This window comes from Parafrankia sp. BMG5.11, from assembly GCF_004337455.1.
On record NZ_SJXI01000015.1, the window covers coordinates 282,529 to 337,853 of the forward strand.

Below are 55,325 nucleotides of genomic sequence, written 5' to 3' on the forward strand. Positions count from 1 at the left end.
ACTTCACGCCTCTGCGCACCTTCATTCCGTGGTGGAGCGTCGCCGGATTGGGTTCGCCGCCGGCCCGCCGGTTGTTCCATGCCAGTAATTTGCCTGCTTCCGGCTGAACGATCTTCTTCGCCGCCACGAAACGGGTGCCGCCGCCGGCCTCCACGCTGTTCAGGTAGACCATGAACGTCCAGGTCCGCTGGCCGGACACAGCACAATACCGCTCCCAATCGGCGCCGTCCGGATCGAAGTAATCGGTGTGCGGCTTGAACTCCTGCCCCGGGGCATAGCGCTGTCTCTGGACCGGCTCGCCGTGCGCCGGATCGATTTCGTTGAGGGCTACCAGGCGGCTTTCCAGCTCGCGAACCGCCGGGTGGTCGGGATCGAGATCGCAGGTTTCGCTAGTACGGAACAGCGCGTCGCCATTGGCATCGGCGATGGTGGAGGGCCGCCGGCCGGCTTCGATCAGTTCGATCAGCGCCGCGCACAAGGCGGGGGCCAGGAACTGTTTGCGCTGGAACAGCTCCAGTCCCGCAAAGGGCGCGCGCTGGACGCCCGGCGTCTGCGACAGGATTTCAGCCGAGGATTCGCCAGGTTGCACCATTTGTGCGTTGTTAGTGACGAAACAATCTTGCGCCGCAAGTCATCCTGCGCAGTTTTCCCTTCCCAATCGGCAGGGCTTGTGCAACAGGCGCTCGCCCCGTGGGATGCCGCTTGACGGCGCCTCAGGGGGGTCTATCTGCCCGGGCCTCTTGGCATGCAGCAGGGCATGTGGCGATCGTAGCTCAGTTGGTTAGAGCGCCGGTTTGTGGTACCGGAGGTCGGGGGTTCGAGACCCCTCGATCGCCCCATTTTCCCTGTCCTTGCCGCCACTTAGCGCAGGCAAACCGATGACGGCTTTCTGGACTCAGGCGGATTACGACGATCACGAACTGGTCGAGGTGGTCCACGATCGGGCTTCCGGGCTGACCGCGATCATCGCGCTGCATTCGACGCATCTCGGCCCCGGCGCCGGCGGCACCCGCTTCTGGCATTATGCCGATAGTGCCGATGCGATGCGCGATGCCCTGCGGCTAAGTCGCGGAATGAGTTACAAAAATGCCATGGCCGGCCTGCCGATGGGCGGCGGCAAGGCGGTGATCCTCGCGCCGCGCGACAAGCGCAAGACCCCTGAAATGCTGGCTGCATTCGGTCGTGCGGTCGACGCGCTCGGCGGACGTTACGTCACCGCCGAGGATGTCGGCATTTCCGAAGCGGACATGGTCGAGGTTTCGCGCCACACGAAGTTTGTCTCCGGCCTGCCTGTGGCCGAGGGCGAGGCCGGCGGCGATCCGGGGCCGTTCACCGCCATGGGTATCTACCTTGGCATCAAGGCGGCGGTGGAGCACAAGCTGGGCAAGACCTCGCTGCAGGGCGTTCGGGTGGCGGTGCAGGGTACCGGCAGCGTCGGCGGCGGGGTGGCCCGGCTGCTCGCGAAAGACGGTGCCCGGCTGGTGGTCGCCGACGTGGACGAAGCGCGCGCCCGGTCGCTAGCCCTGGAAACCGATGGGGAAGCCGTCGCGCCTGACCAGATCATGTCGGTTACGTGCGATGTCTTCAGCCCCAACGCTCTCGGCGCGATCCTGGACGAAGAGGGCATCGCCCGCCTTGACTGTGCGATCGTCGCCGGCGGTGCGAACAACCAGCTCGCGCGGTCGCAGCACGGCGGTCTGCTGGCGGAGCGCGAAATCCTCTACGCGCCCGATTACGTGATCAACGCCGGCGGCATCATTTCGGTGGCGCTCGAGTACCTGTGTCGCACCGAAGGTCATCCGTGCGACATCAACGAGGTCCGCAAGCGGCTCGCGCAAATCCCCGATCGGCTGCGCGCCATCTGGGAGGAAAGCGACCGCACGGACGTTTCGTCCGACGTGGTGGCCGACCGCATGGCGCAAAAGCTGATCGGGCGCTAAATATCGGGCGCGGGGGGCGGCGTGATGCTTGCCGCGCCTGTCGCACCCTGCCAAAGCGGCGCGGACGGTTTTCCGATGCACGGCTTCGCCAATCCCAAACGCTTTCTGAGCCTCGCGCGTCCGGTGACGCCGTGGCTGCTCGTGCTCGGGGTGATCGTCACCGGGGGCTCCCTCGCCTGGGGGCTGACCCAAGTGCCGGCAGAGCGCCTGCAGGGCGAAACCGTCCGCATCATGTACCTCCACGTGCCGGCCGCCTGGCTGGGCATGGCCGGCTGGCTGACCATCGCCGCCGCCAGTTTCACCGAGATCGTCTGGCGTCACCCGTTGAGCGCGATCGCGGGACGGGCCGCCGCGCTGCCGGGAGCGTTCTTTACCGCGCTCTGCCTCGTCACCGGATCGCTGTGGGGACGACCCGCCTGGGGCAAGTGGTGGGTGTGGGATGGCCGCTTGACCAGCATGCTGGTGCTGCTGTTCCTGTACCTAGCCTACATCGCACTGGCAGGCGCGACCGCGCGCGAAGGTGCGTCCAGCCGCATGCCCGCGATCTTCGGCCTGGTCGGCATCGTCAACCTGCCGGTGATCCATTATTCGGTGATCTGGTTCTATTCGGTCCATCAGCCCCCCAGCATTTCGATGGGCAACTCTTCGATGGCGCCGGAATTTCTCTGGCCGCTGCTTGTCGCGGCCTTGGGCTTCACGCTGCTGTTCGCCGCAATCGTGCTGATGCGCATGCGTGCGCTGCTGGCCCAGACCCAGGCCGAGGCGCGGCTGCGGCGGCGGGCGCGCGAAGTCGATCTGGCACCGGCACAAGCCTGATGCGCGAGACGCTTGATCCCTGGCCGTTCATTCTTGCTGCCTACGCGATCGGCGTGTTGGGCACGCTCGCGCTCCTCGCGTGGAGCTGGCTGGCCATGCGCCGTGCCGAGCGGCGCCGTGAAGGTGCCGGGCGATGAGCGAAACCCGGGGCCTGCAGCCCAAGCATCAGCGGCTCGCCCTGGTGGTGCTCGCAGTGGTGGTACTGATTGCCGCCGCCCTGATCGCGACCTGGGCGTTGCGTAGTCAGGCGAGCTATTTTTACGTCCCGAGCGAAATGGTGGAAGAGCGCCCCGGCGCAGACCGCGCGGTGCGGTTGGGGGGAATGGTCGAGACCGGCTCGATGGTCACCCGCCCGGACGGCGTCACTGTCGATTTCGTGGTTGGTGACGGCAAGGCGCGGGTCCCGGTGCGCTATTCCGGCATCTTGCCAGACCTGTTCGTGGAAGGCTCTGGCGTGGTGGCCGAGGGGCGACTGCAAACTGACGGGACCTTCGTGGCCGACAACCTGCTTGCCAAACATGACGAGAATTATGTCCCGCGGGAGCTGGAGGAGATGACCGCCGCGCAGAAGAAGCTCGTCGTCGAAGAGACTACCGGCACGTGATCGCCGAACTCGGCCTTGCTGCGCTGTGGCTTGCCGCCGCGCTGGCCGCGTTGCAGCTGGTGGCGGGGGTCCTCGCGGCCCGGCAGGAGGACAGCGAGCTGGCGCTTTTGGCTCGCCCTGCCGCCGTCGTCCAAGGGGCGCTGTGCCTGTTCTCGTTCGCGATGCTCGTGTGGCTGTTCGCGCGCACTGATCTGTCGGTCAAGCTGGTGGCGATGAACTCGCACTCCATGAAGCCAATGGTGTTCAAGCTCGCCGGCTCGTGGGGCAATCACGAAGGCTCGATGCTGCTGTGGGTCACCGTCATGAGCGCGGCGGGCGCGCTGATCGGGTTCCTCGAGCGGCGGCTGCCGGAACGGACCATGCAGGCAACCCTTGCCGCGCAGGGGTTCGTCGCGTTGGGTTTCTACGCATTCCTGCTGTTCAGCTCCAATCCGTTCGAACGCCTGCCGGTCCCGGCGTTAGAGGGCAACGGCCTCAACCCGTTGCTGCAGGACATCGGATTGGCCTTCCATCCGCCTACGTTGTACCTGGGCTACGTTGGTCTCTCGGTTGCCTTCAGCTTCGTCGTCGGCGCGCTGCTGACGCGCAGCGTGACCCCGGACTTCGCCCGCGCCATGCGGCCGTGGGTGCTGGGTGCCTGGATCTTCCTGACCATCGGCATCACCGCCGGTTCCTACTGGGCGTATTACGAGCTTGGGTGGGGCGGCTGGTGGTTCTGGGACCCGGTCGAGAACGCTTCGCTGATGCCGTGGCTGGCGGCGACCGCCTTGCTCCACTCCGCCAGCGTGCTGGCCGCCCGAGACGCGTTGCGGACCTGGACGGTGATGCTCGGCGTGGTGGCTTTCTCCATGAGTATGATCGGCACCTTCCTGGTGCGATCGGGCATCCTGACCAGCGTTCACGCCTTTGCCGTTGATCCTGAACGGGGCGCGTTCATCCTCGCGCTGCTGATGATCTACATCGGCGGGGCGTTGGCAGTGTTCGGCTTTCGCGCGGGGACAGTGGCAGAAGGTGAGAGGTTTGCCCTCGTCAGTCGCGAGGGCGCGCTGGTGATCAACAATGTCATGCTTTCGGCGATCCTGGGCGTGGTGTTGCTGGGAACCCTGTACCCGCTCCTGACCGAGGCACTGGGCGTGCGGGTTTCGGTGGGGCCGCCGTACTTCGATCCCGCGGGTGCGATCTTTACCCTGCCGATGCTGCTGGTGATGGCGGCAGGACCGCTGCTGCGCTGGCGGCGCGACCGGCTGCAGCGGGTCAAGGCGCCGCTGATCGCGGCCGGAATGGTGGGGCTGGCGGTCCTCGTCGGGGTGTTTGCCTTTGCCGGACCCGGGGTGCTGCCGCTGCTGGGGCTCGCGCTCGGTGCCGGGCTGGCGGTCGCGAGCCTGTTGCCGCTGCGCGGGCGCAAGCTGGCCCGGCTGCCGCTGGCGACCTGGGGCATGGTGGTAGCCCATTTTGGGATCGCGGTGGCGCTGATCGGCATGGCGAGTGACAGCGCGTTCAGCGAAGAACGGCTCGCCGCGCTGAAGATCGGTGACAGCGCCGAGATCGGGCCGTGGAAGGTTACGCTGGCTGCGGTATCGCCGGTCGCGGGTCCGAACTGGAACGCGATCGAGGGGGTCATGCTCGCAAGCTATTCAGACGGCCCACCCGCACGGCTGGCCCCGCAGGCCCGCAGTTTCTGGACGCCTCCGCAGGAAACCACCGAAAGCGCGCTGGAAACCCGCTGGAACGGTCAGCTTTACGCCGTGCTTGGCAAGGCTGCTGACGGCGAGCGCTGGCAGGTGCGGTTGTGGTGGAAGCCGTTTGTCACCCTGATCTGGTTCGGCGGCTTGCTGGTCGCGTTCGGCGGTGTCCTGGCGCTGCTGGGGCGCCTGGCACAGGATCTGCGCCGACGGACCATTGCGCGCAAGGGTGCGGCCCGGCGAGCGGAGCTGAGCGCATGAATTCGTGGCGCTTCTTCGTGCCGCTCGCCATCTTCGCCGCCTTCCTTGGCGTCGCGGCGTGGCAGTTGACCCAGCCGAAGGACGAGTTTGTCCATTCCGCCATGGTGGGCAAACCGATCCCGGCCTTTGCGATGCGTCCGGCCGCGTCCGACCGTCCCGGACTGAAGCTCGCGGACTTGAAGGACGGCAAGCCCAAGCTGCTCAACATCTGGGCGAGCTGGTGCGTCCCGTGCGCGGCCGAGGCGCCCCAACTGGCTGCGTTGAAAGCTCAAGGTGCACCGATCGTCGGGGTGGCCATCCGCGATCGGCCAGAGGATGTCGCCGCGTTCCTGGCACGGTACGGCAACCCGTTCGACAGGATCGGTGCCGATGACCTGTCCGAACTGCAACTGGCGATCGGCAGCTCAGGGGTTCCCGAAACCTTCGTCGTCGATGGCCAGGGCGTGATCCGCTACCAGCACATAGGCGACATCCGCGAAAGCCACGTGCCAATCCTTCTCGAAAAGCTGGCCGAGGCTGGCGAATGAAGCGGATTGCCACCTTCCTGCTCGCTCTGCTTGCCGTCCCCGTGGCAGCGCAGGACACCATGCCGCCGGCTCCCTATGCCTATCGGCAGCTGGAAGATCCTGCGCTGGAGGCGCGGGCGCAGGGGCTGATGGCGACGCTGCGCTGTCTCAAGTGCCAGAGCCAGTCCATCGCCGACAGCGACGCGCCGATGGCGGGCGACATGCGCCATCAGGTGCGCATCCGCCTCGCGGCCGGCGAAGAACCTGAACAGATCCGCGAATGGATGATGGAGCGGTACGGCGACTATGTCAGCTACGCGCCGCAGGTCAGCCGGACCACCTGGCCGTTGTTCGCCGGGCCGCTGATCCTGTTGGTCATCGCCGCAATGCTGCTGTGGCGCCGCTTCGGTGCCGGGCGATGAGTTTCCTCCCCGTCATCCTGTTGGCGGCCGCGGCGTTCGCGCTGGCCGCGCTGATGCTGCGCTTGCCGCGCGCCGGCTGGGCCCTGTTCGGTGCGGCGCTGCTGTTCGGGCTGGCGGGCTATGCCTTGCAAGGTTCACCCGGCTACGCGGGAGCGCCAAAGGCTGCCGCGAGGGAGGCCCGGGATGTGGGCGTGGCGCTGGTCGATGCGCGGCGCGAGCTGTACGGGCCGCTTCCGCCCAGCCGCTTCGTCACCGTGTCCGACGCGTTCGCCCGCCGCGGCCAGTTTTCCGATGCCGCCGGCATCTTGCGCAAGTCGCTTGAAGAAAATCCCCGCGATGCCGAAGCCTGGCTGGCACTGGCCAACGCGTTGGTGGAGAACGCCGAAGGCCAGCTGACCCCCGCTGCAACGTACGCATTCTCCCGGGCCGAGCAGCAGGCTCCGGCGAACCCGGGACCGGGGTTCTTTCTGGGGATCGCCTTGATCAATTCCGGGCGTCCGGCCGAGGCGCGCCAGCTGTGGAGCGACATGCTCGCCCGCGCACCGGCTGATGCGCCGTGGCGCGAGGGGCTGAAGGAACGGCTCGATCGGCTGGACGTACTGATCGCGCGAATGGGTACCCAGTGACCAACGTGCGCCTCGGTTGCAGGCGGTCGGCGGCGGTGCTAAGCGCCGCGGCCTTCGCAGCAGGGGTACCCCGCCAATGAGCGTAGCCGTCGACCCCTCAGGGGGCGGCAAGACAACCTCCGCCAAGGTCAAGCTGGCGGCGGGGGCGGTCGGTATCGTGTTCGGCGATATCGGCACCAGCCCGATCTATGCCTTCCGCGAAACGTTTGTCGGTCCGCATCCGCTGACGCTCGACACCTTGCACATCATGGGCGTGGTGAGCCTGATTTTCTGGGCGATGACGATCGTCGTTTCGCTCCAGTACGTTGCCATTTTAATGCGCGCCGACAACCGCGGGCAGGGCGGCACTCTCGCGCTGGTCGCGTTGATTTCCCAAAAGGTCGGCGGCACCAGTCGGGGCTGGATCGCGGTGCTGTTGGCGGTGTTCGCGACCGCCCTGTTTTATGGCGACAGCATGATCACCCCGGCGGTGTCGGTGCTGTCCGCGGTCGAGGGGCTGACGACGGTGGAGGAAGGGCTCGCCCCCTTCGTCATCCCGATCGCCCTCAGCCTGTTGATCTGTCTGTTCCTGCTCCAGAAGCGCGGCACGGCAGCCATCGGCAAGCTCTTTTCGCCGATCATGCTGGTCTACTTCACCACGCTCGCCGGCTTGGGTCTGGTTCAGATCATCGACAATCCGGGCGTGCTCGCGGCGCTCAATCCTTGGTACGCGGTCCAGTTCTTCATGACCGACAAGTTGCTGGGATTCCTGGCGCTCGGGTCAGTCGTGCTGGCGGTCACTGGCGCAGAGGCGCTTTACGCAGACATGGGGCACTTCGGGCGCGGCCCGTTGCGGATCGGCTGGTTCGGTTTCGTCATGCCGTGCCTGCTGCTCAACTACTTCGGGCAAGCGGCGATGATCATGAACCTCGAGGCAGCCGCTGCCGCCGAAGCGATCAAGAACCCGTTCTTCGTCATGGCCAGCGAGAGCTTTCGATTGCCGCTGGTGCTGCTGGCCACGTGTGCCACCTTTATCGCCAGCCAGGCGGTCATCACCGGCGCGTTCTCGGTCACTCAGCAGGCGGTCCAGCTGGGTTTCGTGCCTCGCCTGTCGATCCTGCACACCAGCGAGACCGAGCATGGGCAGATCTACATCCCGTTTGTCAACTGGGTGCTGATGATCGCGGTCATCCTGCTGGTGCTGACGTTCCGCAACTCGTCCAACCTTGCCAGCGCTTATGGCATCGCGGTGACGGGCGCGATGTTCATCGACACCTGTCTGATGGCCGTGCTGTTCATGGCGGTCTGGCGCTGGCGCTGGTGGATGATGGCGCCGGTGGTCGGCCTGTTCTTCCTGGTCGACGGCGCGTTCTTCGGTGCCAACCTCTCGAAGGTGCCGGACGGCGGGTGGTTCCCGCTGCTGGTGGGGGCGATCGGCTTCACCCTGCTGACCACTTGGGCACGGGGGCGCAAGCTGATGCGCGACCGAATGAGTGAAGTTGCCCTGCCGATCGCGATCTTCGCCAAGAGCGCCAAGAACTCCGCCACGCGCGTGCCCGGAACCGCAATCTTCATGGCGTCCAACAGTGGCGGCGTGCCGAGCGCGCTGTTGCACAACATCAAGCACAACAAGGTGCTGCACGAACGGGTGGTGATCCTGACCGTCGAGATCGCGGACGTGCCCTATGTCGATCCGGGCCGACGGTTCGAAATCCATACCGTCGGCGATGGGCTCTACCGCGTGGTCCTGCACTACGGTTTCATGGACGAGACCGATGTTCCCGCCGCGCTCAAGGCGAACGCCGAATGTGGTGGGTTGTTCGACATGATGCACACCAGCTTCTTCCTCAGCCGCCAGACACTGATCGCGAGCAAGCGGCCCGGCATGGCAATCTGGCGTGAGAAGCTGTTTGCCTGGATGCTGCGCAACTCGGCAACCGCGATGCAGTTCTTCCGTCTGCCACCGAACCGCGTGGTCGAACTCGGCAGCCAGCTGGAAATCTAGTCGGTCGGTGGCTGGTCCTTCAGCACCTCGTCGCGATCCTCAAAGCTCAAGCCGTGTCGCAGCAGCATCGGGATCTGGGTAAAGGTGAACAGGAACGACAGCGGCATGAACACCCACAGCTTGGCCCACAACCAGGTTTCGAAGCCGCCGTTTTCTGCATTATAGAAGTACCGCAGCGCCTCATTAAGGGCGGCCAAGAAGAGGAAGAACAGCCCCCAGTTGCGCGACAGCTTGAGCCAGCCAGCCCGGTCGACCCCTTCGAAGGCTGCGGCCAGCAACACTTCCAGCAGAGCGGCCCCACGGGCATAACCGATCAACAATGCGCCCGCGAACAACAGGTAGATCACGGTCGGCTTGATCTGGACCCAGAACGGTTCGCCAAGGAAGATGGTGAGACCGCCGAACCCGATGATCAGTCCGGTGGAAAGCCATAGCATCGGCGACACGCGGCCGAATTTCACCCGGCTGAAGATCAACGCCGCGATCGCCGCGACGATGAATGCGCCGGTGCCGCGAATGATCGCCGCGATCGTCCCGCCGATGTCGTCTCCGCCTGGATCGGACAGCTTGAACACGGCCAGGAACACGATCAGCGGCCCGTAGTCGACCAGGACGTTGAGCCACCCGGATGGCTTTTGCCGACCGTCGTTCATTACGCCACTCCTGCGATGACCCGCGCGACCAGGTCAGGGTCGAAGGGCCTTAGATCGTCGATCTTCTCGCCCACGCCGATCGCGTGGATCGGGAGGCCGAACTGCTCGGCCGCGGCCACCAGCACCCCGCCACGCGCGGTGCCGTCCAGCTTGGTCATCACCAGGCCGGTCACGCCCGCGACTTCCTTGAACGTCTCGATCTGTGCGAGAGCGTTCTGGCCGTTGGTGGCATCGAGCACCAGGATCACGTCGTGCGGCGCCTCGGGGTTAAGCCGGCCAAGCACGCGTCGGATCTTGGCCAGCTCCTCCATCAGCTCGCGCTTGTTCTGCAATCGGCCAGCGGTGTCGACGATCAGCGCATCGGTGCCGATCGACGTGGCCTGCTTGACGGCATCGAACACGATGCTTGCCGGATCGCCTCCCTCCGGGCCGCTGATGATCGGGACTCCCACGCGCTCGGCCCAGGTCGCCAACTGCCCGATCGCGGCGGCGCGGAAGGTATCTCCTGCGGCGAGCATGACCGCGTAGTCGTCTTCCTTGAGCCAATGCGCGAGCTTGGCGATGGTCGTGGTCTTGCCGCTTCCGTTCACGCCGATCACCAGGATCACCTGCGGCCGCGGGAAAGCAACGATCTCCAGCGGCTTGGCGACGGGCCGCAGAATGGCGGCGATTTCTTCGGCAACGGCCTGCTTGAGATCGGCTTCGGTGATGTCGAGGCCAAAGCGCTTCTCCGCCAGCCGTTCGCGAATACGATGCGCCGCCGCCGGGCCGAGGTCCGACATGATCAACGCGTCCTCGACGTCGTCGAGCGTCGCGTCGTCCAGTCGCGCGGTTCCGACCACCCCGGCCAAGTTCTGGCCGAGTTTTTCGCTCGTCTTGCGGAAACCGCCGAACAGGCGCTCGGTCCAGGTGGGTTCGCTCATGCGAGCAGGCCTTCCTCGATGGAGGTGGGAGTGATGGGGACAATCGCACCCCGCGGCGTTCCTGCGGGCAGCCGCGCCCGCGCGAAGTTTTCCGCGTAGCCGGTGCCGTCCGCCTCTGCGAGCACCAATAGCGGGCGGCCGATCTGCCGGTCGAGCCATTCGCGGCGCACGTCGGCAACGGCGGCACGCAACTCGCCGGCCCGCGCCTTCACGGCAGCGCGCGCCACTTGCGGCATCCTTGCAGCCGGCGTTCCAGGTCGCGGTGAATACGGAAAGACATGGCCGTGAACCACGCCGAGTTCTCGCACGATCGAAAGATTGGCAGCGTGATGCGCCTCGTTTTCAGTGGGGAAACCCGCGATAAGGTCGGCGCCGATCGCGATCTCCGGCCGGCGCCTTTTCAGCCGCTCGACCAGGGACACGGCATCGCTGCGCGAATGACGCCGCTTCATGCGCTTGAGGATCAGGTCGTCACCGTGCTGAAGCGACAGGTGGATATGCGGCATGATCCGTGGCTCGCTAACCAGCAGATCTTCCAGCAAAGGATCGATCTCGATCCCATCGAGCGAGGACAGCCGCAGCCGGGGGAGAGACGGAAATGTCGACAGGATCGCCGTGACCAGGTCGCCCAGGCGGGGGTGGCCGGCAAGGTCGTTCCCCCAGCTGGTCAGGTCCACGCCGGTCAATACCACCTCGCCAGCTCCGCTCGCGAGCTCGCGCTCGAGCTCGTGCAGGACCTGCGGGACCGGGATCGATCGACTGGCACCGCGCCCCTGCGGGATCACACAAAAGGTGCACGCGTGATCGCAGCCGTTCTGCACCGCAAGGAACGCGCGCGTATGTCGTGGGACTGGGATGGTGCGTGCGGATGGCGCGTTCCAGGCGCGCGGGTCCAGCTTGGCGGCATTCGCGACGATCCCGTCCACTTCGCTCATCGCACCGATGTCCGATCGGTCGATCTCAGCGGCGCAGCCGGTCACCAGCAGGCGCGCATCGGGCCGCGCACGCCGCGCGCGGCGGATCGCCTGGCGCGTTTGCCGGGCGGCCTCGGCCGTAACGGCACAGGAATTGATCACGACCGTATCGCTCTCGTCGCCCAGCAACGCGCGAATGCGCTCCCCTTCGGCCAAGTTCATCCGGCAGCCGAGCGAAATCACCTCCGCACTCATGCGAACGTGGCCCAGTCGAACGTGCCGCGGAAGCTTTCCGCCGCCGGGCCTGTCATGATGATCCGGTTCGCGTCGGTCCATTCGATTTCGAGCTTGCCCCCGGGCAGGGTCACGCTGGCGGACCGCCCCGCGATCAAGCGCCGGCGGATGGCCGCAACCGTGGTAGCGCAGGCACCGGTTCCGCAGGCGCGGGTCAGGCCGGCGCCTCGTTCCCAGACCTTCAGCAGGATGGAATTCGGCCCGGTGATCTGCGCCACGTTGACGTTGATCCGTTCCGGAAACAGCGGATCGCGCTCGATCTCCGGTCCCAGCCGTTCCAGCGGGACCTGCTCCAGATCGGGCACGAAGAACACTACGTGAGGGTTGCCCACGCTGACGGCAGATGGCGTCTCGAGGTCCTCCCACGAGGCAGGCATGGTCAGGGTATCCATCGCGTACGCGAGTGGGATCGATTCCCAGGAGAAGCGCGGCTCACCCATGTCGACGCGGGCGCCGCCGTCAGTCGGGGCAAGGGCGATCGTGCCGCCGGACGTCTCCACGCGCGCTGCACTGCCGTGAAGGAGCGCCACCGCCCGGCTGGCGTTGCCGCATGCCTCCACCTCGCTGCCGTCCGGGTTGAAGATTCGCATGCGGAAATCCGCGATGTTGGACGGCTCCAGAACAATTAGCTGGTCGCAGCCGATCCCGGTACGCCGATCCGCCAGCGCGGCCGCTTGCCGGGCGCTGACCGGCGGCAGCGGCTCGCTCCGGCCATCCAGCACGACGAAGTCGTTGCCGAGGCCGTGCATCTTGACGAAGGGTACCCGCATCGCGCGCGGGCTCTATGCGGGGGCGGCGGCGGCGTCCAGTGGCGAGGACGATTAGCCCGCGGCGCGTCGGTCGTCAGTCAGCACGCAATCGCCATCAGCAGCAGCCCGCGCGGCGAGCAGTCCCGCGGATGCCAGGCGGGCGCGCACGGCGTTGGCATCCTCGGGCCGGCCATAGAGATAGCCCTGGCCCTTCAATTCGCCCATCTTCTGCAACTTGGTGAGGATCGTCGGATCCTCGATACCCTCGGCGGTCATCGGGAGTTCCAACCCGTCGCCCAGCGAGACTATCGCCTGGACCAGCTTGTCGCTGTCCTCACCGTCCTTGAGTTCCGACACAAAACTCCGGTCGATCTTGAGCCGATCGAACGGCAGCGAGCGAAGCTGCGCCAGACTCGAAAACCCGGTGCCGAAATCGTCGAGGCTGATGGTGACGCCCTGGTTGCGCAGTGACGTGATGATCGAGCGGACCAGACCAATGTTCTCGTGCAGGCAGCTTTCGGTAATCTCGATATCGAGCCGCTGCGGGGGGAAGCTATGGCGTACCAGCATCTGCAACAGCTTTTGCGAAAACCAAGGATCGCGCAGCTGCACCGGCGAGATATTGATCGATAGTGAAAGCTTGGGATCCCACTCCTTGGCATCCTCGAGCGCCTGTTCGATCAGGTTCTCGCTTAGCTCGCCGATCAGGCCGATTTCCTCGGCAATGGGGATGAAGATTTCCGGGCTGACCGTGCTGAGCGTCGGCGATCGCCAGCGGGCCAGCATCTCGAAGCCGGTCAATTCCCCCGTCGCAAGATCGATCTGCTGTTCGTAGAATGGGACGAATTCGCCTCGCGGAATACCGCGGCGGATGCCGGTTTCGAGCTCGCTGCGGAAGCGCAGTTCACTCTCCATCGCCTCTTCGAACCAAAAGTAACGGTTCTTGCCCTGTTTCTTTGCGTGATACATCGCGATGTCGGCGCGATGGATCAGCGTCTGTGCGTCAGTCGGCACCGGCGATCCCTGAGCTCGGCCCGGGATGTCCGCCGCCATGCCGACCGACACGGTGACTTCGAAAGTAAGCCCGTTGAACTCCGACGGCTGCGACACCCTCTCGATCAGCAGGCTGGCGAACTGGTCGATGCGATCGGGGTTGCGGGCGTCGTACGGCACCACGCAGGCGAACTCGTCGCCGCCCAGCCTCGCCAGGAGCGCATCCTTGGGCAGCAATGCCCGGATACGCTCGGCAGTCAGCTTGAGCAGGGCGTCGCCCGCCAGGTGCCCGTTGAGATCGTTGACGAGCTTGAAGTTGTCCAGATCGACCATCACGAAAGCGGCGAGGCGCCCGCTGGCATGTGCGTCGGCCAGCAATTGATCGGTAGCGGGGCCGACGCTGCGCCGGTTGAGCGTGCCGGTCAGCGGATCGATTTCAGAAAGCTGGCGGGCGATTTCCTCGGCCTTCCGGCGCTCGGCGATCTCGGAAGTGAGTTCCGCATAACGGCGCCAGCCAAAGATCACGAGCGCGATATTGAGCAACAGGGTGGACACCAGCAGCGGATCGGGCGTCTTGCCGCCCCCCAGCCATGCGTGGATGACCTGCGGCACAACCATGCCGCCAGTGCCGACAAACAGGAGGATCGCGGCAGTCGCAATGCCGAGCGCGACCAGATCACGCTCCGCACGGCCCATTTTGGGCGCGTGCGATGGCGATTGACCAGCGTTGGCGTTAGAGCCGGGCAACAAGAACCCCCGTCGTTGCGAAGCTCCGGCTATCCCCTAAGAGATTGAAAATCGGGTTAAGGCTGATTGCGCCCGTTTGCGGAGGAAGATCGAGACATGGCGCGCCGGTATTGGCTGATGAAGTCGGAACCCGACGTATACAGCTGGGATGACCTGGTCACCCAGGGCGAGGGGACATGGGACGGCGTACGCAACTACCGCGCGCGCAACAACCTTGCCGCGATGAAAGTGGGCGACCGCGCCTTCTTCTACCATTCGAACATCGGCAAGGAAGTCGTCGGGATCGTCGAGATCAGCCATGCCGCCATTCCCGATCCCACTGACGACACGGGCAAGTGGGTTGCCGTGAAAGTCAGGCCGGTCAGCAAGCTTGCCTGTCCCGTCACGCTTGCAAGCATCAAGACCGAACCGGCGCTTGGCGAGAGCGAGATCATCCGCCAGTCGCGGCTCTCCGTCGCGGAGCTTCAACCGGATGAGTGGGAGCAGATCCTGGCGATGGGCGAAGGTTAAATCGGAACGCTCTACCGTGCCATCCGTTGAGTTGGTGATGGCGGCGCTGAGCCGTCGAACTTACTCGAGGAGAAGCCAGATGGGCGAACTGAAAGATAAAGCGAAGGGCATTGGTAACGAGATCGCCGGCAACGCGAAGCAGATGTCAGGCGATGCCGAAACGCGCGCCGAAGGTCACGCGCAGGAGCGCAAGGGCGAAGGCCAGAACCTGAAGGGCGAAGTGAAGGGCATCCTTGGCGACAAGGTCTAGCCGCTTCCAAACACGATTGTATTGCAAGGGCCACCCGTAATTGGGTGGCCTTTTTGCTGTGGACGATTGCGACGCTTGGTCAACGAACACGCTTAACGTCCCGCTGCGCGACAGCCCCCCGATTGCCAGGAGCGTAATGGTTTCCGTGCCGTTAACACCGTCATCATGCGACGCTCCCTTGTTCTCACCGATGAATCGGCCCGGCACCCGTTCCGCGCTTCACTCCCGCCGCACGTCTGCCGAGGCGGTCCCGTCGTGGAGACACGCCCGTCATGGGTGATCTCCCGGGATGACGTGCAGGGCTTCGTCGGTGCCTACTTCGCCTGCCTGGCAGCCGTGGCGGTGTTCATCGTCTAGGCCCGGGCGGCGCGTTCCGCCCGCAATAAAAGCAAGCCTAGCCAGGCAGATACGACGCACATCGCCGCGCTCAGAAGCAGGTGATGCACGATGTCGAGTCCGGCTGCGGTAAGTCCGGCGGCCAGCAGCGAGCCGGCGACCATGGCACCCGAATTGACGATGTTGTTTGCCGCGATTGTTCGCGCTGTCTGGGTCTTGGGCACGAACGTCGTCAGGAACGCATAGAGCGGCACGACAAACATGCCGCCGGCGATGGCGATGCCCAGCAAGCTCAGCAGTAGCGGGATCGCGAGCGAATGCGACACGAACTCCCCGACATTGAGCAACGTGCCGACAGGCTCGGCCGTCCACCCCCGGCACAGTAGATAGAACGCCAGCACGAACGCGCCCATCATCAGGACCGATACGGGTGAATAGCGTGCCGAAACCGTCCCCTTGAGCAGCGCGTTGACCGAGACCGAGCCGATCGCCACGCCGATCGAGAAGATCACCAGGAACAGGCTGGCGACCTCCTTGCTGGCGGTGAGCACGTTCTTCACCAGCGGGGGAAACTGGATGAACAGCACCGCACCAATGGTCCAGAAGAAGCTGATGGCCATGATCGCGAGGAACACCCGACGATCGTGGCTGGTATTGCGAACCAGCGCGATGGAACTGCGCACGACGTGGTAATCGAGCGGTTCGACTTCGCCCTGCGCTGGCGCTTCGGGCACCTGACGTGCTGCCAGGTAGCCGATGATGGCGGTAACAACTACGCAAGCCGCAGCCGCTTCCACCGGGATCCATCCGGCCAGGATCGTTCCGAACAGGATGGCAATATAGGTGCCGGCTTCCACCAGTCCGGTTCCCGCCAGGACCTCGTGCTCTTCCAAATGCTGCGGCAGAATCGCGTATTTGATCGGACCGAAGAAGGTCGAATGCACTCCCATCGCAAACAACGCCACCATCAGCAGCGGGATGGACACTGCTTGGACCTGGATACCCTTCCACGCGAGGAGCAGGCCCACGGCGCCCACGCCCATGATGGCGATCTCGCAAGCTTTCACGATGCGGATGATGCGGGCCTTGTCGCGCATGTCGGCAAGCTGGCCAGCGAGGGCTGACAACAGGAAGAACGGAATGATGAAGACGGCCGATGCGACCGCGCTGAACATTCCCTCCGCCTCTTCGGAATTGTAGATGCTGTACACGACGAACAGCACCATCGCGGTCTTGTAAAGGTTGTCGTTGAAGGCGCCGAGCAGCTGGGTGATGAATAGCGGCAGGAAGCGCCGGCGCCGGAGCATGTGCGTGGAAACAGTCATGCAGGTCCCGAGATTGCCGCTCCGGAGCAGGGGTCTAGCGCCTCGCGCTCAGGTCACAAGGCCAAAGGACACTTTTGCACCGCGGCTCGCTGGTCTACGGACGATGGCGCATGCTGACCTTGCCCAACCTGCTCACCTTGAGCCGCATCTTCGCGGTTCCGTTACTCGCGTTCTTGCTGTGGTGGCCTGACTGGAGGCTGGGCTACGCGATCGGTTTCGTCGTCTACTGCGTAATCGGCTTCACCGATTATCTCGATGGCTATCTGGCGCGCGCGCAGGGCACGGTCAGCAAACTGGGCCAGTTCCTCGATCCGATCGCGGACAAGATCATGGTGGCGGCGGTGATCCTGGTGCTCGCCGCGCAAGGCTACATGCGCGGACCGTATGTGGGCGACCTGCACGTCATCGCTGGCCTCATCATTCTGGTGCGCGAGATCGCGGTGTCGGGCTTGCGCGAATTTCTGGGACCGCTGAAAGTGTCGATCCCGGTGTCCAGGCTGGCCAAGTGGAAGACGACCTTTCAGCTCGTCAGCCTAGGGGCGCTGATCCTGGGCGGGGCTGTGCACGGCGCTCCCTGCGTTATGCGCGGCGATTGCGGTCCCCTGGCCGATCAATGGGTTCATCTGGTCGGACTTGCGAGCTTGTGGGCGGCCGCAGTGCTCACGCTGATAACCGGGTGGGACTATATGCGCGTGGGCATCAAACACATGGACTAGCGCTCCGGTGAGTTTGCGAGAGTTCAGCCTGCCCGCAGCTCCTCGGCCAGCAGCCTGAACTCCTCCGCGCGAGGGCTGTTCTTGCGCCAAACCAGCGCGATCTCGCGCTTGGCCGACTTTCCCTTCAGGGGCCGGGCGACGACGTCGGTCTCGTGCAGGATGCCCGCATCGATCGCCATTTCGGGCAGCATCGTCAGGCCCAGGCCGTTGTCCACCATCTGCACGAGGGTATGCAGCGAGGTGCCGATCATGGTCGCATTCGCGCGCAGTTCGGGACGGTTGCACGCGGCGAGCGCGTGATCGCGCAAGCAATGTCCATCCTCCAGCAGCAGCAGTCGCGCATCGTCGACCATTGCTGGCGGTATCTCCGCCGGCGGGTCGCGTGGATCATTCTTCGGAAAGGCCACGAAAATCCGGTCGTCAGCGATGTGCGCGCTTTCGATCTCCCCCGTCGCGTAGGGTAGCGCAAGCAGCACGCAATCCGCGCGGCCGTGGTGAAGGCTTTCGAGCGCGTCGCCGGTCGTCTCCTCCCGCAGGAACAACTTGAGCGCGGGACGTTCGCGCCGCAGTCGGGGCAGCATGCGGGGTAGCAGGAAGGGCGCGATGGTCGGGATCACGCTCATCCTGAGTTCGCCCGAGAGCGGCTTCCCGCTGGCCTGCACGAGATCTGACAGTTCCTCCGCCTCACGCAGCAGCCGGTGTGCCTTGGCGACCACCTGTTCGCCCAAGGGCGTGAAACGCACCACCCGCCGGCTGCGCTCGACCAGCGTTACACCGAGGAGCGATTCAAGCTCGCGGATTCCGGCTGACAGCGTCGACTGGGAGACGAAACTCGCCTCAGCCGCGCGCCCGAAGTGGCCGTGCTCGTGAAGCGCGACGAGGTATTGTAGCTGCTTTATGGTGGGAAGGTACGTGCTCACTCCGTCGTCGGCGCCCCGGGTACCGGGTCCTGGATGCGGGTCATCTTCAGGCGCCCGCTCTCGACCCCGAAGCCTAGTCGCCCTTCCACCAGTTCAAGCGCGTCCTTGCCGAATACTTCATAGCGCCAGCCTTGCAGGACCGGCAGGTCGCGGACCCCCGCGGCGAGCGCTTCCATTTCATCGCTCCGGGTCAACAGCCGGGCAGCGACATCGATTTCCCGACTGCGAATCTTGAGCAGCAGCTTGAGCAGGTCGGCCACCAGGGCCCCCTCCTTGCCCAGCGGCGCCCCGCGTTTCGGTTTGTCCGGCATCTCGTCTGCGGAGAGCGGCGCCGCGCCCTCGATCACCTTCATCAGCCGCTTGCCGATGTCGTTGTCCTTCCACGCCGCGGACAGCCCGCGCACCTTGACCAGGTCGCCTTGCTGCTTGGGAGCATGACTTGCCAGATCGGCTAGGGTCTCGTCGCGCATGATCCGGCCGCGCGGAATGTTCTTGTGCTGCGCTTCCTGCTCACGCCAGGCGGCAAGCGCCTTGAGCCGACCGAGCACCGCGGCGTTACGGCTGGGCGGGCGGATGCGCTCCCACGCCGCGTTCGCGTCATTGGCGTAATTGGCCGGGTCGGCGAGCTTCTCCATCTCCGCATCTAGCCACGATCCACGGCCGGTCTTGATCAGCTTTTTCAGGATGCGCGGGAAAATATCAGCGAGATGCGTGACGTCGCCGATCGCGTATTCGATCTGGCGGTCGGTCAAGGGGCGTCGGCTCCAGTCGGTGAACCGGGCGCCCTTGTCGACTGTGAAGCCGAGCCAGCTCTCGACCAGATTGGCGTAACCGATCTGTTCGGACTGGCTGATCGCCATCGTCGCGATCTGGGTGTCGAAAATGGGGTGCGGGGTCTTGCCGGTGAGGTTGTAGACGATCTCCACATCCTGCCCGCCGGCATGGAATACCTTGAGCACGTCCTCGTTGTCGCACAGCAACTCGAGCAGCGGGGCGAGGTCGATCCCGGGCGCCAGCGGATCAATCGCTGCCGCTTCTTCCGAATTGGCGATCTGCACCAGGCACAGCTCCGGCCAGTAGGTATTCTCGCGCATAAATTCGGTATCGACGGTGACGAAATCGCTTTTCGCCAATCGCCCGCACAGTTCGGCGAGCACGTCGGTAGTGGTAATAAGATCGTGTATCTTCATGAATCTTTTCTCGGGCTGAGCGGAGTGCCGCCCCCGGGACCGAGACGCCCTGCCATTGCTTGACAAAGCCCCGCCGTTCCCCTGTTAGCGCGCGTCGTTTCCGCCTATGGGATGCGCGCGCGACGCGCCCCTAGCCTCAACGCCCCGGAATTGGAACAACTTAAGATGCACGCCTATCGTACTCACACCTGCGGCGCACTGACCAAGGCCGACGTGGGGGAGACAGTCCGCCTGTCGGGCTGGGTGCACAACAAGCGTGACCACGGCGGCGTGCTGTTCGTCGATCTGCGCGATCACTACGGCATCACCCAGATCGTGGCCGATAGCGACAGCGAGGCGCTGGGAGTTCTCGACCGGCTCAAGCTGGAATCAGTGGTCACCATCGATGGCACGGTGAAATCGCGCGCCGACGCGGCGGTGAATCCCAACCTGCCGACCGGCGCGATCGAGGTCTATGCGCGCGGTGCGACAGTGCAGAGCCGGGCCGAAGACTTGCCGCTGATCGTCAATTCAGCTGACGACTACCCGGAGGAGACGCGCCTGAAATATCGGTTCGTCGATCTGCGCCGCGAGCGGGTGCACGCCAACATCGTGCTGCGTTCGAACGTGATCGCCTCGCTGCGGCGGCGCATGATCGACAACGGATTTACCGAGTTCCAGACGCCCATCCTTGGTGCATCCTCTCCCGAGGGCGCGCGCGACTACCTGGTGCCGAGCAGGCTGCACCCGGGCCGCTTCTATGCGCTTCCGCAGGCGCCGCAGATGTTCAAGCAGCTGCTGATGGTCGCCGGTTTTGATCGTTACTTCCAGATCGCGCCGTGCTTCCGTGACGAGGATCTGCGCGCCGATCGCAGCCCCGAGTTCTATCAGCTCGACTTCGAGATGAGCTTCGTCACCCAGGAAGACGTGTTCCAGGCAATCGAGCCGGTTCTCGCAGGCGTGTTCGAGGAGTTCGCGAACGGCAAGACGGTGACGCCGGCGGGCAGCTTCCCGCGCATCCCGTACCGTGAGGCGTTGCTGAAGTACGGCACCGACAAACCCGACCTGCGCAACCCGCTGATCATCGCTGATGTCTCGCGCCACTTCACGACTTCGGGCTTCGGTCTGTTCGAGAAGATCGTCGGCAGCGGCGGCGTGGTCCGCGCGATCCCCGCGCCCGCGACGCACCAGAAAAGCCGCAAGTTCTTCGACGAGATGAACGACTGGGCCCGCCGCGAAGGGTTCGCTGGCCTGGGCTACGTTACCCGCAAGGGTGGCGAGTTCGGGGGTCCGATCGCCAAGAACCATGGCGCCGAGGGCATGGAGGCGCTTTATGCCGAACTGGGGTTGGGCGAGAACGACGGCCTGTTCTTTGCTGCCGGCAAGGAGAAGGACGCGGCCAAGCTGGCCGGCGCCGCGCGGACCCGGGTGGGCGAGGAGCTTGGCCTGATCCCACAGGACCGGTTCGACTTCTGCTGGATCGTCGATTTTCCGATGTTCGAATATGACGAGGACGCCAAGAAGGTCGACTTCAGCCATAACCCGTTCTCGATGCCGCAGGGTGAGATGGAGGCGCTGGAGACCAGCGACCCGCTCGACATTCTCGCCTGGCAATACGACATCGTCTGCAACGGCTACGAACTGTCCTCAGGCGCCATTCGGAACCACCGGCCCGACATCATGTACAAGGCGTTCGAGATCGCCGGTTACAGCCGCGAGGATGTAGATACGAACTTCTCCGGCATGATCGAGGCATTCAAGCTCGGTGCCCCGCCGCACGGCGGCTCGGCTCCAGGTATCGACCGTATCGTCATGCTGCTGGCAGACGAGCCCAACATCCGCGAAGTGATCGCCTTTCCGCTGAACCAGCGCGCGCAGGACCTGATGATGGGCGCACCCAGCGAAGTCTCGTCCCGGCAGCTGCGCGACGTACACATTCGCCCGCTGGATCAGCCCAAGTCGTCCGTGCCGAACCCGGACAGCCTGGTCGATCCAAAAGCCGGTTGAACGCAACTTGTCGGGCACTTGCCAGCCTGAACGGTGTTCATTAGGGCGACAGGTAACTCGAAACCCCAACTCAAGAGGGAAACACTCATGAGCGATACCGCTGAACGCGTGCAGAAGATTGTCGTCGAACACCTTGGCGTCGAGGCCGACAAGGTCACCCAGGACGCGAGCTTCATCGACGATCTGGGCGCCGACAGCCTCGACATCGTGGAACTCGTGATGGCTTTCGAGGAAGAGTTCGGCGTCGAGATCCCCGACGATGCGGCGGAAAAGATCACCACCGTCGGCGATGCGACCAAGTACATCGAAGAGCACAAGGGCTGATTGCCCATCCCGCTGTGCTCGCCTGACGGCTGTTCGGCGGGGCATGAACAGGCTCGTACCCTTTTGCAGGGTTCGGGCCTGTCGCGTTTACGGAGACTAGCATGCGCCGAGTGGTCGTAACCGGGCTGGGCCTCGTCACCCCGTTGGGTGCCGACGTCGAGACCACGTGGAAAAACCTGATTGCTGGGAAAAGCGGCATAGGCCCGATCACGCGTTTCGACGTTTCGGACCACAAGGCCAAGATCGCCGGCGAGGTGAAGGCCAAGGACCACGAATGGGGCTTCGATCCTGATAAGCGCGTCGACTTCAAGGTCCAGCGCCAGGTCGATCCTTTCATCATCTACGCGATCGATGCCGCAGGCCAGGCTATCGAGGATGCCGGTCTTGAAGACATGGACCAGGATTTGAAGGAGCGCACCGGCGTCTCCATCGGATCGGGCATCGGGGGCCTGCCGGGCATTGAAAGCGAATCGCTGGTGCTGAAGGAAAAAGGGCCGAGCCGGGTCAGCCCGCACTTCGTACACGGGCGGCTGATCAATCTGACCAGCGGGCAGGTATCGATCAAGTACGGGCTGATGGGCCCGAACCATTCGGTGGTCACCGCCTGTTCGACCGGCGCACATTCGATCGGCGACGCCGCGCGGATGATCCGCGATGACGATGCGGACATCATGCTCGCAGGCGGCGCGGAATCGACGCTGAATCCGCTCGGCCTGGCAGGCTTCGCTCAGGCCAAGGCGCTCAACATGAGCATGAACGACCAGCCCGAAAAGGCGAGCCGGCCCTATGACAAGGGGCGCGACGGGTTCGTGATGGGCGAAGGCGCGGGCGTGATGGTGCTGGAAGAATACGAACACGCCAAGGCACGCGGCGCGAAGATCTATGCCGAGGTCGTCGGTTATGGCCTGTCTGGCGATGCCTATCATGTCACGGCGCCGCATCCGGAAGGCAAGGGCGCCGAGCTCGCCATGAAGATGGCACTGCGCAAGGCCCACATGGAGCCGGGCGACATCGATTATGTCAACGCTCACGGTACCTCCACGATGGCCGACACGATCGAACTGGCCGCGGTGAAGCGCGTGCTGGGGGACGACCTTCACGGCGCGTCGATGAGCAGCACGAAATCGGCGATCGGCCACCTGCTCGGCGGCGCAGGCGCGGTTGAGGGCATCTTCTGCGTGCTCGCCATTCGCGACCAGATCGTACCGCCGACGCTGAATCTCGATGATCCGGACGAGGGCACCGAAGGCGTCGATCTGGTGCCGCACCACGCCAGGAAGCGGGAGGTGCGCGCGGCCTTGTCGAACAGCTTCGGTTTCGGCGGCACCAACGCAAGCGTGATCTTCAAGAAGGTCGAGGACTGACGTGAAGCGCCTGCTGATTGCAGCGGCGCTGGTCGGCGTAATTGTCGGCGCGTGGTTTGCGTGGGGCTGGTACGGCGCGAGCACCGTCAGCAAGGAGACGGCCTTTACGGTACCCGATGGCGCGACACTGACCTCGGTCGCTGGCAAACTTGAGGATGAAGGCCTGATCGATTCCTCGAGCAGTTTCCTGCTGCGGGCCAAGATACTGGGCAGCGGCGATCCGGTACAGCGGGGGGAGTTCGCGATCCCCGAGGGCGCGAGCGGCGCGACCATTCTCGACACACTACAGCACGGCCAGGTCATTCGCCGGTTTGTCACCGTGCCTGAAGGTCTGCCTTCAATCATGGTCTATGAAAAGCTCATGGCCGAGCCTCTGCTGACCGGTCCGATCCCGGTCCCTGCCGAGGGTTCGGTGCTGCCGGACACCTACGATTTCGAGCGCGGCGAAGCGCGAACAGCGGTCCTGGCGCGGATGCGCACGGCCATGACGAAATACCTCGCCGAGGCATGGTCGAAACGGAAACCCGGCATTGCGGTGTCGACCCCCGAACAGGCGGTGACGCTGGCTTCGATCGTTGAAAAGGAAACCGGCGTTGCAAGCGAGCGGCGGATGGTGGCCGGGCTGTATTCCAACCGGGTCAAGCAGGGGATGCCGCTGCAGGCCGACCCGACGATTATCTACCCCATCACCAAGGGCAAGCCGCTGGGGCGCCGCATCCGCCAGAGCGAGATCGCGGCGGTGAATGGCTACAACACCTACACCATGAGCGGGATGCCGGAGGGTCCGATCACCAACCCGGGCCGCGAAAGCATCGCCGCGGTGCTCGATCCTGCGCAGACGCAGGCGCTGTTCATGGTCGCCGATGGCAAGGGCGGGCATGTATTCGCCAACACCTTGGCCGAGCACAACGCCAACGTGCAACGCTGGTTCGCCATCCGCCGCGCGCGCGGAGAACTCGACTGAGGGGGCGCGATCTCGCGCCGCTGATCGTGACTGCCGAATTGCCCGAGGCGCTGCAGTCGCGCGCCGACCAGTTGCGGCGCGAGCATTTCCCGCCGGAGCGCAACCACTTAGCGGCGCACGTGACGCTGTTCCATGCGCTGCCGCCGCAATACGAAGACGAACTCCGCGACCTGCTCGCCAGTGAAGCGCGTGCACGGCCAGTGCCTGCTCGGCTGGAAGGCGTCATGTCGCTCGGCGGCGGCACCGCGCTTAAGATTTCAAGCCCTACCATGCTCGACCTGCGCGAACGCGTCGCCGAGCGCTTTCATGGACTGTTGACGCCGCAGGACCAACAGGTCCCCAGGCTTCACGTGACGATCCAGAACAAGGTTACCAGCACCAAGGCAAAGGCTCTCCAGGCACAGCTTGCCACCGTCATCGTGCCGCTCGACTTTACCTTCGCCGGCTTGGCGTTGCACCGGTATCGCGGCGGTCCGTGGGAACTGGCGAAACGCTGGTCATTCCGCGGTTGACCAGGCGGAGCGGCCAACCTAAGTGCGCCGCCTGTCCGGGCGTCGCGCCGGGCCTGCCCTTGGGGCGGAGTAGCTCAGCTGGTTAGAGCAGCGGAATCATAATCCGCGTGTCGGGGGTTCAAGTCCCTCCTCCGCTACCAGTCCCTTCAAGGACTTACGCCTGGGTGTCATAGACACCCGGGAGGAAGTTGGGAGAAAAGTTGGGAGTTTGGCGGCGTCCTCCGGGTTTGGCGCGCGCGCTCGGATCTAGGTGGAGCCGATCTGGAGACATATAGCGGCCGTCTGCTCTGCGCCCAATCTCAGTCATTATGGGTTGGCGATGACATCCGCAAAAGCGGACCCCGGTTCTCGGCTCAGGCGTCTCTAATTGGTCGAGATGGGGCGAGCCGGTGGACGCAGTGGTCGACCCGCGCCGGGCGCCGCGCGCTCGAGGCGAACGACGTGATCGCATAGCGCATGAGGAGATCGCCGGGTTAAAATGCCCCAGACAATCGACTTCATCGAAGTGCGGCGGCAAATTCTCCGTCGCGAACTGCGGGCACCCTACTCGGAAGGTCTCGCGACGAGTCAGCGCAGAGGTCGAGCATGCTCGACGGGGTTGTCCCTCTGCCTGGCAACCAAGGTTCGGTCGGCGCCAATTATCCTGAGGCGGCCTTCCACGGCTGGAGTACGTGGAAGATAGTGTCGCTCAGCGCGTCACCGAGTAAAGGTTTCTCAATGATTATGGCATCCGCACTGGCAACGCGGGCACGAAAGACACGTGTCGGGTTGGTAGCCAACAGGATTACCGGGACGGTGTTACCGCCCTCTCTCAAAGTTCGAAGCGCGGCGAGGCCATCTGTTTGATACTCCTGATCGATCACGAGAGCAGCGCAGGTTGCCAGGTCGTCCCCCACGGTCGCCAGTTCGAAGCCCTCGACCGAAAGCACGAATTGAAGGGATGACAGAACCGCAACGTCGCTCACTAGCAGTGCGATTTGGGCCTGCATTTCCTGTTCTCCCCCGCCGCCTTTGCCCAGACCGAGTTATCCCAGTTGACTCGAGCACGCGCGATGCACGCAATCGAACACGGCAGGATTGACAGCTCTGCGAGTTCGTAGGCCCGGCAGCCGCCGGCTGGTCTTGGTTGGCATGGCCAGTCAGGACCCCTCTTCGCGGCCGGGGCACGGCACTGCTCTTGCCAAACTTCCTTCCGAGCGATCGGTTCATTCCCTAGGCTGCGATTTAAGGAAGATCCGCGCGTAGGGTTCGAAGTTGAGCGCGGGGAAGGCGAGTTGCAGCGCGATGATCAGCCCGACCGAAAACCCGACCACGCCCCAGAACACCGTCGCGATGACGCCCCATCGCACCGGATCATCGTCGTAGCGCGATGGGTCCGTTGGCATCCGGAACAGGCTTTGCGCCTTCGCGAGCGGATCGAACCGCGCCGCGGTAGCGCACAGGAACACGAACGCGTATGACGGTGATCGCCGTCGTTCGGCCTCCCGCCGCTCAGTTCCGAGCAACGGCATCGTCGGCCGGCATAGTTTTTCCCGAAAGCGTGCGCGGTCGCGAGCTCCCTCGCTAACGTGTATCGGCGATGCCGCCGACGGTCTTGCGCAAAACACCTCGCGTTGCGCGGTTGCGGGCGCACGAAGGTGGCAGCCCAGGGCGGTCATGCTTTTCCAAGCGCTACGGTCCTTGCCGCGTCTCCATAGTCACGCATTGAGATGAATCAAATCGGCAACTTCACCGCTGCGATAGGCAACCGGCTGCCGGAGGCACCCGACGCGGCCCGTGCCTGGTGGACCAGGAGTTGCAAAGTGGATTTCACGCTCTCGGATTCGCAAGTCGAATGGCGCGACCGCGTCCGGTTCTTCATCGACAGCCACGTCGTTCCGGCCGAAGAACGCTACGACGCGCATTTGCGGCAATTGGGCAGCGGACGCTGGGAAGTTCCGCCGGTCATCGAGGAGTTGAAGGCGCGCGCTCTTTTAGAGGGACTGTGGAATCTGTTCCTGCCCCCGTCCGAACACGATGGAGACGGATACCACGGCGCCGGACTTTCGAACCTCGACTACGCGCTTTGCGCCGAAGAGATGGGGCGGGTCGGCTTTTCGGCCGAGGGGTTCAACTGTTCCGCGCCGGATACCGGCAACATGGAAGTGCTCCACCGCTACGGCACGCCCGAACAGAAGGCAGCCTGGCTGCGGCCGCTGCTCGACGGGGAGATCCGCTCCGCGTTCCTGATGACCGAGCCCGATGTGGCGTCGTCGGATGCGACCAATATCCAGACCTCCATCCGGCGGGACGGCGATGAGTACGTCATCAACGGGCGCAAGTGGTGGTCGTCGGGGGCCGGAGATCCGCGCTGCAAGCTGGCAATCGTGATGGGCAAGACCGACCCGGACGCTGCCGCACACCTCCAGCAGTCGCAAATCCTCGTGCCGATGGACACCCGCGGCGTCGAAATCGTGCGGATGCTCCCCGTCTTCGGCTACGACGGGGCACCGCACGGCCATGCCGAGATCGTTTTGCGCGACGTCCGCGTGCCGGTCGGCAACATGATTCTCGGGGAGGGGCGCGGGTTCGAGATCGCGCAGGGCCGCCTCGGTCCGGGGCGCATTCATCATTGCATGCGGACCATCGGCGCCGCCGAGCGCGCGCTCGAAGCGATGGCGGAGCGGCTGCTGTCGCGCGTAGCGTTCGGCAAGCGCCTCGCCGACCAGTCGGTGTGGGAGCAGCGCCTGGGCGAAGCCCGGATCGACATCGAGATGGCGCGGCTCCTGTGCCTCAAGGCCGCCGACATGATGGACAAAGTGGGCAATAAAGCAGCGCGCAGGGAAATCGCGATGATCAAGGTGGCCGCGCCGCGGACCGCGCTGCGAGTTATCGACGATGCGATGCAGGCGCATGGCGCAGCCGGGGTGTCGGACGACTTCGGCCTCGCCCGTGCGTACGCCGGGATGCGGACGCTGCGGATTGCGGACGGGCCCGACGAGGTCCATTTGCGCGCGATCGCACGGATGGAGCTTGCGAAGGTTGGCGAAAGGATGTCTGCCTGGCGCGACCGCAAGCCGGCCAAGCAAAGGTGAGGACGCTTGAAGATCACGCTTTACGGCAAGCTCGGCGAGGCGCTCGGCCGCGAGGTCACGATCACGGAAACTGACGTTCGCTCGATTTCCCAGATCCGCCGGGTTCTGGCGGACCGGCACCCCGATCTCGCTTCCGACTTTCTCTCCGTACGCGTGCGCGCCTGCGTCAACGACGCCATCGTCGGAGACGACCACGCCATCGAGGCGGGCGATACGGTCGCGCTGCTGCCGCCTGTATCGGGCGGATGACGTGATCGACGCGCGGATCACGGGCGAGCCGCTCGACGCGGCCGGAGAGTTCGCCCGCTTCCTCGGACGCATCGCGGGCGACGGCGCGGCGGCGAGCTTCGTCGGTATCGCGCGGCCCGCGACCGCCGACGGTGACGCGGTGACGGCGATGTTTCTCGATCACCATCCTTCGCTGACCGCACACTCGGTCCAAACCATCGCAGCGAGCGCCAGCGACCGCTTCGGCGCCAGCGCGGTGCTGGCGGTCCATCGCCATGGCTTGGTCGAGCCGGGCGATCCGATCGTGCTCGTCGCCGCGTCTGCACCGCATCGGCGCGCGGCGCTCGAGGCGGTCGATTACATGATGGACCGCTTGAAAACCGAGGCGATCTTCTGGAAGCGCGAGGACACGCCGAGCGCGAGCCGGTGGATCGAGCCGACCGACGCGGACCGTGCCGACAGGGCACGCTGGAGCGATGATGGGAATTGACGACAGCCTGACCTTCCATCCGCTGCGCATCGCGGTGCTCACGGTATCGGATACGCGCGACGGGACCACGGACAAATCGGGCGCGCTGCTGGCCGAGCGGCTGGTGGCGGCCGGGCACGAATTGGCCGGGCGGCAAATCGTCAAGGACGATGTGGCGGCAATCCGCGCGGCGGTCGGGAAATGGGTGGCCGACGAGGCAATCGACGTCGTCCTCGCGACCGGGGGCACCGGCTTTGCCCCGCGCGACGTGACGCCGGAGGCCGTGCGCCCGCTGTTCCGCCGCGAGATGGACGGCTTTCCGGTCCTGTTCCACCATGCGAGCTTTGGCACCGTTGGCTTCTCGACACTCCAGTCGCGCGCCTGCGCGGGGCAGATCGAGGATACGTTCGTGTTCTGCCTCCCGGGGTCCACCGGCGCGTGCCGCGACGCGTGGGACCTCGTGCTCGCGTTCGAGCTCGACAGCCGTCACCGGCCGTGCTCGCTCGCCGGGCAGATCCCCCGCCTCCGCCACCTGTGCGCATGATCGCGGAGCGCGCGGCGATGATCAGCTACGACGAAGCCGCCCGGCTGATCGGGGAAGCGGCACAGCCCCTCGCCAGCGAGCAGGTGGCGATCGCGCAAGCCGCCGGCCGGGTCCTGGCCGCGCCGGTGATCGCGCACGTCGACGCGCCGCCCGCCGACTCTTCGGCGATGGACGGGTACGCGGTGCGCGAGGCGGATTTGCCCGGCGTCTTGCCCGTAATCGGCGAATCCTTCGCCGGGAGGGGATTCGCCGGCACCGTCGCGCCCGGTACGTGCGTGCGGATCTTCACCGGCGCGCCGGTCCCGGCCGGTGCAGACCGCGTCGTCATCCAGGAGAATGTCACGCGCGAGGGCGAGCTGGCGACGATGCCGCCGGGCGCGGGCGCGTGGCATATCCGCCAGCGTGGATCCGATTTCACGGTCGGCGACATACTGGTCGAAGCAGGTACCCGGCTGGGCCCACGCGCCCTCGTCACAGCCGCTGGGGCCGACCTGGCGAAAGTCGAAGTGTGGCGCCGCCCGCGGGTAATCATCCTCGCCACCGGCGATGAGTTGGCCGCGCCGGGCGAGGCGCGCCTGAACGCTGAACGGATCCCCGAAAGCGTCTCGTTCGGTGTTGCCGCAGTGGCGCAGGAATGGGGCGCCGAAGTGGTCGACACCCGGCGGTTGCGCGATGACCTGGCCACCATGGAGCAGGCCGCGGGCGAGGCGATCGCACAGGCGGACCTCGTCGTGGTGACCGGCGGCGCCTCGGTCGGTGAAAAGGACTTCGCCAAAACCATGTTCGCCCCGTGCGGGCTCGACCTGGTGTTTTCGAAGGTCGCCATCAAACCGGGCAAGCCGGTCTGGTTGGGACGTTGCAGCAGCAGCCTCGTCATGGGCCTGCCCGGCAACCCGACCTCGGCGATGGTCACCGCCCGGCTATTTTTCGCGCCGCTAGTGGCGGGCCTTTCGGGGCGGACGGCGCGCACAGATTGGGTAGAGGTTCCGCTGGCATGCGAGTTGGCCGCATGCGGGGACCGGGAGACATTCGTCCGCGCGCGCCGCACTCCGGCAGGGGCGGTGCCGGTCGGCAACCAGGATTCGAGCGCGCAGGCCGCGCTCGCCCAGGCCGACCTCCTGTTGCGCTGCCGACCGAACCAGGCGGCGCGACAGGCCGGCGAACTGGTCGACGCGATCGACTTCTAGCCGAGACGCGCAGCGGCCGCCGCCAGCTCGGCAGGGGTGTTGAGATTCTCGGCGGCAGCGTCCTCCAGCTCCGCCACGGCAAAGCCGATCGTCCGCGCGAACCCCACCAGCGATGTCTGTCCCGAGGCCGCATATTCCTCGATGCCCACTAGCCCCTCGGCGGTCCACAATCCGCACACCGGGTGGAGGCGGCCGCCGGCCGAAGCCAGCACAGCGGCGTGTCCCGCCAGGGCCGCCGCCAGCCGGCCAGGCAAGTCATCGGACAGGAATGGCATGTCGCACGGGATCGACAGCACCCGCGCGCAGGCCAGCCCGCGCGCTGCGGCAAGCCCGGCAAGCGGGCCGGCAAGGCAAGGTGGGTCGAACACCAACGGTAGCTCGACCGCGCCGACTTGACCCCGGTCGCGGACCGAGATCGCGACCGTCTTGCTCCAGCTCCGCGCGCGCTCGACGGCGCGGTCGAGCAGGCTCCGTTCGCCCAGCAATCGATGCGGCTTGCCGCCCCCCATCCGGCGGCCGTCGCCTCCGGCCAGGATTACAACGGCAAGCGAATCACCGGCGCGTGACGCGCTAGCCATTCCCGCCGCTGCCCTGCGCGAGATCGATCAGCCCGGCGTGGTCGAGCACCTCGACTCGGTTCTGAGCGGCGAGCCGGATCAGTCCGCGGCTGCGCAGCTCCGCGAGCATCCGGCTCACCGTCTCCTTGGTGAGGCCGAGGTAGTCCGCGATATCGAGGCGGTTCATCGGCAGGTCGAGGATTTGCCCCTCACCCGTGCCGGCCCGCTCCTGCCGTTCGAGCAGTTCGAAGAAGAAGCTCGCGAGGCGCTCGGCGGCAGTCTTGCGGCCGAGCAGCACCATCTGCTGCTGAGCGGCCGCGAGTTCGTGCGCCGACAAGTGATAGAGCTCGCGCTCGATCGAGGGGTTCTGATCGACGAAACGGGTAAAGGCATCGCGCGAGAACCACCAAAGCTCGGACCCTTCGAGCGCCTCGATCGTGAAGGCGTATTCGCCCTCGACTGCCACGCCGAGGAAATCGCCGGGGAACATGAAACCGGTGACCTGCCGGCGCCCGTCGAGCAGCAGGGTGTAAATCTTGAGCGAGCCGTAGGTGAGCATGAACACGCGGCGCGCCGGATCGCCCTCGTGGAATACCGTCTGGCCTTCCTGCAGCCGCTGCATCGTGCCGAGGCCCCGGAGCGCCGCGAGCACTTCCGGCGTCTGGGTGCGGCAAATCGTGACCGGGCGGACCGGGCAATCCGCGCACGGATGGCCTGTCGGCAGGTCGGTCAGCGGGCCTCTGGGAATATAGGACACGAGGGATACCTTTGGCCGAATCCGGGCGGGCAGCAATCGGATTGATGTGGCTCAACGCTTCCTAGCGCCTGCGGCATAGCGTGCAACCGGGGTGACCGGGGAAAGGATGCCGTGGCGGATCTGCACGTCGTGTGCCTGGAACAGGGAGATCTTGCGTCGGCCTACCCGCTCGTGCGCTCCGCGGCTGGGGTGACGCCCGACGCGTGGCAGAAGTTCGCTCACCGCTTGATGGGCGGCGGCGGGGGTGTGCTGGCGGTGCGGGTCGACGGCGGGTGCCTTTATGGCCTCGCCACCTTCCGCCCGCTCGATACCCTGCGGCACAAGCGGGCGCTGCATGTCGAGCTGCTTGTGACGATCGATCTCGGAAGCCGGCAATCAGCGCGGGAGGTCTTGCTTGACCGACTGCGAAGGATTGCCGAGGAGCGGGCCTGTCGCAGCTTGATGCTGACCGTCCCCGCGCGGAGCGGCCCTGGCGCGACCCAATGGGCGAAAGGGGATTTCACCGCACCGACGGCGACGCTGGTGTGCGAGCTTGGCTCTAGCGCGCACCATCCGCGCACCGCGCTGGCGGCCTCACCGCGCTAGGCCGAGCCCTGTGGACTTGGGGACGCGCTAGAGCAGGAACCAGATCGCCAGCGCAACGCAAACCACCGTCACCACCAGCCAGATCCACGGCCAGCCTTCGCCTTCGCCCTCCCTGGCCGAGGCGGTGTCGATCGGAGACGGCGTGCGGTTGGTGGTGTCGTACACCGTTTCCGATGTGCTCTTGAGCGCCGGGTTCAGCGGGGTGCTCTCACCGGTGTCCGGCAAGCGATCGCTCATTTGGACCTCCCTCGTGCGCGTGTGGGTGTTCGCTCGGTGCGTGAGTATGTTCGCCGCATCCCTTCGCGGTCAAGCGCCAGTCGACCATCGCCAGCAAGCAGTCGGTACCCGGGTCGGAGCTATCCCGCATCGTTGAAACGAGCGTCGCCCAGTCCTCTTCGTCGGCAAAGCGCGAGAAATCGGCGATCGCCGCGCGGACGTAGCCGGTGGTGCTCAGCCCGGTCTGCTGCGCGGTCTCGGCGACCCGGCGCGCGAGCTCGGGATGCGAACCCGCGAGCCACGCCTGGAACCCGCTCGCCGATCTGCGCGCCGCGCCGAGGATGTCGCCCAGCGTCGTCATCCCTGCGCGGCCGCCGCGTCGATCAGCACGCCTTCGATCTTCCCGCGCCGAGCAAGTTCGGCGACGTAGCGCGCAGCTTCGAGCGACCAGCTGCGGGCCTCGAGCATGTCGGCGATCTTCGCCTGCGCCGCCTCGTACGGCAAAGTCTGGCCGGGGATCCTCCGGTGGAGCCGCAGGACGTGCCATCCGAAGCGCGAACGCACCGGCTCGCTGCCGGTCTCGCCATCCGCCAGCGCCTCGATCGCGCCCTGCACCACCGGGACCAGATCGCCCCGCCGAATCTGGCCGAGCGAACCGTCCTGCAACTTGGATGCGCAGGCCGACATCTCGCGCGCGGCCGCAGCGAACTTGGCCGGGTCTTGGCCGACTTCGGCGATGATCGACCGCGCGCTGGCTTCGGCAGTCGCCCACGCAGCCTCGTCCTGGCCTTCGGGCTCGATCAGCACGTGCGCCGCTTCGAACAGGTCGAGCGTGCGGAAGCGGTGGATGTTGGCGTCGTAGTAGCGCCGGCACTCGAGCTCGCCGGGCAGCACGGGCGCGACTTCCTGCTCGATCACGGCGCGAATGATCGCGTCGTCTTCCGCTTCGTCGCGGCCGTCTTCGTCGGCGTCCGGGTCCCCTGCCACGCCGAGCCGTGCAGCCTCCTGCAACAGCAGTTCGCGAACCGCCAGCGCGCGGGCCGCTTCGACCCATGCGGTTTCCGCATCGGGTGCCGGATGGTGCTGGATTTCGCGCGCGATCGCCTCGGGATCGATCTCGACCCCGTTGACGAACACCTCGCCGAAGCTGGGCGGCGGCGGCATCAGCGGTTCGGGACCGCCGCTGCAGCCGTGGCTTTCGCACGAGCTCGGCATCACCGGCGCCGGGCGCTGGCTCGGATCGGCAAGATTTATGACGTCGAGACGGCGGCTCATGCTCCCTCCTGTCCGCTTTCGGCCATCTGCCGCATGACGGTGGTTCCGCCGAAGCTCGGGGCAACGCCGGCAGGCCCTCGGTCTGGCGAATAGTTCGGCTTGCCGACCCGGCGCGAGCGGACGATCTGGTAGCCCGGCCGCAGGAGGAACCAGATCGGCGCGCTCCAGATATGGACCAGCCGGGTGAACGGCGTGATGACGAACAGGGTCAGCCCGAGCACGATGTGCAGCTTGTAGACCAGCGCCGTCTCCTTGATGATGTCCGGGGCGGCGGGGTTGAGCGTGAGGATGCCGTTGGCCCAGCCCATGAACCGCAGCATCTCGCTGCCGTCGAGGTGCTGGAGCGTCCAGTAGGTGGTCGCCAGACCGAGCGTGAGCTGGAGCCAGATGAGCACCAGCACGAGGATGTCGCCGATCGACGAGCTGCGGCGGATGCGCGGGTCGAACAGCCGGCGGTGGAGCAGCAGGGTGGCGCCAATGTAGGCCAGCAGACCGGCGATGCCTCCCACCACGAGCGCGGCGGTCTGCTTGAAGCCGTGGCCGATGCCCATGAAATCGAGCACGTTCACCGGCGTCAGCAGACCGACCAGGTGGCCGAAGAACAGCACGATGATGCCCATGTGGAACAGGTTCGATCCGATCAGCATCTGCTTGCGGCGCAGGAACTGGCTCGATTGCGATCGCCAGCTGTACTGGTTGGCGTCGAAGCGCATGATGCTGCCGACCACGAGCACCGTGACCGCAAGATAGGGATACCACCCGAACGCCATCTGATTGATGAAATCGGTCATCGTCCTGCCTCCTGTGCCTTGGCCCGGTTGGCCGCCCTGATCCGCGCGACGGGACCGGTCGGTCCGCCCATGTCATGCGCCGCGTGCGAGCTGAACGAGACCGGCGTCTCCTCCCAATCGTCCTCCACGTCGGGATCGATCGGTGGAGTGTTCTCATCGACGCCGGCAACCGCCGCCGTGTCCGGCCGGGCGCCGCTCAGTGCGACCACTCCATGAAAGATCGCCGCATAATCCGACCCGCGCTTGTCGAGCCGCTCGGCCAAAGCAGCGAACACGTGCGCGGGTTGTTCGAGCGTCTCGCGCGCCTCGGATGACGGAAGGCATGAGGCGTATTCGAGGAACACCGGGATGAAATCGGGCAGCTCGCTTGCTTCGAGGAAGATGCCGCTCTCGATGTACTGGTGCCCCAGATCGATCATCGCTTGGCCGCGCTCGCGGCTGTCGCCGTGGACGTGCTCGAACAAGTGCAGCGACAGCGATCGCGAGCGATCGAACAGTTCGCTGTAGGCCGACTGGGAATCGAGCAACTCATCGTCGGCCAGCCGATCGAGCAGCGGCTGGAGCCGCCGCACGGCCGCGCGGGGCAGCGCCCCTTCCGCCCCGATCGCGTCGGCAATCTCGCCCGCGTGGTCCTTCAATTCCTGCGACGGATACCCGAGCAACGCGGCAAAGGCCTTGAGGGTGGTGTTCATGTCGTCGGGACTTCCATGCGCGGATCGCGCGCAGGTCTCTTGGCCCCGCCTCCGAACAGGTTGACCTTGGTCTTGCCCAGCGTGTTTTCCTTGAACCCGAAGCCCGACGAACCGCGCAGGACGAAAGCGTCCTCGTCGAGCTCGCGGCGCGCGGTCGGGATGACGTAGCGGTCCTCGTAGGCTGCCAACGCCATGATGCGGTACATCTCCTCAATCGTCGTGCGGTCGAGGCCCACGCGCGCCGGGATCGATTCGTCGATCCTGCCATCCACGGTCTTGGCGCGCATGTACGAACGCATCGCCAGCATCCGCTCGAGCGCGGTGGCGATCGGCTCCTCGTCGCCTGCCGTCAGCAGGTTGGCGAGGTAGCGCAAGGGAATCCGCAACGACCGGACGTCGGGCATCCCGTCGAGCGCCGAGATCTTGCCGGCTTCCGCGGCCGATTGGATCGGCGACAGCGGCGGCACGTACCAGACCATCGGCAGGGTGCGGTATTCAGGATGGAGCGGGAAGGCGATCTTCCATTCCATCGCCATCTTGTACACCGGCGAGCGGGTCGCGGCCTCGAGCCACTGGTCGGGAATACCCTCGGCCCGGGCGGCTTGCTGCACCGCGAGATCGTTGGGATCGAGGAACACCCCGAGCTGCGCCGGGTAGAGGTCCTTCGGGTCCTCGACGCTGGCGGCTGCCTCGATCTTGTCGGCATCGTACAGCACCACGCCGAGATAGCGGATACGACCGACGCAGGTTTCGGAGCACACCGTCGGCTGCCCGGTCTCGATCCGCGGGTAGCAGAAGATGCATTTCTCGGATTTGCCGGTGGACCAGTTGTAGTAGATCTTCTTGTACGGGCAGCCCGACACGCACATCCGCCAGCCGCGGCACTTTTCCTGGTCGATCAGGACGATCCCGTCCTCGGCCCGCTTGTAGATCGCGCCCGAAGGACACGAGGCGAGGCACGCCGGGTTGAGGCAGTGCTCGCACAACCTTGGCAGGTACATCATGAACGTCTTTTCGAACTGGCCGTAGATCTCCTTCTGGACCCCTTCGAAGTTGTAATCGGCCGAGCGTTTCTCGAATTCGCCGCCGAGCATGTCCTCCCAGTTGCCGCTCCATTCGATCTTGTTGAGCAGCTCGCCGGTGACGAGCGACTTGGGCCGCGCGGTGGGTTGCGCCTGCAGCTCCGGCGCGGATTGCAGCCACTCGTACTCGAACGTGTACGGCTCGTAGAAATCGTCGATCTCGGGCAGGTGCGGGTTGGCGAAAATCTTTGACAGGATGCGCCACTTCGAACCTTGCCGCGGCACGATCCGGCCCCGCTTGGTTCGGACCCAGCCTCCCTTCCAGCGCTCCTGGTTCTCCCAGTCCTTGGGGTAACCGATGCCGGGCTTGGTCTCGACGTTGTTGAACCACGCGTACTCGACGCCTTCGCGGTTGGTCCACACGTTCTTGCAGGTGATCGAGCAGGTGTGACACCCGATGCATTTGTCGAGGTTGAGGACCATCGCGATCTGAGCACGGACCTTCATTCCGCGGCCTCCTTGGTGTCGGTTCGGTTCGCCGCGCCGGTTCCCCAGTCGGCGGTTCCGCCGGCAACGTTGGCGCTGTCGTCAGCGGCTTTGTCGAACCAGTTCACTTCGCTCATCTTTCTCACGATCACGAATTCGTCGCGGTTCGCGCCGACCGTGCCGTAGTAATTGAAGCCATAGGAGAGCTGCGCGTACCCACCGATCATGTGGGTCGGCTTCATGTTGATCCGCGTGACGGAATTGTGGATCCCGCCCCGCTGGCCGGTGATCTGCGATCCGACCGTGTTCACCAGTTTTTCCTGCGCGTGGTACATGATCGCCGACCCCGGCATGATCCGCTGCGAGACGATCGAGCGGGCAGTCAGCGCCCCGTTGACGTTGAACACCTCGATCCAATCGTTGTCGACGATCCCAGCCGCCCTGGCGTCATCCTCGCTGATCCACACCGTCGGTCCCCCGCGGTTGAGGCTGAGCATGATCAGGTTCTCGGTGTAGGTCGAGTGGATGCCCCACTTCTGGTGCGGGGTGAGGATGTTGAGCATGATCTCCTTGTTGCCGTTGGGCAGCTTGCCGATCACCTGCAGCACCGTCTTGGTGTCGATCGGAGGGCGCCAGGTTACGAACCCCTCGCCGAACGCCCGCATCCAGTGGTGATCCTGGTAGATCGACTGGCGCCCCGACAGCGTGCGCCACGGGATCAGCTCGTGCACATTGGTGTAGCCCGCGTTGTAGCAGACGTGCTCGCTCTCCAGCCCCGACCAGGTCGGCGAGGAGATGATCTTGCGCGGCTGCGCGGCGACGTCGCGGAAGCGGATTTTTTCCTCTTCCTTGCCTTCAGCCAGGTGGCCATGGTCGCGCCCAGTCAACTCTCCCAGGGCGGCCCATGCCTTGACTGCGACCTCGCCGTTGGTTTCGGGCGCGAGCATCAGGATCGTCTCACAGGCGTCGATGTCGCTGTCGATCTTGGGCCGACCCGCCGTCGGGCCATCCAGCACGCGCCCGTTGAGATCACCGAGCAACCCGATTTCCTTGTCGGCGTTCCACCCGATGCCCTTGCCCCCATTGCCGAGCTGTTCGAGCAGGGGGCCCATTGACGTGAACCGCGCGAACGTCTCGGGATAATTGCGCTCTACCAACTGCACGTTGGGCATCGTCTGGCCCGCAATCGGCTCGCACTCACCCTTCAACCAATCCTTTGGCTCATACGCCTGCGCCATCTCGCCAGGAGTGTCGTGCTGGATCGGAGTGAGGACCACATCGTGCTCGACGCCGAGAACCTCCGGCGCGATGTCGGAGAACTTCTTCGCGATCGCCCGGAAGATGTTCCAATCGCTTTTGGTTTCCCATGCCGGGTCCACCGCTGCTGACAGCGGGTGGATGAACGGGTGCATGTCCGACGTGTTGAGATCGTGCTTTTCGTACCAGGTCGCGGTCGGCAGCACGATGTCCGAATAGATGCTGGTGGTCGACATTCGGAAGTCGATGTTGACCATCAGGTCGAGCTTCCCGACCGGTGCCTCGTCATGCCACACGATGTCCTGCGGACGATCAATGCGTTCGTCTTTGTCGGTACCGACGACTCCGTGCATCGATCCGATCAGGTGCTTCAGGAAGTACTCGTGCCCCTTGCCGCTCGCGCCCAGCACATTGGAGCGCCAGAAGAACATGTTGCGCGGCCAGTTCAGCGGGTTGTCGGGATCGAGGCACGCTGGTTTGATCTCGCCCGACTTCCACCCGTCGACGACCACCGTCACCGGATCGGCCTGGGTTTCGTGGAGGTGGCGGCCCAGTTCGATCGGGTTCAATTGCAACTGCGGGGCTGACGGGAGCCACCCCATTCGCTCCGCCTTCGCATTGTAATCGATCATGCTGGCCGACCAATCGCCTTCCGGCGCGACCGGCGAAAGAAGTTCGGACATTTTGAGCGTTTCGTAACGCCACTGGTCGGTGTGGGCGTAGAAGAAGCTCGTGCCGTTCATCTGCCGCGGCGGCCGGGTCCAGTCGAGCCCGAACGCCAGCGGGTTCCATCCGGTTTGCGGACGCAGTTTCTCCTGTCCTACGTAATGCGACCAGCCCCCGCCGGACTGGCCGATACAGCCGCACATAACGAGCAGCGCGATGATCCCGCGATAGCTCATGTCCATGTGATACCAGTGGTTGAGTCCCGCCCCCAGGATCACCATCGAGCGGCCGTTGGTCTTTTCGGCCGTTTCGGCGAATTCCCGGGCCACCTGGATGATCGCCGCGCGCGGCACACCGGTCACCTTTTCGGCCCACGCAGGCGTGAAGGGGAGGTCCTGTTCATAACTATCGGCGACGTTGTCCCCGCCAAAACCGCGGTCGACGCCATAGTTTGCACACATCAGGTCAAACACGGTGGCAACGTAACCGGTTGTCTTGTCGGCAAACTGCATGGATTTGAGCGGGACGTTGCGCATCAAGATCTCGTCGTGACCGGTGGCGACGAAGTCATGCGGCGCGGTACCGCCGAAATAGGGAAATGCGACTGGTTCTATGGCGTCTTCGTGACCCGCGAGCGTGGTACGCAGCTTGACCTCCCGGCCTTGGCCGTCCTTTTCCTCGAGGTTCCACTTGCCCTTATTACCCCAGCGGAAGCCGACCGAGCCGAGGGGGGCGACGAGGTCGCCCGACAGCTCGTCGTAAGCAACGGTCTTCCACTGGGGATTGGCGTTCTCTCCGAGTTCTCCGCCGATGTCCGCGGCTCGCAGAAGATGGGCGGGCACCAGCCGGCCGTTTCGTTCGACTATTTTGACGAGCAATGGGAAATCCGAATATTTCCGCGTGTAGTCGGAAAAGTACTCGACCTGCCGGTCAACGTAAAACTCGCGCAGGACCACGTGCCCCAGCGCCAGCGCCAGAGCAGCGTCCGTCCCTTGCTTCGGATGGAGCCACAAATCGGAGAACTTGGCCGCCTCGTTATAGTCGGGCGAGATCACGACGCTCTTGGCGCCGCGATAGCGGACTTCGGAGTAGAAGTGCGCGTCCGGGGCGCGGGTCATGGGGATGTTGGATCCCCACACCAGCAGGAAGCCCGCGTTGTACCAGTCGGCGCTTTCGGGAACGTCGGTCTGCTCGCCCCAGGTCTGCGGCGACGACGGCGGCAGATCGCAGTACCAGTCGTAGAACGAGATCAGGTTGCCGCCGATCAGCGACAGGTAGCGGCTGCCGGCTGCATAAGAGATCATCGACATGGCCGGGATCGGAGAGAACCCCGCGATCCGGTCGGGCCCGTATTTCTTGATCGTATAGGCGTTGGCGGCGGCGATGATCTCGGTGACCTCGTCCCAGCCCGAACGGACGAAGCCGCCGCGGCCGCGCTTCGCGACCCAGTCGCGGCGCTTGTCGGGATTCTCGACGATCGATTCCCACGCGGCGACCGGTGTCATCGTCTTGCGCGCCTCTCGCCAGTGACGCACCAGTCGGGCGCGCACCAACGGGTATTTGATGCGCGTGCCCGAATAGAGATACCAGCTGTAGCTGGCCCCGCGCGGGCAGCCGCGCGGTTCGTGGTTGGGCAGATCCGGCCGGGTACGCGGGTAGTCGGTCTGCTGGGTCTCCCAGGTAACGATGCCGCCCTTGACGTAGATCTTCCACGAGCACGAACCGGTGCAGTTCACCCCGTGAGTCGAGCGCACGATCTTGTCCGCCGCCCACCGCTTGCGATAGGCGTCCTCCCATTCGCGCGGCTCGTCGGTAGTGATCCCGTGTCCGTCGGAGAACTTTTCACGCGCGCGCCGGAAGTAAGTCAGACGGTCGAGGAAATGGCTCATGCGTCGTCGCTCCTGTGATCAGGCTGGCTGGGCATTTGCAGGGCGCCGGCGCGCCCCTTCGTTGCGATGGAGAACCCCGCGCGGTCCGCTGTAGGCGAACCACGTCAGCGCGGCGCAGCTCAGGTAGAAAATGAGGAAGCCCCACAGCGCGGCGTCGGCGGTGCCGGTGAGGTCGATCGACGACCCGTAGGCCTTGGGAATGTAGAACGCGCCGTAGGCCGCGATTGCGGAGGTGAAGCCGATCACCGCCGCGCCTTCGCGCTCCGCCTGGACCCGGCGCTGGTCGTCGGTGAGGCCGGGCTCGGCGAGGTCGATCGCCTGGCGCATGATTCCCGGCACCATCTGGAAGGTCGAGGCGTTCCCCACCCCGCTGACGAAGAACAGCAGCAGGATCATCCCGAAGAAACCCGGGAAGCTCGCGCGGTCGAGGAAGTAGATCATCCCCACGATGGCGAATATCTGGACCACAAAGACCCAGAAGGTCACCCGCGCGCCGCCCAGCCGGTCCGATATCCAGCCCGTCCCGGCCCGCGAGAGCGCCCCAAGCAGCGGGCCGACGAAGGCATACTTGAGCGCGTCGACTTCTGGGAAAACCATCTTCGCGAGCAGCGGAAACCCGGCCGACATGCCGATGAAGGTCCCGAATGTGCCGGTATAGAGCCAGCACATCAGCCAGGTGTGGGCACGGCTGAAAATCGAAGCCTGGTCGGCGAACGTCGAGCGCGCGGAAAGGATGTCGTTCATCCCGAACCATGCCGCCAGAGTGCCAAGGCCGATCAGCGGCACCCACACGAACCCGGCGTTCTGCATCCAGAACTGCGTACCGTCCGTCGCCGTCTGGGCTTGCCCGCCGAGCGCGCCGAACAGGCTCATCGTGACCACCACGGGGACGAGGAACTGCATCAGGCTGACGCCGAGGTTGCCCAGCCCGGCGTTGATCGCCAGCGCGTTGCCCTTCTCCGACTTCGGGAAGAAATAGCTGATGTTCGCCATCGACGAGGCGAAGTTGCCCCCGCCAAAGCCGCACAGCAGCGCGAGGACGAGGAAGATCAGGTAGGGCGTCTGCGGATTCTGGACCGCATAGCCGATCCCGAACGCGGGGATCAGCAAGGAGGCGGTCGATAGCGTGGTCCACAGCCGGCCGCCGAACACCGGCACGAGGAAAGCGTAGAAGATGCGCAGCGTCGCCCCCGACAACCCCGGCAACGCCGCGAGCCAGAACAACTGGTCCGTGGTGAAATCGAAGCCGATCGCGGGCAGCCGCGCGACGACGACGCTCCACACCATCCACACGGCGAACGAAAGCAGCAGGCAGTAAGTCGAGATCCAGAGGTTGCGCTGGGCGATAGGGCGTCCGGCGGTCTGCCAGAACGCCGGATCCTCGGGCCGCCAGTCTGCGATCGGTCCCGCCTTGCGCGGCGGGGCGACGATGCCCGGTTCTCCCAGGCCCTGCATTTCGGGCAGCTCCGGCACTTGCGCCGACGTGCCGCGGCGCAGCGCGCTGCGCTCCATCTGGCGGATCGCGAAATGCATCCACACCAGCGCGACCAGCACGAGCACGAACAGCAGCACGAACGCGCTGGTCCAAACCCCCGTCAGGTCGAGCAACGCACCGAATGCGAGCGGGAGGATGAAGCCACCCAAGCCGCCAATCATGCCGACCAGTCCGCCGACCACGCCGACGTGGTTGGGGTAATAAACAGGGATGTGCTTGAACACGGCGGCCTTGCCGAAGCTCATGAACAACCCGAGCACGAAGATCGTCACCAGGAATGGGACGAGGCCCATCTGAGTACGGAAGCTGATCGGTCCGTGGATGCCTTCAATGATGTACGTTGTCGGAGGGTAAGACAGCATGAAGGTGGTCAACACCGACAAACCGAAGGTCAGGTATAGCACGGACCGTGCGCCGTAGCGGTCCGACAGCTTGCCGCCGTACATCCGGAACACGCTCGCCGGGACCGAGTAGAACACCGCCAACATGCCGGCAGTCTCCACGTCGAGGCCGTACACTCCCATAAGGTAGCGCGGCAGCCACAGCGCCAATGCGACAAAAGCGCCGAAGACGAAGAAATAATAGAGCGCGAAACGCCAAACCTGGACATTGCCGAGGACCGCCATCTGCTCCTTGAGCGGGATGCCCTTGCGCCCCTCTTTCCGGCGCGCGACCTCGTCGGGATCCTCGCGGGTCAGCACAAGGAAGATCACCGCCGTCGCGATCAGTCCGGCGGCCCAGATCTGCGCCACCGTCTGCCAGCCGAACGCGACCATCACGAACGGCGCCGCGAACTTGGTCACCGCCGAACCGACGTTGCCGGCGCCGAATATGCCCAGCGCGGTACCCTGCCGTTGGGGCGGGTAGAACTTCGAGACGTACGTGACGCCGACCGAGAACGTGCCCCCGGCGAGACCGACGCCGAGGGCTGCTAGCAGCAGGGTTTCATAACTGTCTGCGTAGGACGTGAGGAACGTCGCGATACCGGCCAGCACCATTACCGCCGCGAACACTCGGCGCCCGCCGATCTGGTCCGCCCACACGCCGAGCAGCACGCGCGAAAGCGAGCCGGTCAGGATCGGGGTTCCGATCAGCAGCCCGAATTGCGTCTCGCTGAGGCCGAGCTCGTCCTTGATTTGGAGGCCGATGATCGAAAAGATTGTCCAGACGGCAAAGCAGGCAGTGAAAGCGGCGGTGCTCGTCCACAGCACCCGGCCGTCGCCGCGTCCTGTTGATGGTATTGCGTCAGCGGACATTTGGTCCTCGTGATCCGGCTGGGCCTGCCAGGACCATGGGCCTTCGATGCCGTGGCGCATTGACCAGAATCATTTCGGCGTCCGACGTCCCGCGATCCCGCTTCAGGAGCGCCGCCTCGCTCATCCCCCTGTCACGCTCATATGGCGCGCCACCGATGGAGCGGCGGCCAAGCCGATGCGGAAGTCGTGACGCCGCGGCTTGCGCGCCAGTAGTCGGTCGAGCAACGCGTTGACTTCCTCCACGCCGCCCTCGCGCATCGCGTCGCGCAGTTCGACCTTCTGGTCGTGCCCGAGGCAACCATAGACGGTTCCGGTGGCCGCCACCCGAATCCGATTGCAGCCGTCGCAGAAGTTGTTCGTCAAGGGCGTGATCAATCCGAGCCGGATGCCAAGTCCACCGACTTCGAAATAGCGCGCCGGCCCGCCTGTGCGTTGCAGCGAAGGCGTCAGATCGAAACTGTCCTCGAGAGCGCGCCGGACTCGGTCGAGCGGGAGGTAGTGCTCCGTGCGGTCCTCTTCGACGGCGCCCAGCGGCATCGTCTCGATCAGCGTGAGATCGTGACCCTGGCTGCCGCACCAGCGCAGGATGTCGGCGATCTCCTCCTCGTTGATGCCGGCGAGCGCGACGGTGTTGATCTTGACCGCCAGGCCTGCGGCGCGCGCCGAGTCGATCCCCCGCAGCACTTGCGCGAGGTCGCCGCCGCGGGTGACGTGAGCGAAGCGATCGGCGCGCAAGCTGTCGAGGCTGACGTTCACCCGGCGGACGCCGGCCGCGTAGAGCCCTTGTGCGAACTGTGCGAGCCGGGTCGCGTTGGTCGTCAAGGTGAGTTCGTCGAGGCCGGAACCGATCCGAGTTCCGATCGCCGCGACAAGCTCGAGAAACCCCCGGCGGACCAGCGGTTCGCCTCCGGTGAGGCGGATTTTGCGCACCCCGCGCGCAATGAACACGTCGGCGAGGGCGGCAATCTCCTCGAGCGAGAGAATCTCGCGCCGGGGCAGGAACTGCATGCGCTCGGACATGCAATAACGGCAGCGCAAATCGCAGCGATCGGTAACCGAGAGGCGGACATAATCGATCGTGCGACCAAAGCTATCGACCAGCCCCGGCTGAGTGCCCGGTGTGACCCCGTCCCGCATCACGCTGCCTACACACCTCCGAAAGAGTTGCCGCTCGCTACCCCAGCTTGTGGTCAATTATGTGATATGAATCAATTGCGGAATGTGCCGGCGAAGTACGGCTGCGGCATGCAGTCCCCTTCGATAACGGCGGGCACCTTCGCCCGCTATGCCCGCGCGAACGTTCCGCGCTACACCAGTTAGCCCACAGCGCCGGCCTTTTCGCCAGCGGTCGGTGAGAGTCACTACCGGGGTTGGCTATCCGCGATTCCGCAAGGCGCCGGCATCTCCGTATATCTCCACGTGCCATTCTGCCGGGCGATGTGCCTTTATTGCGGATGCCACACGACGGTCACCGCGCGGGACGAGCCGATCGCGCGTTATCTCAATGCGCTCGAGGCTGAAATCGAGCTCGTCGCGGCCGCGATGCCACACGGCCTAGTGCTCAAGCACCTGCACTTCGGAGGCGGCTCGCCGACGCTGGTGCCGCCAGACCGGATGATCGCGCTGATGGCGAGGCTGCGGTGCCACTTCGCGTTTGCCCCGGACGCCGAGATCGCGATCGAGGTCGATCCGCGCACCTTGAGCGCAGAGTTGGCCGAAGCGCTCGGTAAGACCGGGTTCACCCGCGCCAGCATCGGGGTGCAGAGCTTCGACCCGGTCGTGCAGCGGGCAATCAATCGCGTGCAGAGCTTCGAAGTCACGCAGGCGGCCATCGATTTGCTAGGGAGAGCGGGTATTGAGCGCATCAACCTCGACCTCATCTACGGCCTGCCGCACCAGACGGTGCAATCGTGCTGCGATACCGTGACACAGGCACTGGAGCTTGCGCCCGACCGCTTCGCGGTCTTCGGCTATGCGCATGTCCCGGCGTTCAAGAAGCATCAGCGCCGGCTCGACGAAGCCGCTTTGCCCGACATGGAGGAACGCCTCGCGCAGTCGCAGGCGATCGCTGCTTCGCTGACGGAAGTCGGGTTAGCCGAGATCGGCCTCGACCATTACGCGCGTGCCGACGATCCGCTGGCTGAAGCGTGGCGGACCGGCGCGCTGCACCGCAACTTCCAGGGCTATACCACGGACGATGCCGACGTTTTGGTCGGCTTCGGCTCCTCGGCGATCGGACAACTGCCGCAAGGCTATGCCCAGAACACCGTGCTGATCTCCGACTACTTGCAGCGTGTGGCCGAAGGCCGGCTGCCGGTCGCGCGCGGCTACGCCTTGTGCGAGGAAGACAAGGTTCGCGCGGCGGTGATCGAGCGCATCATGTGCGACCGGCGGGTCGATCTCGCCGCTGTGTGCGGCAGCTTTGCCTGGGAGCCGGCGCAGATTGTCGACGAGGATTATCTCGCCGCGCTCGAGGACGACGGCCTGCTCGCGCGCCGTGGCATGGTGCTCGAAGTCACGCCGGCGGCATATCCTTTGGTGCGGTCGGTGGCCGCGGCGTTCGACGCCGGCCTCGCCCAGAACCGCGAGCGCTATTCGCGCGCGGTCTGAGCGCTGATCAACCGCACTTCGAATAACCGCATTCGAGGCAGTTGGTGCAACCTTCGACCTTGATCACCGCCGCCGCGCCGCATTGGGAACAGAACGCGCCGGGCGACCGCGTCGGCACCGCCTTCACCGGCTCGTCGAGCGGAAGCGATGGCTGAACCAGCCCCATGTGGCGCTCGATCACCCCGCCGATCGCGGCGAGCAACGAAGGCACGTACTTGCCTTGCACCCACGCGCCGCCACGCGGATCGAACACGGCCTTCAGTTCCTCGGGCACAAACGACACGTCACCGCCGCGCCGGAACACCGCCGATATCATGCGAGTGACCCCGACCGTCCAGGCATAGTGTTCCATGTTCTTGGAGTTGATGAAGATTTCGAACGGCCGTCGTCCCTGCGGCGTATCGACGTCGTTGATGGTGACGTAGACCGCATGCGCGCTGTCGGGCCACTTGAGCTTGTAAGTGTGCCCTTCAAGATCGTCGGAACGCGCCGCGAGGGCGAGTTCCTGCTGTGGCGGGCTTGCCGGGATCGGATCCGTTTCGACCTGCAAGACCGAGCCTGTGATCGCGTTCGGGCGATATGTCGTCAGTCCCTTGCAACCCAAGGCATAGCCATCGACGTAAATGCTGGTGAACTCGTCGAACGTGATATCTTCGGGGCAGTTCACGGTCTTTGAAATGGAGCTGTCCACCAGCGCTTGCGCTTCCGCCTGCATTCTCAGGTGATGCGAAGGCCTGAGTGTCTGCGCGCTGACGAACAGCTCCACCGGCGGCGGCGCCTCTCCCCGCGCCGCCTGCCAAACCTGCAGTCCGTAATCGACCACCGACTCGAAACGCGCGGAGCCGTCCGGCTGCAGGATCCGCCGTTTGTAGGAAAAGGCAAAGACCGGCTCGATGCCCGATGACACGTTGCCCGCCAGCAACGACGTGGTTCCGGTCGGTGCGATCGAAGTGAGGCAACCGTTTCGCAAGCCATGGAGTGCGATCAGGTCACGTACGTCCTGCTCAAGATCGACCAAGTTGGGTCGGTCAAGCATGACCGCATCGTAAAGAGGAAAGGTCCCTTTCTCGGCCGCCAGCAGCGCCGACGCTCGATATGCCTCCCGTTTGATCACCCGTAACCAGTTCCGCGTGAGCGCAAGCGCATCGTCGCTTCCATAACTTGCGCCGCAAAAGAGCAATGCATCGGCCAACCCGGTAATCCCGAGGCCGATCCGCCGCTTCTGCTTCGCTTCCGCGTCCTGCTGGGGAAGTGGGTAGCGCGATATGTCGATCACATTGTCGAGCATTCTCACTGCCGTGCGCGTGAGTTCTCCCAAATCCCACTCGTAAATCCGCGCTTCGTCAGTAAATGGTCGCTCGACCAGCGCGGCGAGGTTGATCGAACCAAGCAAGCAAGCGCCGTACGGCGGTAGCATCTGCTCACCGCAGGGGTTGCTCGCCGATATCGTCTCGCAATGAGCCAAATTGTTTGCCGCGTTGACACGATCGACGAAAATCACCCCGGGTTCGGCGCAATCATATGTCGATCGCATGAGGCGATCCCACAGGTCTTTGGCCGGAACCGTCCGATGCACTTCACCTTCGAACACCAGCGGCCATTCGCCGCCGGCGCGCAGCGCTTCCATGAAAGCGTCGGTGACGAGCACCGAGATATTGAAATTGCGAAACCGCGTCGCATCGCGCTTGGAATCGATGAAATCCTCGATGTCCGGATGATCGATCCGCAGGCAGCCCATCATCGCTCCGCGGCGTTGCCCCGCCGAGTGCACCGTCCGGCACATGGCATCCCAGCAGTCCATGAACGACAATGGACCCGACGCCTGCGCTCCGACACCCTTCACGAAGCTGCCGCTCGGCCGGATGGTCGAAAAGTCCATTCCGACCCCGCCCCCTTGCTGCATCGTGATCGCGGCTTCACGCAGGTGGTCGAAGATGCCCGACAGGCTGTCCGGTATGGTGCCCATCACGAAGCAGTTGAACAGAGTGACGGTGCGACCGGTGCCCGCGCCCGCGATTATCCGCCCTGCGGGAATGAACTTGAAGTCACAGATCGCGTCAAAGAAGCGCTCCTGCCAGGCGTCTCGTACGTCCGCCGGTTCCGCTCGTGCCACTGCGGCAGCGACTCGCCTGGCGGTGTCGGCGTAGTCCTCGTCGCCCTCGCCATCGGCCGCTGCGAAACGGTACTTGGAGCGCCAGATTTCCTCCGCCAACCCGACTTCGAAACCCATCGCCACCTCCGTTTGGTCTTCGGACGGGATACCATGTTCGGGGTGCGCGAGATTGATCTAGCGCAAACCGCGAGCGGCTTACCACACAGGCTCAGGCAGTCTCGCCCAGCCGCGGTTTGATGAGGATGGGGCCATAAGCCGCAAGGAACGTGATGAACGCAGCTATCCAGAAGATTGCCGACCAGCGCATGCCGAGAGTGTAGTCGAGCAAGGCAAACGCAGCGGAGACGCGCAGCACGGCGCCGATCGTGACCAGGGCATACAGAAGAACCGTCGCCGGTGAGGCGCGCAACGGGCGCCCGGTGTGGCCCAGGGTGGAGCGGGTCATCACGGCCAGGATCATCGTCGCCATAGCGCCGGCGGTAAGCGCGTGGATCGCCCCGGACCGCGAGACCAATGGGTCGACCACCGACCAGCCGAGCAATACCAGTCCCACCGGCAGCCACAGGTATCCCACATGCAGAACGAGCACGAGTGGATCGGCGAATGTCCGGAATCCCTTCCAGCGCGCCAGTCGCACAAGTTGCATGGCGCCGGCCAACAGCAGGGCCCATCCTGCAGGCAGGCTGTCGGGTGCGATCCACCAGCACATCAACCCGGCTGCAGTGATACCGATGGTTGCGATGTCGTACTTGCCCGGTTGTCCGGGCAATCCTTGCCGCACCCCTTGCTTGGTGAGCCAGTTTCGCGTGAACGACGGGACGATCCGCCCCCCGATCAGCGAGATCATCACCACGATCAGAGATAAACCTGCTCGCCACCCGAGCCCGTCATCGGCAACAAGGCCCAGTCCAACCGCGTGATCGATGGCATTGGCGCCGCCGAACAGCAGGATCAGCACGACCATCGGCACGTTGCGGTTCTTGGCCGCCAGAACCTCTCGGCCGGCGACCGCAGCCAGCACGAAGTAGAATCCGATATCGAGGAGCGCCGCGCCCCAAGTCCCGATCGAGGCCGACCACAGCACACCAAGCCGCGCCGCCAGCCACAGCAGAAACAAGCCGAGCAGCGGCATCCCCGCGATCGGCAGCCTGCCGGTCCAGTTGGGAATGGCGGTAAGGAGGAACCCTGCGACGATCGCGCCGACGAACCCGAACAACATCTCGTGCCGATGCCAGGCCAAGGGATCGAAAGCGCTGGGTAGGACGATCGCTCCCGCCAGAGAGCAGAGCCAGAGCACCAGCGCGATCATTGCCCATACCGCTCCGCCAAGGAAGAAGGGCCGGAACCCACCGCGCAGGACCGCAGGCGACGCTGCCATTCGAGCGCGCCGAAGAGCCAGCATCTTCTCTCCGCGGGTCTCCATGGTGGTTCCTTTGTCTGGCGGGTTGATCTGGCAAATAGACGCGTTTCTTTTGACTGGCCGATTTGCGCCAAGATTGACGTCCATCAATTTAGGCCGGTTTTTTCCACCGACCGCGATACGCGCGTGCCGCAAAACTCCTTTTTTGCCTCCACGGCGGGCGGGGTGATCTAAGTCAATATTGCCCCGAGACGGTGCTCTACCGTTTCGGCAATCTTCCGCGATGCTCGCCCATGAACCGGTGCGATTTGCCACTCGAGCCGCATTCTCGAGCACGGAAGCCGAGCCCAGTTACGCGGATGCCATTCGCTTATCTTCGGATCACGCAAGGAGCACGTAAAATGAGTGTCGCAACTATCGAGCCGCTTCGGCAGCGCAACGTGGGCGAGATCGCCGTGAACCTGCCGGGCGCAACGGGCGTCTTCCGGCGCTTCGGAATCGATTTCTGCTGCCACGGGGCCGCTCCGCTCGACCAGGCGGCGAAGGCGGCCGGGATCGATGTGGAGATCCTCGAAGAGGCGCTTGAAGCGCTCGACACGACACGGTCGCCGGAGCCGGCACAGGATGTCGGAGCCATTATCGATCACATCGTTAGCCGTTTTCACGAGGTCCACCGTCGCCAACTTCCGGAGCTGATCGCGCTTTCGCGCAAGGTCGAACAGGTCCACGCCGGCAAGACCGGAGTCCCCGCAGGGCTCGCCGACCTGATGCAGCACGCGCTCGGAGAGCTGGAGGTTCACATGCGGAAAGAAGAATTGATCCTCTTCCCGGCCATGCGCCGCGAGGGGGCGAGCCTGCTCGATGGACCGATCACGCAGATGCGCGACGAGCACGTCGAACACGGCGAATTCATCGAGCGCGTGACGCAGATGACCAACGACTTCACTCCTCCCGAAGGCGCCTGCGGCACCTGGCGCGCGCTCTACACCGGCGCCGCGCAGTTCAAGGATGACCTGATCGAGCACATCCACACCGAGAACAACATCCTGTTCCCGCGCTTCGAGGCCGCTGCTGCGGGATGACGAGAGAATGAGGCGAACGGGCGGTTCAGGCCGATGGCGCTGATCGAGTTCGAACATACCCCCAATCCTGACGCCTTGCGGGTGCAGACCGGCCAGATGTTCACCAACGGCCCGGCGCGCGACTTCGATCGCTCGAACTGCGGCGACTACCCGCTTGTCCATGCGCTGCTCGCCATCGATGGGATCGTTCGCGTGATGCTCGGCCGCGACTTCGTGACCGTCGTTCGCAGCGGTCCGGACATCGGGTGGGAAGCGCTGCGACCGGAAATCGCACTGGCGTTGCTGGAAGCGGGCGATTGCGCACCCGCGGCGCCGGTTCAGGTCCGGAAAGCTCCGCTCAGCGAAGTTGAGCAGCACATCGAACAAGTGCTCGACCGCTACGTCAGGCACCTGCTGGCGAAGGACGGGGGAGAAGCGGTGCTTGAGCGGTTCGATACAGCGCAAGGTACCGCATGGGTCAGGATGGGAGGCGCGTGCGGAGGTTGTCCTTCGGGCACGACGACGCTCAAGCGAACGATAGAACAGACAATTGTGCACTGGGTCCCTGAGGTGAAGCGCGTTCAGTCAGTGGCGGATGCAGCCGCGCTCGCGGAAGATCCGAAGGTCCGCTTCCGCCGCTGGGTGCAGGCGAAATGGGGCAAAAGCTGAACCGCTGATCGTATTCTGACCGCAACGACACCGAAATTAACGGGTGCGATGACTATTGCGAGCGCACCCGCCAGCCAATTCAACCCTGAAGCGAACAGCATGATAAATCAGCGCAAAAGGCGAAAGCGGAATTTCGCCGCATGATGCTCATAATCGTGGTCATCGCGATCCTGATGGTGATCGGCGCGTTATTCTGGCTGCACTCGCAGGGAACGCTCACGGTGCACATGGTCGTCGCGAGCATCCTCGGCGTGTTCTTCTCGGTCGTGCTCGGAACGGGTCTCTTCGCACTCGCGTTTTTCAGCGACAAGAGCGGCCACGACACCAACGTCACCAATGCTTCGCGTCGCCACAACGCGAGTGCAGCGCGCGGAGCCGGCGAGACGAGCCACGCGGTCGGCGATGCTTCGAGGAATCATGACAACCGCTGACGCGAGCGGCCAGACCCCAACGGCGCCGGGGTACTGAGGCTGCTTCGGTCATGGCGCACCCTTTGCAGATACGCGCCCACGATTTCCTTGGGTTGGGTGATAAGGCGAGCCGCCGGCCCGCCGCACATGGCGCTGCACCGGCCTGCGCGCAGTTGGCGATCTGGTGATCCTGTTTTGCCTAGGCGGCTGATCAGAGGTCACGAGCGGAGGGGCAGCATTAGAATCGTCCGGTTTGGTGCCCCCATTCTGCGAGGACCACTAACCGACAGGGCCGACCTCAGTGTCGCGTGTTGGTGGAAAGCGCGACCGGGCACGACAGCGTGCGCTGGCATGGCGCGCCAAAACTCGCCAATCAATCACACTCTGAAGGCGGCCGGCCTTCCACGGTCGTCGGCATCCCTTGTCCGCGTCCCAAAGCAGCGACTGGCAGACTCTGAGTCAGCTCAATCGAGCAGCAGGATCGTCAGCAATAAGGATGACGGCTCGATGGCTCGCACTCCGTGCGTCAGGCCTGCGTCGAAGAAGACCCACTCGTGCTCCGCCAGCGACAGGGACTTGTCCGGCAAGTCGATCACGACCTTCTCTTTGAGGCAGAGCAGGGTGAACCGCCCGGAGACAGTGTGGGCGGGCTTTGAGTGAATGGCTGTTCGTGCAAGCCGCGAGCGAGTCGTTCTGCCGCAGTTTCTCGCTTGATCCCAAAACCGTCGTAGGCGCTGAGTTATTCGCTCTAGGAAATGGCTAATGGGATGTTCCCCAGCTCCGCTCGCTGCTCACCGCGACCGCTGCGGGAAATGCCGCCATCGATGCTTACGAGATGGACCTCCATCGTCCGGGCGAGCCGACGCGCTGCCTTATTCCTAATGCGCACGTTCTCGATCACAACGCCGATGAAGTTCCGCGCCTCGTCCTTGCGGTACTCGATGAGAGAGAGGCGAGAAATGCCGCGCGCGCGATGGCCACACTGCTCCGCGAAAAGTAAGTTCTGGTCCAGGAATTGAATCACCGGGTTGCCAACAGCCTTCAGATCATCGCGAGTGTGCTTATGCAGCGTGTTCGCAGCGTGCAGTCGGAAGAAGCGCGAGGCCACCTGGAAGACGCGCACCACCGCGTCATGTCGGTAGCAACCTTGCAGCGACAGCTTGCTAAAAGCGCTTCTGGCGATGTGGCGTTGCGGCCCTACCTTACTGACCTATTCGCCAGTATCGCCGCTTCGATGATCTTCGATCCCGACATGGTGGGCCTCACCGTGGATGCCGACAATAGCGTCATGTCCGCCGATCGGGCGGTCAGCATAGGTCTCACCGTTGCAGAGCTGGTTATTAACTCGCTCAAACACGCCTACCCGGACCTTGGCCGGAAGGGCTCGATCCGGATTGCTTTCGAGACAACGACCGCGGGCTGGATGTTGACTCTAGCCGATGATGGGATTGGCATTCCCGACGATCACGCGAGCGGCAAACCAGGACTGGGAACGGGTATCGTCAATGCGTTGGCAAAGCAGCTTGCGGCTACCGTGGAAGTAACTGATGCCAAGCCTGGCTGCGTGGTAACAGTCATCCACCGCTGATCGTATTGCCTCCGGTGAGGCGCACGGGACGATATCCGAAATCAGATCGAGGACTGAACGGCCGCTTCCGGCATTCGTCGCTTCGAAGCGGACTGGCGGCAAGCGGCCCACTAACTGCCATCGATCTGGTTCTACCTTGCCGCGGTCGACAACGGTGGCAAGGTAGGCCGCATGAGCTCTCTCGACGCAGCACGTTCCTACATCCTGACCTTGTCCTGCCCGGATAGGGTCGGAATTGTCGCGGCCATCAGCGGACACCTGGCCAGGATTGGTGGCTTTATCGTCGATAGCCAACAATATGCGGATCTGGACGCCGGACGTTTCTTCCTGCGCATCGAGTTCAAAGCTGATGGAAAAGCGTTTCCGGGATCGCTGGAAGAGCTTCGTGCCGGGCTCTCCCCGATCGCGAAGCAGCATGAGATGAATTGGGAGCTACTGCCTTCAACTCATCGCCCGAAACTGCTGATTGCCGTGTCGAAGGGTAGCCATTGCCTCAACGACCTCCTCCACCGTTGGCAGACCGGCAACTTGCCCGTCGATATCGTCGGAGTGGTATCGAACCATCCTGACCTTCGCGGTCTCGCCGAATGGCACGGCGTCCCTTTTCACTACCTGCCGGTCAGTGCGGATAAGAAGGACGAGCAGGAGGCAGAGCTACTCTCCATTTTTGCGCGGACTGCCGCCGACTATCTGGTCCTCGCTCGCTACATGCAGGTGCTCTCCAGCGGCATGGCCGATCGCCTTTCTGGAAGGTGCCTAAACATTCACCACAGCTTCTTGCCGAGTTTCAAGGGTGCGCGGCCGTACCACCGCGCCCACGAGCGCGGAGTGAAGCTGATCGGCGCAACTGCTCACTTCGTGACCCGCGATCTTGATGAGGGTCCAATCATCGAGCAGGACGTTGAGCGCGTCGATCATCGTGCGACCGACGAGGACTTGGTGAGGATCGGACGAGACATCGAGGCCCGGGTGCTGGCGCGTGCAGTCCGTTGGACCGCCGAGCGAAGAGTGTTCCTGAATGGCATCAGGACAGTTGTTTCGCTAAGGAGCCAGCGTGAGCTCTCGGTCCGGAGTTAGTCAGATGCGAACCGCCAGCTTTCGACACTAGACTTGGCCCTGCAGGCGCGCGATCCCGCTGTGCGCGCTCGGCGTGTCCCGATGGCTTAGCACAATTCTAGGAGCCCGATTGTGCCGCATGGCTAAGCGGAGGGGGCTGCCTATCGGCGAAGCGAGTCAACTTCGTAATGGCGCTCTTCGCCAACGTAGGATCGCGGTTGAGGTAATAGCTGTCCAGGATGGCTGCGACGTCTTTAAGAGAGTGCCGGGTGATCGTAGCGCTCTCAGGTACCGAACAACCAGCCTGAGCTAGGCGGGTGACGGCTGTCCCACGAAGATCGTGGAAGCTCAGTCCTTCGATCCCAGCCTTCTTGCAGGCCTTGCGCCAGGAGGCCCGAAATCCGCCTTCGGTCCAAGGGGTGCCTCGCTCAGTGCGGAGAATGGTCACTTCTCCCTCACCGCCGGTCAAGGCGTTGGGCTCAGTTGGCTTTGTGTGCTCGAGTACCTTCACGAGCGCAGGCGCGACGGGAATTTCGACGCGCATGCCTGTCTTGCGTTGCCGTAGGCGAATGACGCCATCTCGATAATCGAGCCACCTCAAACGTAGCAAATCACCCTGACGTTGACCGGTCCAAAGCGCGAGCGTTAGAGCTGCGCTGATGTGTGGGGGAGCAACCGCTGTGAATGCAGCCTCTTGTTCGAATGTCCACACTTGCCCAGAGCGGTCGGGACGATACACCCTTCCTCCACGTTCGCACGGATTGACAGTCACCATGCCCCGGTTCTTCGCCCATGAAAGGGTGCGGGCGAGAATGGCGAACGCGTAATCGGCCTGTCGCCGCGACTTCGCGGCCAGCCGATCTCGCCAGCCGTGGATGTCACCCCGGACGCGCCGATCCTCAAGCGCCACCAGCGGCAGATCTCCGAACTCTTTCTCCAGGGCCAGGAGATGCCTCGAGTAGTCCTTCTGAGTACGCGGAGCGAGGGCGCTGAAATCGGGCGACGCACGAAATTGGTCGAAGACGTGTTGAAGCGTGTCAGTGCGAGCGCGGAAGCGGCTTGCCCAAGCTTCCGCATAGCTAGCGTGGAATTCTGGCGATCCGAACTCCCCTTGTAGGCGAGGGCCGCCCTTCCAGGCGTAGAAGTAGGTCCTGAACGAGCCATCGGCCATCCGTTTGCGGATACGATTGAGGCCCTTAAATGGAGCGCGCATCGCGGCGCTCCTTCCATGTGTCGTAGGCGCTCTGCGAGGATGCGGCAGTGGGCGCATGCGACAGGCGGATGCTGCCGTCGCGGCCAACCTCGGTCGCCGTGATCTCCAAGCCTGCACGTTTGACCGCGTCGACGGCGCGAGTGATGTCCGAGGGTCGGAAGCGCGGCTGGCGATGGCGCTTTGATACCTCGTGCTCGGGACCTGACGGGGCAGGGGCTTGCTTCGGTGCCTCGAGGTGATCGAGCGGCGCGAAGTGTGGTCGATAGCGAGAACTGGTCTCCACGTAGC

Annotated in this window: 56 protein-coding genes, 2 tRNA genes and 1 pseudogene (2 of these 59 only partly in view); 31 read left to right on the forward strand and 28 right to left on the reverse strand. The window is 64.6% G+C overall.

What is annotated here, in order from left to right; all coding sequences use genetic code 11:
* Positions 1-592, reverse strand: partial view of a 2OG-Fe(II) oxygenase gene (locus E0504_RS12250; RefSeq protein WP_131624401.1) — the 5' portion only. 41 nt of this gene lie to the left of the window's left edge; only the first 592 of its 633 coding nucleotides appear in the window; the start codon lies at positions 590-592; its stop codon lies off the left edge, out of view.
* 170 nt (positions 593-762) lie between these two features.
* Here E0504_RS12250 and E0504_RS12255 point away from each other — a divergent pair.
* The 10 genes from E0504_RS12255 to E0504_RS12295 all read left to right on the forward strand — a co-directional run bounded on the left by E0504_RS12255 (position 763) and on the right by E0504_RS12295 (position 8,841).
* Positions 763-839, forward strand: a tRNA-His gene (locus E0504_RS12255).
* Between the two features lie 39 nt (positions 840-878).
* Positions 879-1,940, forward strand: coding sequence for a Glu/Leu/Phe/Val dehydrogenase (locus tag E0504_RS12260; protein WP_131624402.1), 1,062 nt, complete (start codon positions 879-881; stop codon positions 1,938-1,940).
* A 75-nt stretch (positions 1,941-2,015) separates the two neighbouring features.
* The gene (ccmC, locus tag E0504_RS12265; protein ID WP_131624577.1) at positions 2,016-2,756 is read left to right on the forward strand and encodes a heme ABC transporter permease CcmC; all 741 of its coding nucleotides are present in this window, start codon (positions 2,016-2,018) and stop codon (positions 2,754-2,756) included.
* Positions 2,756-2,893, forward strand: a complete 138-nt coding sequence (locus E0504_RS50340) for a hypothetical protein (RefSeq protein WP_165938493.1) — start codon at positions 2,756-2,758, stop codon at positions 2,891-2,893. Before ccmC ends, E0504_RS50340 begins: the two co-directional genes overlap by 1 nt.
* Entirely contained in the window at positions 2,890-3,360 is a 471-nt protein-coding gene (ccmE, locus tag E0504_RS12270; RefSeq protein ID WP_131624404.1) for a cytochrome c maturation protein CcmE, read from the forward strand. The genes E0504_RS50340 and ccmE overlap by 4 nt, the downstream gene beginning before the upstream one ends.
* Positions 3,357-5,303 (forward strand): heme lyase CcmF/NrfE family subunit, encoded by a 1,947-nt coding sequence (locus E0504_RS12275; RefSeq protein WP_131624406.1) that lies wholly within the window; start codon positions 3,357-3,359, stop codon positions 5,301-5,303. The genes ccmE and E0504_RS12275 overlap by 4 nt, the downstream gene beginning before the upstream one ends.
* The gene (locus E0504_RS12280) at positions 5,300-5,830 is read left to right on the forward strand and encodes a DsbE family thiol:disulfide interchange protein (RefSeq protein ID WP_131624408.1); all 531 of its coding nucleotides are present in this window, start codon (positions 5,300-5,302) and stop codon (positions 5,828-5,830) included. The genes E0504_RS12275 and E0504_RS12280 overlap by 4 nt, the downstream gene beginning before the upstream one ends.
* On the forward strand, positions 5,827-6,231 hold the full coding sequence (locus tag E0504_RS12285; protein WP_131624410.1) for a cytochrome c-type biogenesis protein: 405 nt from the start codon (positions 5,827-5,829) through the stop codon (positions 6,229-6,231). Before E0504_RS12280 ends, E0504_RS12285 begins: the two co-directional genes overlap by 4 nt.
* Positions 6,228-6,857, forward strand: coding sequence for a tetratricopeptide repeat protein (locus E0504_RS12290; protein WP_131624412.1), 630 nt, complete (start codon positions 6,228-6,230; stop codon positions 6,855-6,857). The genes E0504_RS12285 and E0504_RS12290 overlap by 4 nt, the downstream gene beginning before the upstream one ends.
* Before the next feature lie 76 nt (positions 6,858-6,933).
* Positions 6,934-8,841, forward strand: coding sequence for a potassium transporter Kup (locus tag E0504_RS12295; protein ID WP_131624414.1), 1,908 nt, complete (start codon positions 6,934-6,936; stop codon positions 8,839-8,841).
* Here the strand turns inward: E0504_RS12295 and E0504_RS12300 are convergent.
* Genes E0504_RS12300 through E0504_RS12320 form a run of 5 tightly spaced genes read right to left on the reverse strand, consistent with a single transcriptional unit; the run spans position 8,838 to position 14,063 of the window.
* Complete coding sequence (locus E0504_RS12300) at positions 8,838-9,494, reverse strand: inner membrane-spanning protein YciB (RefSeq protein ID WP_131624416.1); 657 nt, start codon at positions 9,492-9,494, stop codon at positions 8,838-8,840. The genes E0504_RS12295 and E0504_RS12300 overlap by 4 nt on opposite strands.
* Positions 9,494-10,417: a signal recognition particle-docking protein FtsY gene (gene ftsY / locus E0504_RS12305; RefSeq protein ID WP_131624418.1), complete on the reverse strand. Its 924-nt coding sequence runs from the start codon at positions 10,415-10,417 to the stop codon at positions 9,494-9,496. Before ftsY ends, E0504_RS12300 begins: the two co-directional genes overlap by 1 nt.
* The gene (locus tag E0504_RS12310) at positions 10,414-11,586 is read right to left on the reverse strand and encodes a MiaB/RimO family radical SAM methylthiotransferase (RefSeq protein WP_131624420.1); all 1,173 of its coding nucleotides are present in this window, start codon (positions 11,584-11,586) and stop codon (positions 10,414-10,416) included. Before E0504_RS12310 ends, ftsY begins: the two co-directional genes overlap by 4 nt.
* Positions 11,583-12,395: a diaminopimelate epimerase gene (gene dapF / locus E0504_RS12315; protein WP_131624422.1), complete on the reverse strand. Its 813-nt coding sequence runs from the start codon at positions 12,393-12,395 to the stop codon at positions 11,583-11,585. Before dapF ends, E0504_RS12310 begins: the two co-directional genes overlap by 4 nt.
* Positions 12,396-12,446: 51 nt before the next feature.
* Entirely contained in the window at positions 12,447-14,063 is a 1,617-nt protein-coding gene (locus tag E0504_RS12320) for a bifunctional diguanylate cyclase/phosphodiesterase (RefSeq protein WP_131624424.1), read from the reverse strand.
* Positions 14,064-14,210: 147 nt separating this feature from the next.
* Between E0504_RS12320 and E0504_RS12325 the strand changes: the two genes are divergently transcribed.
* Both E0504_RS12325 and E0504_RS12330 read left to right on the forward strand, forming a co-directional pair.
* Positions 14,211-14,624, forward strand: a complete 414-nt coding sequence (locus E0504_RS12325) for an EVE domain-containing protein (RefSeq protein ID WP_131624426.1) — start codon at positions 14,211-14,213, stop codon at positions 14,622-14,624.
* 79 nt (positions 14,625-14,703) lie between these two features.
* The gene (locus E0504_RS12330) at positions 14,704-14,874 is read left to right on the forward strand and encodes a CsbD family protein (RefSeq protein WP_131624428.1); all 171 of its coding nucleotides are present in this window, start codon (positions 14,704-14,706) and stop codon (positions 14,872-14,874) included.
* A 353-nt stretch (positions 14,875-15,227) separates the two neighbouring features.
* On the opposite strand, the gene E0504_RS12340 is transcribed toward E0504_RS12330, so the two are convergent.
* Positions 15,228-16,535: an MFS transporter gene (locus E0504_RS12340; RefSeq protein ID WP_131624432.1), complete on the reverse strand. Its 1,308-nt coding sequence runs from the start codon at positions 16,533-16,535 to the stop codon at positions 15,228-15,230.
* A gap of 110 nt (positions 16,536-16,645) precedes the next feature.
* On the opposite strand from E0504_RS12340, the gene pgsA reads away from it, so the two are divergent.
* Positions 16,646-17,251: a CDP-diacylglycerol--glycerol-3-phosphate 3-phosphatidyltransferase gene (pgsA, locus tag E0504_RS12345; RefSeq protein WP_131624434.1), complete on the forward strand. Its 606-nt coding sequence runs from the start codon at positions 16,646-16,648 to the stop codon at positions 17,249-17,251.
* 23 nt (positions 17,252-17,274) lie between these two features.
* On the opposite strand, the gene E0504_RS12350 is transcribed toward pgsA, so the two are convergent.
* Positions 17,275-18,171: a hydrogen peroxide-inducible genes activator gene (locus tag E0504_RS12350; RefSeq protein WP_131624436.1), complete on the reverse strand. Its 897-nt coding sequence runs from the start codon at positions 18,169-18,171 to the stop codon at positions 17,275-17,277.
* Complete coding sequence (gene rnd / locus E0504_RS12355) at positions 18,168-19,361, reverse strand: ribonuclease D (RefSeq protein WP_131624438.1); 1,194 nt, start codon at positions 19,359-19,361, stop codon at positions 18,168-18,170. The genes E0504_RS12350 and rnd overlap by 4 nt, the downstream gene beginning before the upstream one ends.
* A 165-nt stretch (positions 19,362-19,526) precedes the next feature.
* On the opposite strand from rnd, the gene aspS reads away from it, so the two are divergent.
* From aspS to E0504_RS12385, 6 genes are all read left to right on the forward strand, one after another.
* Positions 19,527-21,347 (forward strand): aspartate--tRNA ligase, encoded by a 1,821-nt coding sequence (gene aspS / locus E0504_RS12360; RefSeq protein WP_131624440.1) that lies wholly within the window; start codon positions 19,527-19,529, stop codon positions 21,345-21,347.
* Positions 21,348-21,434: 87 nt separating this feature from the next.
* Positions 21,435-21,671, forward strand: a complete 237-nt coding sequence (locus tag E0504_RS12365; RefSeq protein WP_067683987.1) for an acyl carrier protein — start codon at positions 21,435-21,437, stop codon at positions 21,669-21,671.
* Between the two features lie 101 nt (positions 21,672-21,772).
* Positions 21,773-23,035 carry a beta-ketoacyl-ACP synthase II gene (fabF, locus tag E0504_RS12370; protein WP_131624442.1) on the forward strand — a complete coding sequence of 421 codons (1,263 nt, stop codon included), beginning with the start codon at positions 21,773-21,775 and terminating at the stop codon, positions 23,033-23,035.
* A 1-nt stretch (position 23,036) separates the two neighbouring features.
* Positions 23,037-23,999, forward strand: a complete 963-nt coding sequence (mltG, locus tag E0504_RS12375) for an endolytic transglycosylase MltG (RefSeq protein WP_131624444.1) — start codon at positions 23,037-23,039, stop codon at positions 23,997-23,999.
* 26 nt (positions 24,000-24,025) lie between these two features.
* Positions 24,026-24,511, forward strand: a complete 486-nt coding sequence (locus E0504_RS12380; RefSeq protein WP_207912513.1) for a 2'-5' RNA ligase family protein — start codon at positions 24,026-24,028, stop codon at positions 24,509-24,511.
* Positions 24,512-24,574: 63 nt separating this feature from the next.
* Positions 24,575-24,651: transfer RNA gene (locus tag E0504_RS12385), tRNA-Met, on the forward strand.
* Between the two features lie 498 nt (positions 24,652-25,149).
* Here the strand turns inward: E0504_RS12385 and E0504_RS12390 are convergent.
* Together E0504_RS12390 and E0504_RS12395 are read right to left on the reverse strand one after the other, a co-directional pair.
* Positions 25,150-25,500: a histidine kinase gene (locus tag E0504_RS12390; protein ID WP_131624448.1), complete on the reverse strand. Its 351-nt coding sequence runs from the start codon at positions 25,498-25,500 to the stop codon at positions 25,150-25,152.
* 216 nt (positions 25,501-25,716) lie between these two features.
* Positions 25,717-26,022 carry a hypothetical protein gene (locus E0504_RS12395; RefSeq protein ID WP_207912514.1) on the reverse strand — a complete coding sequence of 102 codons (306 nt, stop codon included), beginning with the start codon at positions 26,020-26,022 and terminating at the stop codon, positions 25,717-25,719.
* A gap of 291 nt (positions 26,023-26,313) precedes the next feature.
* Here E0504_RS12395 and E0504_RS12400 point away from each other — a divergent pair, with 291 nt between their 5' ends.
* Genes E0504_RS12400 through E0504_RS12420 form a run of 5 tightly spaced genes read left to right on the forward strand, consistent with a single transcriptional unit; the run spans position 26,314 to position 30,013 of the window.
* On the forward strand, positions 26,314-27,585 hold the full coding sequence (locus E0504_RS12400) for an acyl-CoA dehydrogenase family protein (RefSeq protein ID WP_131624452.1): 1,272 nt from the start codon (positions 26,314-26,316) through the stop codon (positions 27,583-27,585).
* Between the two features lie 6 nt (positions 27,586-27,591).
* Entirely contained in the window at positions 27,592-27,834 is a 243-nt protein-coding gene (locus E0504_RS12405) for a MoaD/ThiS family protein (RefSeq protein ID WP_131624454.1), read from the forward strand.
* Between the two features lies 1 nt (position 27,835).
* Positions 27,836-28,303, forward strand: coding sequence for a molybdenum cofactor biosynthesis protein MoaE (locus tag E0504_RS12410; protein ID WP_131624456.1), 468 nt, complete (start codon positions 27,836-27,838; stop codon positions 28,301-28,303).
* Positions 28,290-28,826, forward strand: coding sequence for a molybdenum cofactor biosynthesis protein B (moaB, locus tag E0504_RS12415; RefSeq protein WP_131624457.1), 537 nt, complete (start codon positions 28,290-28,292; stop codon positions 28,824-28,826). Before E0504_RS12410 ends, moaB begins: the two co-directional genes overlap by 14 nt.
* Positions 28,827-28,843: 17 nt before the next feature.
* Positions 28,844-30,013, forward strand: coding sequence for a molybdopterin molybdotransferase MoeA (locus E0504_RS12420; RefSeq protein WP_131624459.1), 1,170 nt, complete (start codon positions 28,844-28,846; stop codon positions 30,011-30,013).
* Here E0504_RS12420 and E0504_RS12425 read toward each other — a convergent pair.
* Positions 30,010-30,591 (reverse strand): molybdenum cofactor guanylyltransferase, encoded by a 582-nt coding sequence (locus tag E0504_RS12425; RefSeq protein WP_131624461.1) that lies wholly within the window; start codon positions 30,589-30,591, stop codon positions 30,010-30,012. The genes E0504_RS12420 and E0504_RS12425 overlap by 4 nt on opposite strands.
* Positions 30,584-31,327, reverse strand: a complete 744-nt coding sequence (locus E0504_RS12430) for a Crp/Fnr family transcriptional regulator (RefSeq protein WP_131624462.1) — start codon at positions 31,325-31,327, stop codon at positions 30,584-30,586. Before E0504_RS12430 ends, E0504_RS12425 begins: the two co-directional genes overlap by 8 nt.
* A 111-nt stretch (positions 31,328-31,438) precedes the next feature.
* Here E0504_RS12430 and E0504_RS12435 point away from each other — a divergent pair, with 111 nt between their 5' ends.
* Positions 31,439-31,912 (forward strand): hypothetical protein, encoded by a 474-nt coding sequence (locus tag E0504_RS12435; protein WP_131624464.1) that lies wholly within the window; start codon positions 31,439-31,441, stop codon positions 31,910-31,912.
* Positions 31,913-31,939: 27 nt separating this feature from the next.
* Here E0504_RS12435 and E0504_RS12440 read toward each other — a convergent pair whose 3' ends face one another.
* The 9 genes from E0504_RS12440 to moaA form a co-directional block, all read right to left on the reverse strand.
* Positions 31,940-32,149, reverse strand: a complete 210-nt coding sequence (locus E0504_RS12440) for a hypothetical protein (RefSeq protein ID WP_131624466.1) — start codon at positions 32,147-32,149, stop codon at positions 31,940-31,942.
* Positions 32,121-32,489, reverse strand: coding sequence for a hypothetical protein (locus E0504_RS12445; RefSeq protein ID WP_131624468.1), 369 nt, complete (start codon positions 32,487-32,489; stop codon positions 32,121-32,123). Before E0504_RS12445 ends, E0504_RS12440 begins: the two co-directional genes overlap by 29 nt.
* Positions 32,486-33,403, reverse strand: a complete 918-nt coding sequence (locus E0504_RS12450) for a peptidylprolyl isomerase (RefSeq protein ID WP_131624470.1) — start codon at positions 33,401-33,403, stop codon at positions 32,486-32,488. The genes E0504_RS12445 and E0504_RS12450 overlap by 4 nt, the downstream gene beginning before the upstream one ends.
* Entirely contained in the window at positions 33,400-34,194 is a 795-nt protein-coding gene (narI, locus tag E0504_RS12455; protein ID WP_131624472.1) for a respiratory nitrate reductase subunit gamma, read from the reverse strand. The genes E0504_RS12450 and narI overlap by 4 nt, the downstream gene beginning before the upstream one ends.
* Positions 34,191-34,886 (reverse strand): nitrate reductase molybdenum cofactor assembly chaperone, encoded by a 696-nt coding sequence (gene narJ / locus E0504_RS12460; protein ID WP_131624474.1) that lies wholly within the window; start codon positions 34,884-34,886, stop codon positions 34,191-34,193. Before narJ ends, narI begins: the two co-directional genes overlap by 4 nt.
* Positions 34,883-36,415, reverse strand: a complete 1,533-nt coding sequence (gene narH / locus E0504_RS12465; RefSeq protein ID WP_131624476.1) for a nitrate reductase subunit beta — start codon at positions 36,413-36,415, stop codon at positions 34,883-34,885. Before narH ends, narJ begins: the two co-directional genes overlap by 4 nt.
* The gene (locus E0504_RS12470) at positions 36,412-40,206 is read right to left on the reverse strand and encodes a nitrate reductase subunit alpha (RefSeq protein ID WP_131624478.1); all 3,795 of its coding nucleotides are present in this window, start codon (positions 40,204-40,206) and stop codon (positions 36,412-36,414) included. The genes narH and E0504_RS12470 overlap by 4 nt, the downstream gene beginning before the upstream one ends.
* Positions 40,207-40,224: 18 nt before the next feature.
* Positions 40,225-42,957 (reverse strand): MFS transporter, encoded by a 2,733-nt coding sequence (locus E0504_RS12475; RefSeq protein ID WP_131624579.1) that lies wholly within the window; start codon positions 42,955-42,957, stop codon positions 40,225-40,227.
* 120 nt (positions 42,958-43,077) lie between these two features.
* Positions 43,078-44,094 carry a GTP 3',8-cyclase MoaA gene (gene moaA / locus E0504_RS12480; RefSeq protein ID WP_131624580.1) on the reverse strand — a complete coding sequence of 339 codons (1,017 nt, stop codon included), beginning with the start codon at positions 44,092-44,094 and terminating at the stop codon, positions 43,078-43,080.
* Positions 44,095-44,217: 123 nt separating this feature from the next.
* Here moaA and hemN point away from each other — a divergent pair.
* A pseudogene (gene hemN, locus E0504_RS12485) lies at positions 44,218-45,567 on the forward strand (oxygen-independent coproporphyrinogen III oxidase).
* A 7-nt stretch (positions 45,568-45,574) separates the two neighbouring features.
* Here the strand turns inward: hemN and E0504_RS12490 are convergent.
* Both E0504_RS12490 and E0504_RS12495 read right to left on the reverse strand, forming a co-directional pair.
* Complete coding sequence (locus E0504_RS12490; protein WP_131624480.1) at positions 45,575-47,797, reverse strand: adenosylcobalamin-dependent ribonucleoside-diphosphate reductase; 2,223 nt, start codon at positions 47,795-47,797, stop codon at positions 45,575-45,577.
* A 91-nt stretch (positions 47,798-47,888) separates the two neighbouring features.
* The gene (locus E0504_RS12495) at positions 47,889-49,103 is read right to left on the reverse strand and encodes an NnrS family protein (protein ID WP_207912518.1); all 1,215 of its coding nucleotides are present in this window, start codon (positions 49,101-49,103) and stop codon (positions 47,889-47,891) included.
* A gap of 338 nt (positions 49,104-49,441) precedes the next feature.
* On the opposite strand from E0504_RS12495, the gene ytfE reads away from it, so the two are divergent.
* The 3 genes from ytfE (at position 49,442) to E0504_RS12510 (ending at position 51,201) form a co-directional block, all read left to right on the forward strand.
* Positions 49,442-50,122 carry an iron-sulfur cluster repair protein YtfE gene (ytfE, locus tag E0504_RS12500; protein WP_131624482.1) on the forward strand — a complete coding sequence of 227 codons (681 nt, stop codon included), beginning with the start codon at positions 49,442-49,444 and terminating at the stop codon, positions 50,120-50,122.
* Positions 50,123-50,155: 33 nt separating this feature from the next.
* Complete coding sequence (locus E0504_RS12505; RefSeq protein ID WP_131624484.1) at positions 50,156-50,770, forward strand: NifU family protein; 615 nt, start codon at positions 50,156-50,158, stop codon at positions 50,768-50,770.
* A gap of 155 nt (positions 50,771-50,925) precedes the next feature.
* Positions 50,926-51,201 carry a hypothetical protein gene (locus tag E0504_RS12510; RefSeq protein ID WP_207912519.1) on the forward strand — a complete coding sequence of 92 codons (276 nt, stop codon included), beginning with the start codon at positions 50,926-50,928 and terminating at the stop codon, positions 51,199-51,201.
* A gap of 443 nt (positions 51,202-51,644) precedes the next feature.
* On the opposite strand, the gene E0504_RS53440 is transcribed toward E0504_RS12510, so the two are convergent.
* Positions 51,645-51,776, reverse strand: coding sequence for a hypothetical protein (locus tag E0504_RS53440; RefSeq protein ID WP_306769236.1), 132 nt, complete (start codon positions 51,774-51,776; stop codon positions 51,645-51,647).
* Positions 51,777-51,928: 152 nt separating this feature from the next.
* Positions 51,929-52,306 (reverse strand): hypothetical protein, encoded by a 378-nt coding sequence (locus E0504_RS12515; protein WP_131624486.1) that lies wholly within the window; start codon positions 52,304-52,306, stop codon positions 51,929-51,931.
* Between E0504_RS12515 and E0504_RS12520 the strand changes: the two genes are divergently transcribed.
* Together E0504_RS12520 and purU are read left to right on the forward strand one after the other, a co-directional pair.
* Positions 52,244-52,768 (forward strand): sensor histidine kinase, encoded by a 525-nt coding sequence (locus E0504_RS12520; RefSeq protein WP_243657491.1) that lies wholly within the window; start codon positions 52,244-52,246, stop codon positions 52,766-52,768. The genes E0504_RS12515 and E0504_RS12520 overlap by 63 nt on opposite strands.
* A 171-nt stretch (positions 52,769-52,939) precedes the next feature.
* Positions 52,940-53,845 carry a formyltetrahydrofolate deformylase gene (gene purU, locus E0504_RS12525; RefSeq protein ID WP_131624487.1) on the forward strand — a complete coding sequence of 302 codons (906 nt, stop codon included), beginning with the start codon at positions 52,940-52,942 and terminating at the stop codon, positions 53,843-53,845.
* Between the two features lie 97 nt (positions 53,846-53,942).
* On the opposite strand, the gene E0504_RS12530 is transcribed toward purU, so the two are convergent.
* Both E0504_RS12530 and E0504_RS12535 read right to left on the reverse strand, forming a co-directional pair.
* Positions 53,943-55,037 (reverse strand): tyrosine-type recombinase/integrase, encoded by a 1,095-nt coding sequence (locus E0504_RS12530; RefSeq protein WP_131624489.1) that lies wholly within the window; start codon positions 55,035-55,037, stop codon positions 53,943-53,945.
* Positions 55,021-55,325, reverse strand: partial view of a site-specific integrase gene (locus E0504_RS12535; protein ID WP_131624491.1) — the end only. Its footprint extends 391 nt past the window's final position; 305 of the gene's 696 nt are visible here — the last part of the coding sequence; its start codon lies off the right edge, out of view; its stop codon occupies positions 55,021-55,023. The genes E0504_RS12530 and E0504_RS12535 overlap by 17 nt, the downstream gene beginning before the upstream one ends.

Excerpts from the sequence above, each read along its gene's own strand:
- moaA (WP_131624580.1), bottom strand. The coding sequence starts at position 44,094 with ATGCGGGACGGGGTCACACCGGGCACTCAGCCGGGGCTGGTCGATAGC.
- E0504_RS12285 (WP_131624410.1), top strand. The coding sequence starts at position 5,827 with ATGAAGCGGATTGCCACCTTCCTGCTCGCTCTGCTTGCCGTCCCCGTG.
- E0504_RS12390 (WP_131624448.1), bottom strand. The coding sequence starts at position 25,500 with ATGCAGGCCCAAATCGCACTGCTAGTGAGCGACGTTGCGGTTCTGTCA.
- E0504_RS12325 (WP_131624426.1), top strand. The coding sequence starts at position 14,211 with ATGGCGCGCCGGTATTGGCTGATGAAGTCGGAACCCGACGTATACAGC.
- E0504_RS12365 (WP_067683987.1), top strand. The coding sequence starts at position 21,435 with ATGAGCGATACCGCTGAACGCGTGCAGAAGATTGTCGTCGAACACCTT.
- E0504_RS12475 (WP_131624579.1), bottom strand. The coding sequence starts at position 42,957 with ATGTCCGCTGACGCAATACCATCAACAGGACGCGGCGACGGCCGGGTG.
- dapF (WP_131624422.1), bottom strand. The coding sequence starts at position 12,395 with ATGCGGGTACCCTTCGTCAAGATGCACGGCCTCGGCAACGACTTCGTC.
- E0504_RS12420 (WP_131624459.1), top strand. The coding sequence starts at position 28,844 with ATGATCAGCTACGACGAAGCCGCCCGGCTGATCGGGGAAGCGGCACAG.
- E0504_RS12295 (WP_131624414.1), top strand. The coding sequence starts at position 6,934 with ATGAGCGTAGCCGTCGACCCCTCAGGGGGCGGCAAGACAACCTCCGCC.
- E0504_RS12490 (WP_131624480.1), bottom strand. The coding sequence starts at position 47,797 with ATGGGTTTCGAAGTCGGGTTGGCGGAGGAAATCTGGCGCTCCAAGTAC.
- E0504_RS12450 (WP_131624470.1), bottom strand. The coding sequence starts at position 33,403 with ATGAGCCGCCGTCTCGACGTCATAAATCTTGCCGATCCGAGCCAGCGC.
- E0504_RS12310 (WP_131624420.1), bottom strand. The coding sequence starts at position 11,586 with ATGAGTGCGGAGGTGATTTCGCTCGGCTGCCGGATGAACTTGGCCGAA.
- E0504_RS12290 (WP_131624412.1), top strand. The coding sequence starts at position 6,228 with ATGAGTTTCCTCCCCGTCATCCTGTTGGCGGCCGCGGCGTTCGCGCTG.
- E0504_RS12260 (WP_131624402.1), top strand. The coding sequence starts at position 879 with ATGACGGCTTTCTGGACTCAGGCGGATTACGACGATCACGAACTGGTC.
- E0504_RS12530 (WP_131624489.1), bottom strand. The coding sequence starts at position 55,037 with ATGCGCGCTCCATTTAAGGGCCTCAATCGTATCCGCAAACGGATGGCC.
- ftsY (WP_131624418.1), bottom strand. The coding sequence starts at position 10,417 with ATGAGCGAACCCACCTGGACCGAGCGCCTGTTCGGCGGTTTCCGCAAG.
- fabF (WP_131624442.1), top strand. The coding sequence starts at position 21,773 with ATGCGCCGAGTGGTCGTAACCGGGCTGGGCCTCGTCACCCCGTTGGGT.
- narJ (WP_131624474.1), bottom strand. The coding sequence starts at position 34,886 with ATGAACACCACCCTCAAGGCCTTTGCCGCGTTGCTCGGGTATCCGTCG.
- E0504_RS12320 (WP_131624424.1), bottom strand. The coding sequence starts at position 14,063 with ATGGGCCGTGCGGAGCGTGATCTGGTCGCGCTCGGCATTGCGACTGCC.
- aspS (WP_131624440.1), top strand. The coding sequence starts at position 19,527 with ATGCACGCCTATCGTACTCACACCTGCGGCGCACTGACCAAGGCCGAC.
- E0504_RS12280 (WP_131624408.1), top strand. The coding sequence starts at position 5,300 with ATGAATTCGTGGCGCTTCTTCGTGCCGCTCGCCATCTTCGCCGCCTTC.
- E0504_RS12440 (WP_131624466.1), bottom strand. The coding sequence starts at position 32,149 with ATGAGCGATCGCTTGCCGGACACCGGTGAGAGCACCCCGCTGAACCCG.
- E0504_RS12300 (WP_131624416.1), bottom strand. The coding sequence starts at position 9,494 with ATGAACGACGGTCGGCAAAAGCCATCCGGGTGGCTCAACGTCCTGGTC.
- moaB (WP_131624457.1), top strand. The coding sequence starts at position 28,290 with ATGATGGGAATTGACGACAGCCTGACCTTCCATCCGCTGCGCATCGCG.
- ccmE (WP_131624404.1), top strand. The coding sequence starts at position 2,890 with ATGAGCGAAACCCGGGGCCTGCAGCCCAAGCATCAGCGGCTCGCCCTG.
- E0504_RS12505 (WP_131624484.1), top strand. The coding sequence starts at position 50,156 with ATGGCGCTGATCGAGTTCGAACATACCCCCAATCCTGACGCCTTGCGG.
- narI (WP_131624472.1), bottom strand. The coding sequence starts at position 34,194 with ATGACCGATTTCATCAATCAGATGGCGTTCGGGTGGTATCCCTATCTT.
- E0504_RS12470 (WP_131624478.1), bottom strand. The coding sequence starts at position 40,206 with ATGAGCCATTTCCTCGACCGTCTGACTTACTTCCGGCGCGCGCGTGAA.
- purU (WP_131624487.1), top strand. The coding sequence starts at position 52,940 with ATGAGCTCTCTCGACGCAGCACGTTCCTACATCCTGACCTTGTCCTGC.
- E0504_RS12330 (WP_131624428.1), top strand. The coding sequence starts at position 14,704 with ATGGGCGAACTGAAAGATAAAGCGAAGGGCATTGGTAACGAGATCGCC.
- E0504_RS12495 (WP_207912518.1), bottom strand. The coding sequence starts at position 49,103 with ATGGAGACCCGCGGAGAGAAGATGCTGGCTCTTCGGCGCGCTCGAATG.
- pgsA (WP_131624434.1), top strand. The coding sequence starts at position 16,646 with ATGCTGACCTTGCCCAACCTGCTCACCTTGAGCCGCATCTTCGCGGTT.
- E0504_RS12445 (WP_131624468.1), bottom strand. The coding sequence starts at position 32,489 with ATGACGACGCTGGGCGACATCCTCGGCGCGGCGCGCAGATCGGCGAGC.
- E0504_RS12395 (WP_207912514.1), bottom strand. The coding sequence starts at position 26,022 with ATGCCGTTGCTCGGAACTGAGCGGCGGGAGGCCGAACGACGGCGATCA.
- ytfE (WP_131624482.1), top strand. The coding sequence starts at position 49,442 with ATGAGTGTCGCAACTATCGAGCCGCTTCGGCAGCGCAACGTGGGCGAG.
- E0504_RS12425 (WP_131624461.1), bottom strand. The coding sequence starts at position 30,591 with ATGGCTAGCGCGTCACGCGCCGGTGATTCGCTTGCCGTTGTAATCCTG.
- E0504_RS12520 (WP_243657491.1), top strand. The coding sequence starts at position 52,244 with ATGCAGCGTGTTCGCAGCGTGCAGTCGGAAGAAGCGCGAGGCCACCTG.
- rnd (WP_131624438.1), bottom strand. The coding sequence starts at position 19,361 with ATGAAGATACACGATCTTATTACCACTACCGACGTGCTCGCCGAACTG.
- ccmC (WP_131624577.1), top strand. The coding sequence starts at position 2,016 with ATGCACGGCTTCGCCAATCCCAAACGCTTTCTGAGCCTCGCGCGTCCG.
- narH (WP_131624476.1), bottom strand. The coding sequence starts at position 36,415 with ATGAAGGTCCGTGCTCAGATCGCGATGGTCCTCAACCTCGACAAATGC.
- E0504_RS12340 (WP_131624432.1), bottom strand. The coding sequence starts at position 16,535 with ATGACTGTTTCCACGCACATGCTCCGGCGCCGGCGCTTCCTGCCGCTA.
- E0504_RS50340 (WP_165938493.1), top strand. The coding sequence starts at position 2,756 with ATGCGCGAGACGCTTGATCCCTGGCCGTTCATTCTTGCTGCCTACGCG.